Here is a 52,975-nt window from a genome sequence, read left to right on the forward strand (position 1 = left end):
GTTCTCTATCTCCATACCTACTTGCTTATAGGCATCGCGGAAAGGTGTGCCCGAAGCGGCAAGTCGGTTTACTTCCTCTACAGAGAATATAGGGTCGTACATCGGATTGTCGAGTATATGCTCATTAACTTCTATGCGCTCTATTATGTAGGCAGCCATAGCCAGGCAGTCCTTAAGTTCGGCAAAAGCCGGGATAAACACTTCCTTGATAATCTGAAGGTCGCGGAAGTAGCCCGTAGGCAGGTTGTTCATTATAAGCTGAATCTGTGTAGGCAGACTCTGCAATTTGTTCGACTTGGCGCGTATAAGCTCAAAGACATCAGGATTCTTCTTGTGCGGCATAATAGACGAGCCAGTAGTACACTCCTTAGGCAACTTTACGAACGAGAAGTTCTGGCTGTTGAACATACAAGCGTCAAATGCCAGCTTTGCCACAGTGCCAGCAACAGATGCAAGGGCAAATGCCACGTTGCGCTCCATCTTTCCACGCCCCATCTGGGCATAAACAACGTTGTAATCCATAGAGTCGAAGCCAAGCAGACGTGTTGTCATCTCTCTATTCAATGGAAACGACGAGCCATAACCAGCAGCCGAACCTAAAGGATTACGGTTGGTCATGCGATAGGCAGCAAGCAAGAACAGCATATCATCGGCAAGCGACTCGGCATGAGCACCAAACCACAATCCGAATGAGCTGGGCATGGCTATCTGCAAATGTGTGTAGCCAGGCATAAGCACATTCTTATACTGCTCGCTCTTCTTCTGTAGCTCACGGAACAAAGCGTCGGTAGCCTCTACAACCTCACGCAGTTCGTGACGTGTAAAGAGTTTTAGATCGACAAGCACTTGGTCGTTTCTTGAGCGACCCGAGTGAATCTTCTTACCCATATCTCCAAGGCGGCGGGTAAGCATAAGTTCTACTTGCGAGTGTACATCCTCTACACCTTCTTCTATTACAAATGTGCCTTGCACACACTCGTTATAGATGTTCTTAAGTTCTACCAGAAGCTGTTGCAGTTCGTCTTTCTGCATTAGTCCTATTGACTCCAGCATTGTGATATGAGCCATAGAGCCAAGCACGTCATACTTGGCGAGGTAGATATCGAGTTCACGGTCGCGTCCAACGGTAAAACGTTCTATTTCTTCGTTGACAGAAAAGTTTTTTTCCCAAAGTTTGCTTGCCATAATTATTATAAAGGTTTTAAAAGAAAAGCCTCACATCCTGTTCCTTCCCCGCATGGAGGGGTAGGGTGTGAGGCTTTTACATTAGTTATACTGAATCATTTGCAGTACATCGGCAATCTTCTCGATACCTTCCTGCAATGGTTTCTTCACCATTTGCTTGATGAAGATGTTTAGCTCGGCCTTGATGGTAAGCTTCATCTTGCATGTTGTAGATGTAACGGGCAGAAGCTGAATCCAGAAGTTAAAGGGGATAGGGCTTTGCTCGGTCTCAAATTTAATGCATTTCGGTTCCTCACGGTTTACCACACGCAGCTTGATGCTACCCACTGGTGGCACATTTACCGACAGTGAGTCCTGGTCAAACTCCAGGTCTTGTATCTTCTCAGCTTGTTTGCGAGCCTCCTCAGGCATGGTGTCCTTCATCATTGCATAGCGCTCCTTGAGCTTCTGCAAGTTGTTAAGGTCGCTCAGCTTTTCGTATACATTCTGCTGTGGAAATGGAATTTGTCGTATTGAACTTTCGAATGTTGTCATATTCTATTCTTACTCAGTTTTATCTTTACTTCATCCAGTTGGCTGGATCCTTGCGCCATTCTGCCAGCACCTCGAGGTCTTCCTTCTTAATGTAGCCAGTCTCGGCAGCAATAGCTGTTGTATGCTCGTAATCAGAAAGAGTAACAAGGCGTACATTAGCGGCCTTGAAAGCTTCCTCGGCAACAGGGAAACCATAGGTGTAGCTTGCAACCATACCTACTACCTCAAATCCTGCCTTGCGCAAAGCATCAACTGCCTTGAGCGAAGAACCGCCAGTTGAGATAAGGTCTTCTACAACTACAACCTTTGCCCCCTCAGGAATAGTGCCTTCAATTTGGTTGCCCATACCATGATCCTTAGGCTTTGGACGAACATAGCAGTAAGGCAACAGCAACTCGTCGGCAACAAGAGCGCCTTGTGCAATAGCGCCAGTAGCAACACCTGCAACGGCATTAGCCTCAGGGAACTCTTCGTGTATTAGGTGTACCAACTCTTGCTTAACGAAAGAGCGTAGCTCTGGATAAGCCAACGTCTTGCGGTTGTCGGTATAGATAGGCGATTTCCAGCCAGATGCCCATGTGAAAGGATCGTTAGGCTGAAGCTTAATAGCCTTTACTTCAAGAAGTTTAGATGCGAAGCTTTTTTTCAGTGTACTCATAGTTGTATCTGTTTTTTGTTGATTTTCAGATGCAAATGTAGGCAAAAAAACCGAGAAAACGTATTTTTGTGCCTACAAATGATAGCTGTACAATATATATACGCGAAAAACAGGCCACCTGCCTTTCATGCTTCACCCTTAAAGAAGGGTGGTAGCATGTTGGGCGAGTGGCCTGTTTCCACTTTAAAACTATTATGATATATAATCAAACTTTACTTTACAACCATCTTTGTAGTGTGGCGTGAGCCGTCCTTACCGGTAACGGTCTTAAGGTAAACACCATGTGTTGGTTTGTTTACTGTGCGTCCGCTAAGGTCGAAGTATGTTGCTGAGCCATCTGCATCATCTGTAACTATCTCTATGCCGGTTTCGTCTTTCTTAAGCTTTGCAGTTACGCGGTGCGAGCGATACTCGTTGCCGTCTTCGTCGCGATAGAAGCACTGAACACCAACAGTCTTCCAATCTGCTCCGTTGAAGTATAGGTTGCGCTGTGTGCCGAATATAAAGATGTTCCACTTGTCGGTGAATGTATAAGGGATGTCTGTTATGTCGTAAGGCAATTTCTGATACTCATCAGCCTTGTATGTATACTTCTCGCCATCGAGGAACACGTTGTAGTAGCAGTTGGCTTCGTTAAGATAGCAGCCGTCTTCTGAATAGTTAGAAAGGCGGAACATGAAGTTGCCTGTTCCCCAATCGTCTGGATTATAGTCGTAAAGCTCTGTGAATACAGGGTCTTTAGGAGCTGATATCTGCTGATCCCAGAACGAGAAGTATGCGTTAGGATACTCTTTGTCGGTATTGATGGTGTAATGACCATAGTTGGTAGAGAGAATCTTGTCGCTCCTGAATGTCTGGTCGTCGGCATTGAAGGTGAAGGCAATTTCGTCGGCAACGTAGATGCTGTCGCCAGTTGTGCCGTCCTCGTTGGTATACTCCTTGTAGTAGATAGGCTCAAAATATATGTAGCGTCCGTTCTTTTTGTCGTAGCCTATGTACTGCTGACCCTTAAATACGAACTGTCCATCCTTGTTGAGTGTACCCTTTGCCCAACCGTCTGTCGGGTTCTTGCTTAAGCCATTGATGTAGACATCATCGCCATCAAACAGCACCTTGCACGGGTAACGCAGACGCTCATCGGTCTCCATATACGAGTCGTGGTAGTCGTACTCGATAGTGTATGGCTGTGCTGTCTCAACCGATTCGGGTGTAACAATCTTGTCTGTCATAGGTCCTATGGCTGTCTTCCAGTCGGCATATCCGTACCAATCGCCATAATCGCCACAAAGTCCAATGAGTGAGTAGTCTTCGTCTACCTTAATCAACGAGTCGCCACGTAGAACATATTGGATTCGCTGACAGTCGTTGTCGTAAATACCACTATTGCCCGCATACTTCATACGCACGGCATAAGCGGTGAGCTCAGCTGGGTTTCCGAAGAAGTCGGTATAATTCTCATGGTATATTGCTTGTGGAAGGTCTACGTTGAGTGTGTCGCCCTGTCCGCGTGTGGCGGTAAGCCATGTATTTGTAGGGTAGGTACTGAACGGATTCTTGAGATATACTTTGCCGTCATCGCCCTCAACCCACGATGCCTTCTGTCCGTCAACATCTGTTAGCCAATGGCCAAAGTTGGCATCATAGTAGATACCATAAGACAGACGGTAGGTTTCGTCGTGCAACTTACCTGCAGGCTGATCGTAGATAGGAGTCTTTACAGTAGGAGTACCAATTCTTTTTTGTGCGGCACGTTTCTGTAAATGATTAGCCTTTTTAAGCTCGCTTAGTTTAGGCAGATTGTTCAACGAGAATTTAGCCGTTGGTTTCTGGTTCTCGGCAAACTGTCTTGAGGCAACGCTTGACTGTGCATAGACTGCTGTACACATGGCAGCCATAGCAAAAATAGAGTAGAATTTCTTCATAAAGATCATTTTAGTTGTGTGGTTATGTCGCAAAAGTATACAAAATGTTGATACCAACAAAATATTTATGACAAAATGTGGTATAAATAATCGGTTAATTATACGTTTTGTTGTTAATTGTGGCCGATAACAGGGGGTATACCTTAATATAATGCGAATTTTTATAACGAATCATTTGTTATTTACATGAATATTTATAACTTTGCAACCGGTAGTAAGTAATAAGTGATAAATTGTAACTAACCAATAACTAACAATATGAATATACTTTACAATTTAAGGCTAATGGCTGTTGGTGTCGTGGCTTTGTTTTTTGCCAGTACGGCATGTGCCGATAACGGAACAATAGTGTTCAGTGGCAGTAATGGTGTATCAGCTAATGCAACGTTTGGAACAGCAAAAAACGAACGCTATGATGTTGCAATGCACGTGGAGGCAACTTCGCTTAAAGGTACAACCATAAGTGCTATACGCTTGCACCTTGGCAATGTACCCAACATCGCAACCTTGAATGTATGGCTTTCGAAGACGCTAAATGCCGAGAAGAATGGTTCGCGCTCGGAGAATAAGCCAGATATCTTGCAAGTGGAAGCCACTCCTACTAAAGACGGCGAGGTGCGTGTAGAGCTTGAGACTCCTTATACAATAGGCGAGGAGGGTGTATATGTTGGTTACTCAATGACATTTTCTCAGCTTACAGATGCAGAGAAGTATCCCGTGGCTTACTTTAAGAATTCGGAAATAAGCAACTTCTACTTGCATACGAGCATGATATATACCAAGTGGAACGACATGTCAGTACGTGGTGGTGTGCCTATTGAGGTGGAACTTACGGGCGGTGTCGATGCCGACGCTATAGCTTTGCCTCTCGAAGATCGCCTTTATGGTCAGTTCGACAAGTCAACTCCAGTATCTGTTACGCTGCGCAACCTTGGTTACGAAGGCGTAAGCACAATAGGCTACACTTATACCGTAGGCACCCAGACTGGTAGTGCAACAGTAAAACTAGACGAACCGTTGCCTGCTATCTATAATTATGAGCAGAATGTTACACTATCATTGCCACCTACATCTGCTAAGGGCGACTATCCCGTAAGCCTTACTCTTACTACTATAAACGGTAAGCCAAATCCTTCGGCTACCTTGCTTAATAGTCACCTTACTTCGTACAAGCGTCTGCCAAAGCATCGTCCATTGTTTGAGGAGTATACCGGCACTTGGTGCCGCAACTGTCCGCGTGGCTTTGTGGGACTCGAAATAATGAACAAACTATATCCCGACGATTTCATTGGTTTGTCTTATCATAACAAGGACGCTATGGAGATAATGCAGCGTACCGATTTCCCAAGCGAGATATCAGGATTTCCTGATGGCTATTTCGACCGCATATACAAGACTGATGCCTATTTTGGTTTTGGCACCGAGAAGTTTGGACTCGACAAGGCTTGGCTTCGTGTTTGCGACGAACTTGCTCCTGCCGATATAGAGGCAAAGGCCAATCTGTCTGCCGATGCTTCTGAGGTAGAGGTCAATGGATATGCTTATTTCCCAACCGATTTAGATAATGCTTCGTATACAATAGAGGTGGTTCTTACCGCCGACGACCTTTATGGTACAGGTGCTGCTTGGGACCAGAAGAACGATTATAACACCAATCGCCCGGAAGACTATCCTGAACCAGAGTTCGAACAATTCCTTAAAGGTTCGGGCTCAGTAAGCGGCTTGCATTACAACGATGTTGTTGTTGCCACATCACTACGCAATGGAGGCGAGCCGGTATTGCCTTCTACACTTGTTGCCGATACCGAATATCCATTCAGCTATAAGTTCAAGATAGCCGATATAGTCAATACGTCAGGCGAGTCGCTTGTGCAGAACAAGGAGAAACTTAACGCCGTTGTGATGATCAAGAATGCTGAGGGCAAGGTAGAAAATGCTTTCAAGACAAAGGTAAGCACATCAACAGACACTGGCATATCATCTGCAACATCCGATAATGTCAATGGTGAAGCTGTTTATTATAGCGTGTCAGGCATTCGCCTTTCATCGCCATGTCGCGGCATAAACATTGTGCGTCTTGCCGATGGCTCTGTTAAGAAAATAATGCGCAAATAAAAATAATAACAAATAGATAAAGAATATGAACTTCAAACGTATTTTCCTCGGACTGTTTGCCGCTCTTTGCTTAGCCGAGAGTGCATCGGCAGCTCCGGCAGATCAACGTCCACGTAAAGTGCGCCAGGCAGACGGTACTTACATTACTGTTATTAAAAGAGGCGACGAGTTTGGACATGTAACCATGACAACTGATGGCTATCCACTCTTTTATAATGAGTCTACTGGCAACTACGAATATGCTAAGATGTCGTCGTCTACTCTTGAGTCGTCTGGCATTATTGCCGCAGATGCCGCAGACCGCAATGTAAAGGCTGTAGACTATCTTAAGAGTGTAAGTCCAAAGGCCATGCTTTCCAAACTTGAGGTTCAGCGTGCAGCCAAGGCAAGCGTCATGCGATATCGTCCGCGTCATATGTCGACTAAGCCAGGTGCAAAGCGTGGTATGCTTATCAACGACTATCCTTCTATAGGTTCGCCAAATGTGCTCATTATTCTTGTACAGTTCAGCGACATGACATTCGATTGTGAGGATGGCGATCCGTTGGGCTTCTATAAGAATATGTTCACACAGCCAGGTTTCAAGTACAAGAATGGTGCTAACGGCAGTGTGCTCGACTACTTTACCACCTCGTCAAATGGTTTGTTCAACCCTAAGTTTGATATTGTTGGCCCGGTAACTCTGCCAAAATCATATTCTTATTATGGTGCCAATTATAGTGGCAACGACCGTATGGACCGCCTTCAGGAATTTGTAAAAGGTGCTTGCGAGGCTGCATCCAATGTTGTAGACTTCTCAAAATACGACAACAACGGCGATGGATATGTAGATAATGTATATCTGTACTATGCCGGATTTGGCGAGGCCGACAGTGAGTACAAGGAGTCGATATGGCCACATGCCTACAACTACAACCAGTTTATGATGGGTTCGCTTAAGTTTAACGGTGTGTCTATTGGCAGCTATACATGTAGTCCGGAGCGTAGTGGTACCTATCCCGAATTGCCTACTGGTATTGGCACCTTCTGTCATGAGTTTAGTCATGTATTGGGATTGCCCGACCATTACACTACTGTATACAATGACGCCTTTACGCCAGGCGAGTTTGATGTTATGGACATGGGTACATACAACAACGAACAGAACACTCCGCCTACCCATAGTGCTTATGAACGTGCCGAACTTGGTTGGCTGGAATATCAGGAACTTACAACTGGAGCCGATACAATAAGTGTGCTTCCTGAACTGCAAGCCTCAAACAAGGCATATATAGTGCCGGTAGAAGGAACAAATGGAAGAGAGTTCTTTGTGCTTGAAAACCGCCAGAAAACAGGTTGGGACAAGTATCTCCCTGGTAATGGCATGTTGATGTGGCACATCGACCAGGACGCTAATGTATGGGCAAATAATACTGTAAACAACGATCCAAACCATCAGCGTGTGGACCTTATAGAGGCTGATGGCAAGTTGACAGCCTTTACACTTGCAGGCGATCCATTCCCTGGTACTGCCAATGTTAAGTCTTACACAATGACAGCATGGGACAATCGCGACATTTTACGTCTTGACAATATCGACGAGGTTAACGGTGAGATACAGTTGCTTGTAGCTAACACCAAGTTTGCAATCTCTGCTCCCGAACTATCTTATAGCGAAGTTGCCGACAGCAGTTTTGTAGTGTCATGGAAGGCCACCGGCAAGGCTTCGCGTTATGTCCTTAATATATATAAGGTGGTGGGCAGCACACGCGAGGCTGTATCTAAGTATACCAATATTGAGTTTGCTGCTCCTGATACTTTTGTAGTAGAAGGTCTGGAGCCAGACACCCAGTATGATGTAGAGCTTACTGCTTGCATAGGCAGCTACACATCCGAGCCTGCCACTGCTACTATAAGCACATTGCCGTTGGCATTTGCCAAGCGTATGCCGGTGAATCTTGCAGCTAAGGAAGTGGGTACTGACCACTTTACCGTAGCATGGGACGAGGTACCTACAGCCGATGATTATATTGTGGAACTTAACATGCAGAATTATAGCACCGAGAGTGTTGACCGTGGTTACGACTTTGCACAGCGTGGTGTAGGTATGCCAGCGTTATGGAAGTACAGTGGAGCATGGATGAATGTTAAGCAATATTGTGGTAAGGCTGCACCTGCTCTGCAGATGAGCAAGGCAGGCCACTTCCTTATGGTGGCTTATCCAGACGCTCAGATAGAGTCTTTGTCGTTCTTCCTTTCGGCTACAAAGGGAGCTTCGGGCAATGTAAGTGTAGAACGTTACGAGGATGGCAAGTGGTTGCCAATAGAGACAGTAGCTGTAGGCGACGGCTTTACAGCTGATACACACAGTATGAAGTTTGCTGCTTCCGATTCGGTTCGCATAGTATTCAACCGTACACTTGGTTCGGTATTTGTGGATGATGTTGATGTTGTATGTCATGACATCGTGCGCACAGCAGTGCCTGGATATGAGTCGGTATCAACTGGTGGAGTAGCTGAGTGCAAGTTTGCTGGTTTGAATCCAACCACAAGATATGGCATTGTTGTTACAGCCAAGAATGGTGAGGAGAAGTCAATACGTTCATCAGAGCTTATAGTAACCACTTCTGCTCTATCAGGCATTAAGGGTGTTTCGATGGACAACGGCTCGCAAACCACTGTTTACGACCTTAATGGTTGTCGTGTAAATAATGCTGACGCAACTCATGGCGTATATATCGTGCGCAAGGGCGGCAAGGCATACAAGGTTGTTAAGTAGGCAAGACTATTAAAAGCCAAAGGTAGTAAACCTCATTTTTATAATATCTGATGGGAGGTACAGCTCTATGCTGTACCTCCCATTATTTTTGATTTTACCCACTTATTTTTTGTTGTTCAGATTATTCTTGCTAACTTAGCGTCATATTATTCAGAAACGAGTAACGACAAAGATAATGACAGAAGTATTGCATCCGTTGCATTGTGAAGCACAACCGCCCCGCCAATTTACTTACCCCTTTTGCTACGAACCGCATCCGCTATGTATTGCTGCCGCCAAAGAGGTGCAGCGATATATAGAGGAAAGTGGTGTGTGGGCCGAAGAGAAAGGTTCTGGAAAGATGTTCGGAGTGCTATGTGTAAGAGTAAGTGAAAAGGGAAAAGTTAAAAGTGAAAAGGGAAAAGAGAAAAGTGAAAAATATGAGGAAGGTGAAAAGGAGAAAATAGGTTTCCTTGCAGCCTACTCAGGGCTTCTTGCTGGACGTAATGACTGGGATTATTTTGTGCCTCCAGTGTTTGATGCACAGCAGCCGGATGGATACTTCAAGACAGAGGAGAGGGCGATATCGGCCATTAACAAGGAGATAGAGGCAATTCTGAAATCGGATACATATATTACACAACGTTCGTTATACGAGAGCACTAAGCAGACTGTAGACCTTGCTTTGCAGCAGATGCGCTGTCGTGTAGCTGAGGCTAAACAGAAACGAGATACACGCAGACGTGAGGCTGAACATGATGGTAGGCCTTTGACTGTTGAAGAACAGGCAGAGATGGTGCACGAGAGTCAGCACCTAAAGGCAGAACAACGCCGACTGAAGCAGCAATGCTCCACAATGCTTGAAGAGTTGCATCGTCCGGTGGTAGAGCATGAGGAACGTGTGGCAATCTTGCGTCGCCAACGTCGCGATAAGAGCGATGCCTTGCAACAATGGTTATTCCGTCAATATCGTATGCTTAATGCCAATGGTGAGGAACGTGATCTAATCGACATATTTGGCGAAACTATTAATGCAATGCCACCGGCTGGATCGGGCGATTGTTGTGCACCAAAACTGTTGCAGTATGCCTATGCCAATGGCTTGGAACCTGTATGTATGGCTGAATTTTGGTGGGGCGATTCGCCAAAGCAGGAGATACGCCACCATCTTCATTATTATCCGGCATGCCGCTCCAAGTGTTTGCCTATACTTACACATATGCTTTGCGGACTGGATGTGGAGCCTAACCCATTGGCAAAACCCAAGACAAAGGATGTGCCAAGCATAGTGTACGAGGATGATACTATAATAGTGGTAGACAAGCCTGCAGGCATGTTGTCGGTTCCTGGCAAAGCTGTTGCCACCGATGATGCTGCATCGTGTGAGTTAGATGATGCAACGCACGATGGGGACAACATGCCTATATATAATAATGTAGAGGAATATGTACGTCATTATCTCGCTAAAAACTCCCAACTCCCCAAAGCTGTCCACCGTCTTGATATGGATACAAGCGGACTACTTGTGCTTGCCCTTAACGATGAGGCTTACGTAGAGTTGCAACGACAGTTTGCCTCGCGTGAGGTTAGCAAGCGTTACGAGGCTGTGCTTGATGGCAAACCATCGGTGTTATGTGACGCTCCCGGCTCTAATTGGCTCACTATATCGGCTAATGGCAGGGAAGGCAGAATATCGTTGCCCATAATAGCCGACATAATGGACCGTCCACGTCAGCGGGTAGACTTTGACAATGGCAAGACAGCCGTTACCGATTATCGCATAGAACGTGTATTGCCTAACGGACACACACTTGTATCGCTGTATCCGCTTACTGGCAGAACGCATCAGTTGCGTGTGCATTGTGCCCATAACTATGGATTGGGATGCCCAATTCTTGGCGATCCTCTATATGGTCATGGCTGTCATACGTCGCGAATGTACCTGCATGCGGCAATGGTAGAGCTAAGGCATCCGGTGACTGGAGAGAAGATGATGTTTCAGACGAAGAGCGGATTCTGACATGCTTCTGTCTTTATGTATCGTTAAAGAATTTTATTCTTTTTGCCATGTTGCTAATTTTCAGTAACTTTACAAATTAAAATTGTATATACAAAAGAAACAGATGAAAGATATTTGCTGCATAGGCCACATTACTAAAGACAAGATTATAACGCCGCGCCAAACCGTTTATATGGCTGGCGGTACATCGTTCTATTTCTCTTATGCGTTCAGTCATCTGCCTCAGAATGTCTCATTCCAGCTTGTGACAAAGTTGGGTGAGGGCGAGATGAAGTCGGTTGAAGACATGCGTCAGGCAGGCATCGATGTACAGGTATATCCAAGTAGTCATACTGTATATTTTGAGAACAAGTATGGTGATAACCAGAACGACCGCACACAGCGCGTATTAGAGCGTGCCGATCCTTTCACCGTTGACGAAATGCGTGAAGTTAATGCCGGTGTTTATCACCTTGGATCGCTTCTTAGCGACGACTTCTCTACAGAGGTAGTGAAGTATCTGTCAACAAAAGGTAGAATTTCTATAGATGCCCAAGGCTATCTACGCGAGGTGCGTGGCGAGAAGGTTTATCCAATCGATTGGGCTGAGAAGCGCGAGATACTTGCACATACCGACATCATTAAGGTAAACGAACACGAGATGGAGGTGATAACCGGACTTACCGACCCGCGTGCTGCGGCCAAGTGTCTGGCAGAATGGGGCGTAAAGGAAGTTTGTGTTACGCTTGGAAGCGAGGGTAGCATAATACTTGCCGAAGGTAAATTCTATGACATTCCGGCTTATGAGCCTAAGGAGATAGTAGATGCCACGGGATGTGGCGATACTTACTCGGCTGGCTATCTATGGTGCCGTGCCCAGGGTATGGGTTTTGAGGAATCGGGCAAGTTTGCAGCGGCTATGTGTACGCTTAAGCTTGAACACAGCGGACCGTTTGATGGCAGCATCGATGATGTTAGACGTGTAATGGCCGAATAAAACATGTTGATACTGGCGAAGGTATCCCCGTGGGACAGGCTAAGGAGATATTCCAGCGCTACAAGAAGGCAAACAATCTTGTACAAGGTTCTGGACTCGGATTGCATATCTGTTGCACCATTGCTAAAAAGCTTGGAGCAGAGATAAAACTCGATGAGAATTATAAGGAAGGCGCACGCTTCCTTATGATATTATAGATGGACTCAATAATTAATATATATTACTTTGCCATTTAATATAATTTACTTTGCCATTTAAATTATATTACTTTGCCATTTAAATATAATTTACTTTGCCATTTAATATATATTGCTTGTCCATCTCAGATTATACCCTTTAGATGGCATAAGACAATACCTTATGGATATCATAAGATAAAGCTATAACAAAACAACGGGACCTCCGCCTCAATCGGCGTTGGTCCCGTCCACGTATGGCTGCCATTGCCTTTCGTGATAGAAAGGAAAGGCAAATGAAAAGAAAATTACTTCGATAGGAACTTGTCTACTTCGGCAGCCGTCTTCTTGCCGCTTGCCATTGCACGTACAACCAACGAAGCACCACTTGCGGCATCGCCAGCCACGAACACATTAGAGGCAAACTTAGGTTGCTCGGGCTTTAGGAAGCCCATTGCGAGCAAAACCATCTCACACTTTATTATCTCTGGCTTGCCTACCGGCTCCATAAGCGGACGACCGCCTTCGGGGTTGGGCTTCCATGTTATTTCTTGAACGCGCACACCGGTAAGCTTGCCGTTCTTGTCGCCAATGAACTCAAGCGAGTTGATATTCCATCGACGTGTACATCCTTCCTCGTGCGACGAAGTGGTTTTAAGGGTGCGTGGCCAATTAGGCCATGGATTCTTGGGGTCGTCGGGTCCGTCGACTGGGCGTGGCATAATTTCAATCTGTGTAACCGACTTGCAACCCTGACGATGGGCTGTACCTATACAGTCGCTACCGGTATCGCCACCACCGATAACAAGTACGTCCTTGCCCTTGGCATTTACAAGCTCGTCCTTCTTGAACTCCATGCCAGCAAGCACTCTATTCTGTTGTGAGAGCATTTCAAGGGCAAAGTATACACCCTTAAGCTCGCGTCCAGGTATAGGCAGGTCGCGTGCGGTAGGTGTACCAGTAGATACAACGTATGCGTCGAAGCCGTCAGGCAGATGCTCTACATCTACAGGAGAGTTGTACTTAAACACTATGCCTTCCTCTTCGAGCAAAGCAATACGGCGGTCGATGACAGCCTTGTTGAGCTTGAAGTTAGGAATGCCGAAACGCAGCAGTCCGCCTGCGCTCTCGTTTTTCTCCATCACCGTGACAGAGTAGCCCATATGGTTGAGTCGGTTGGCCGCAACAAGTCCGGCAGGTCCAGCGCCGATAACGCATACTTTCTTACCGTTGCGTTCGGGCTGTTCTACACGTACATAATCCTCTTGAAATGCATGTTCGGTAATGGCACATTCATCTTCGCGGTTGGTTGTAGGTTCGTGCTCAACAAGGTTTAATACGCAAGCCTTCTCGCAGAGAGCAGGGCAAATACGTCCGGTGAATTCGGGAAAGTCGTTGGTAGAGTTAAGTAATCTGTATGCCAGTTCCCAATCTCCTTTATATAGAGCGTCGTTCCATTCGGGAGCCTTATTGCCAAGAGGGCAAGCCCAATGGCAGAAAGGAACTCCACAATCCATACAACGTGACGCCTGCAGACGGCGGTCGTTGCTGTTAAGTGTTTGTTCTACTTCGCCAAAATCGTGAATACGGTCGTGTATCGGGCGATAGCCCGCTTCCTTGCGATGTATAGTGAGGAATGCTTTTGGATTTCCCATAATTTAAGTGAAAAGTGAAGAGGGAAGAGTGAAGAATCCAATACTATTGTAAATATAGTAGGATTGCAATGACATCATTCTTTCCCTTGGTTGTTGTTATGTTTAATTTTATAGTTTGAAGAAGAGGCAAGACAGAAGAATCATTGTTTACTGTATGATTCTTCACTCTTTCCTCTTCGTTCTTCACTTTAATAATCGCGTTGCATGTCCGCAATTTTCTGTTGCAGCTTGCGTACCTGCTCTTCCTGTAGTACTCGCTTATATTCAATCGGGACTATCTGTATGAAGTCCTCGACATAGCGGTTCCAGTCGTCGAGCATTGTGCGTGCAAGCTTAGATCCAGTGTATAGATAGTGCTGGCGTATCAACTCGTGCAGCTCCTTGCGGTAGTTGCTGTCCTCAACGAGATTAATCTCCACCATATCCATATTACAGAAGTAATCGAAGTTGTGGTTTTTATCCCATACGTATGCAACGCCACCCGACATACCTGCAGCAAAGTTGCGGCCAGTCTCGCCAAGCACAACAACACGTCCGCCAGTCATATACTCGCAGCAATGATCGCCTGCGCCCTCGATTACAGCTGTGGCTCCAGAGTTGCGCACACCAAAACGTTCGCCAACCTTACCATTGATATACAGCTCGCCACTTGTGGCTCCATAGAGTCCGGTATTGCCTGCAATGATATTGTCTTCGGCAGAGAAGTTGCTTCGGATAGGAGGTAGTATGGATATGCGACCACCTGAGAGGCCCTTGGCAAAATAGTCGTTTGCCTCGCCCTCAAGCTTGAAATCGACACCCTTTACAAGGAAAGCGCCAAAGCTTTGTCCGGCTGAGCCTTTAAACTTAACGTTGATAGTTTTGTCGGGCAAACCTGCCTCGCCATATTTTAGGGCAATCATACCGCTGAGCATAGCGCCAACGGCACGGTCGGTATTCTTTATAGCAAAGTCGAGCGACACTTCATCCTGACGTTCAATTGAATTTTGCGCGCCACGTATTATATGCTGGTCGAGCACGTCGCCAAGCTCATGGCGTTGCTGTGCTGTATGATACAATGAGCAACCATTAGGCTCCTTGAACAGAAGACGACGGAAGTCGAGCAAGGCCGACTTAGGATTCTTCTCGTCCTGCTTAGTGATTATAAGCTCGGTATGGCCCACTATGTCGTTAAGACTGCGGTATCCCATCTGTGCCAAATACTCGCGCACCTCTTGGGCAACAAATGTGAAGTAGTTGACCAAATATTCTGCCTTGCCGCGGAACAGTTTGCGAAGCTCAGGATTCTGTGTGGCTACACCCATAGGACATGTGTTTAGATTGCATTTGCGCATCATAACACAGCCAAGAACAATAAGTGCTGCTGTACCAAAACCAAACTCCTCGGCGCCAAGTAAAGCCATAAGCACTACGTCGCGACCAGTCTTAAGCTGACCGTCAACCTGCAGACGCACCTGACCACGTAATCCGTTCTTAACAAGAGTCTGCTGTGTCTCCGAGAGTCCAATCTCAGGAGAAATGCCCGCAAAGCGCATACTTGATGCAGGTGATGCACCAGTACCACCCTCGGCACCAGATATTACAATAAGGTCGGCCTTAGCCTTGGCAACACCTGCAGCAATGGTACCAACACCACTTTCGGCAACCAACTTAACGCTGATGGCAGCCTTAGGATTGACGTTCTTAAGGTCGAAGATGAGCTGAGCCAAATCCTCGATAGAGTAGATATCGTGATGAGGAGGAGGCGAGATAAGCGAGATGCCAGGTATAGAGTGACGAGTCTTGGCAATCACTTCATTAACCTTGAATCCAGGAAGCTGTCCGCCCTCACCTGGTTTTGCACCCTGGGCTACCTTAATTTGAATTTCCTCGGCATTGACAAGGTATTCTGTTGTAACACCAAAGCGGCCTGAAGCTACCTGTTTTGTTTTGCTCGAAAGCGATACGCCATCCACAGTTTCATGGAAGCGTTCGCTTAGTTCGCCACCCTCACCAGTATTAGAGCGTGCGCCGAGCTTGTTCATGGCAAGAGCCATCGCCTCGTGAGCCTCCTTAGACAAGGCTCCGAACGACATGGCACCCGTCACGAAGTGTTTTACAATGTTTTCGACGGGCTCTACCTCGTCGACTGGTATCGGATTATGTTTGAAGTCGAAGAAGTCGCGAATGAAGATAGGATCTTCCTTTTCATCGACAAACTTCGTGAATTCCTTATATTTAGCATAGTTGCCAGTGCGTGTGGCAAGCTGCAATGTTGCGATAGTCTCTGGGTTCCATGCGTGGCGTATACCATCCTTGCGCCAATGGAACTGTCCGAGGTTAGGCAAGAAATCGAGCTTCTTCTTGTTGTTGAATGCCTTGTCGTGCATGGCTATGGCATCGCGAGCAATCGTTTCCAAACCTACACCGCCAATGGTACTTACCTCTGTTCCGAAATATGCTTTCAAAAGAGCTTCGGACAGACCAATGCTCTCGAATATCTTGGCACCGCGGTATGAGCGAATGGTAGATATACCCATCTTAGCCATAATCTTAAGCAAACCTTTCTTTACGGCCTTGATATAATTTGCCTCAGCTGTGGTATAGTTTTCTTGAATCTTTCCACGCTTAACAAGGTCGTCGAGAATGGCGTATGTCATATATGGACAAAGGGCAGATGCACCGTAGCCAAGAAGCAATGCGGCGTGCATAACCTCACGAATCTCGCCACTCTCAACAATAAGGGCTGTCTGTACACGCTTGCCTACAGATATAAGATAATGGTGTACGGCGCTGACGGCGAGCAATGAAGGAATGGCTGCATGTTCCTTGTCAACGTCGCGGTCGCTGAGTATAATGTAATTGTAGCCTTCGTCTACGCTGCGCTCGGCTTCTTTGCAGAGCGCTTCAAGCGATTCGCGCAGTCCTTCTTCACCTTTGCTGCACTCGAAGAGCATAGGAAGCTTGACGGTGTTGAATCCCTTATAACGAATGTTGCAGAGAATATCAAGCTGCGTATTTGTAAGGATAGGGTGGGGCAGACGCACCATCTTGCAGTTAGATTCGTCGGGCGAAAGGATTCCAGAACCAACACGACCGATATATTCGGACAAAGACATTACCAACGATTCGCGGATAGAGTCGATGGCAGGGTTGGTTACTTGGGCAAACTGCTGGCGGAAATAGTTGAAGAATACCTGAGCATGGCCAGAGAGTACAGCCAATGGAGTGTCGTTACCCATTGATGCTGTAGGTTCTTGACCATTTGTAGCCATTGGTACTATTGTGCCGTCGACATCCTCCTCGCCAAAGCCAAACATAAGTTCCTTGCGAGTAAGGTCGTCAACAGAGTTGTCCACTTTACGACCCGAGTGTAATTTCTCGAGCTGTATACGGTTTGTAGATAGCCACTGACGGTAAGGATGCGCATTGGCAAGGCGCTCCTTGATTTCTCCGTCGTAGTAGATTTTACCCTCCTGAGTGTCGATAAGGAGAATCTTGCCTGGCTGCAGGCGTCCCTTTTCGGCAATCTCAGTTGGGTCAAAGTCCATGACACCCACCTCGGATGCCACGACCATGGTGTCGTTCTTGGTAATAGTATATCGTGCAGGGCGCAGACCATTGCGGTCGAGCATACCTCCGGCGTAACGTCCATCGCTGAAGAGAAGAGCTGCAGGTCCGTCCCATGGTTCCATAAGGATAGAATGATACTCGTAGAAAGCCTTGAGGTCTTCGGGTATAGGGTTCTTGTCGTTGAAGCTCTCTGGCACCATAACGGCCATGGCATGTGGCAATGAAAGCCCACTCATTACGAAGAACTCGAACACATTGTCAAGACTTGCCGAGTCGGACATATTGGGCTGAATGATAGGAGATATATTTCGAATGTCACCCAATGCGTCGCTTGAGAGCACCGATTCGCGAGCTTTGAACCACGAACGGTTGCCACGAATAGTGTTTATCTCGCCGTTGTGGGCAAGAAGACGGAACGGCTGAGCAAGACTCCATGTAGGGAATGTGTTGGTAGAGAAACGAGAATGGACGAGAGCCAAACCCGATGTGAAATAGTTGTTTGTAAGGTCAGGATAATACTGACGTACCTGCATAGACGAGAGCATACCCTTATATACAATGTTGCGGCTCGAAAGTGAACAGATATAGAAATCCTTATCCTTGACGCGGTTCTCTATCTTCTTGCGTATTATATATAAGGTACGTTCGAAGGTTGATACTTTGTCATCGGTAACGCCAGTGATAAACACCTGCTTAATAGTAGGCTCTGTCTCTAATGCCGACTCGCCAAGGCAGTCGGGATTAGTTGGCACGGCACGAAGGTGCATAAGAGATAAACCCTCGCGCTCTATCTCTTCAATCATAATAGATAGAATGGCCTGCTGTTTTTTCTCGTCTTTTGGAAGAAAAACGAGACCGGTGCCGTATTTGCCTTTTTCCGGTACAGGTATGCCTTGCAACAATATGAACTCGTGAGGTATCTGAAGCATGATACCTGCACCATCGCCTGTCTTGTTGTCGGCACCTTCGGCTCCGCGGTGACGCATGTTCTCAAGTACGCGCAGGGCATTGTCTACTAATTCGTGGCTCTTATTACCATGAATATTCACTACCATACCTACACCGCACGCATCGTGCTCATAGGCGGCATTGTAAAGTCCTGAAAATCTCTTGCCTGCCAACGCATGGCTGGCTTGATGGTCTTGTGTTTTTCCCATCTTGCATTACGTTTAATTAGTAAACTATTAAAATTCCTATCAAAGTGCTTGCAAATATACTAATTATGTTTCAAAAAGTAACATGTTATATAGCTTAAATTGATTATTTTTTGATGTAGGACAAGTATTTGATTACAATATAGCGCAATAATATCCAATATTGTGTTATATTGTAATCAAATATTGATATATTGCTTTTGAATCGTAAATTATTGAATGTACAAAATAAAAAATATTCAATTATCCACTATAAATGCTTTCTGGTTTCAATCTATTTGCCTAATTTAGCTGTTTTCTGTGCTTCCCATATCTCCCAGCTGTTTATGATATTCTGCCATAGAATGTAGCAGCCGGGACCAACAGACGATAATGGAGATAGGTAGGTAGAGGCAATCCATATGGCAAAGGCTGTGTTCTTCTGGCCTAATGCCTGCCCGGCGTTGACTGTTTGGTTGAAGCGTGAGCCTATGGCTCGTCCGCATCCAAACTGAAACAGGCACAGTATCAATGAGCTTACGGCTATAATGAGGAGGAATGTAATGCTTGTGTCGGCATGCAATATGTTCTTCATTGTAGTGCCTGATACAATCAGTAGCGAGCATCCCCAAAGATAATAAGATAAATCTTTAATGGAAGTAATGCGTTGGCATATGCTCTTGGCGTAATGTTTGACAATGTAGGCAAGAATCATCGGCACAACAAGCACGGTGAACACCTTATATAATATAAGGGCAAAGGCTTCAAAGAAATGAATGTCGGCTGCCTTGTCTATCATAGGAAAGCAGATAGGGATGAGTAGGGCGGTGATGAAGTTGGAGATAAATGTGTATGTGGTCATCTCCTCAAGATTACCTCCAAGTTTCTGTGTTACAACAGCTGCGGCCGAGGCACATGGACAGATAATACAGGTGAGCACGGCTTCGGCAAGTATAAGGCTTTCGCCAGTAAGGTTAAAGCAAATTATAAGAGCCATTATTGCTCCAACGGTAAGAACTTGGAAAAGGCCTATCCACCAATGCCATGCTACAGGGCGTAACTTATGAAAGTCTACCTTGCAGAAGGTGACAAATAGCACCAAAAACATAAATACCGGTAGCAATTGCTGAAATACAGGGTTGGCAGCAGTTGCAAATCCGTCAAGCACAGGGATGAGGGCAAATACCAGATAAATTATTATGCCCGTGGCTATAGCAACGGGTAGAGTCCAATCTTTTATGAAGCGTAATATCTGCATAACATAATCTTTTGAAACATTACGAAGACAAAATTACAAATTTTTGTTTGTATAATTTGCAGATTTCCATATAATATGTTATCTTTGTAACACAATTAAGAGGCATTAACGGCGGAAAGGCAATCTAAATCATTGTCTACCAATGTATGCCAACCTTTTTTAATATAAACCTAAACATTAAATAAAAATGGCAGAAAACAACAACCAACAGCCCCAAGGACTTCAGATTGAACTGAAGCCGGAAATCGGAGTAGGCGTTTACGCTAACCTCGCACTTATTACTCACTCTTCGAGCGACTTTATCCTCGACTTTACATGTATGCTTCCTGGCATGCAGCAACCTCAGGTTCGTAGTCGCGTAGTTATGGCTCCTGAGCACGCTAAGCGTCTTCTTATGGCTTTGAACGACAATATTCAAAAGTATGAGCAGCAGTTTGGTAAGATTAATCTTCCTGAACAGCAGCAGCCACGTACTGCTACTCCGTTTGATCATCCGGCAGAGGCTTAATATAGAATTTCAAATACATAATTATAAGGCAGGCAGATCGCATAGATTTGTCTGCCTTTTGTTTGTTGTGGGTTAACTGTATTACAGCTAAGTTCTGGACTTTAGGTGTTGTATTTATAGTAAACAAGTGTTAAAACTTCCTGTTTTTTAATAAATTGGGCTTCTTGGGAAAATAATAGTTTTTATATGTTAGGTAGTTTCAAGAAAAGTTTGTACCTTTGCACCCCGAAAACGGCTTGTAATTAAGCTGTTTTATTGGATACGACAATTAAAAAATAAAATATATAAATTAAAAAGTAAAATTATGCCTACAATTTCTCAATTGGTAAGAAAAGGCAGAAAGGTGCTCGTAGACAAGAGCAAGTCACCGGCTTTGGATTCATGTCCTCAGCGTCGTGGTGTTTGTGTTCGTGTTTACACAACTACACCTAAGAAGCCTAACTCGGCAATGCGTAAGGTTGCCCGTGTACGTTTGACAAACTCTAAGGAGGTTAACTCCTATATCCCGGGAGAAGGTCATAACCTTCAGGAGCACTCAATCGTGCTTGTTCGCGGTGGTCGTGTAAAGGACCTTCCAGGTGTTCGTTATCACATCGTTCGCGGAACACTCGATACAGCAGGTGTTGCCAACCGTACACAGCGTCGTTCTAAGTATGGTGCTAAGCGTCCTAAGGCAAAGAAGTAATCAATATTAAAATTTGATTGTCGGACGAAAATTTTTTAAACGTTTTGCTGGAGAATTGTTAATAGACAGGTTGAGTAAATGCCCAAGAGAGGGCGTTGAAGAACAGTAAGAGACAACCCCACGCAGACACTTTTTTTCAAAAAACAACATGAGAAAAGCAAAACCAAAGAAGCGCGTGATCCTTCCGGATCCGAAATTCAACGACCAGAAGGTCTCTAAGTTTGTAAACCACTTGATGTATGATGGTAAGAAGAATACCTCATACGAAATCTTCTACAAAGCACTTGATACTGTTCAGGAGAAGATGTCTAAGGAAGAGAAGACTGCTCTTGAGATTTGGAAGCAGGCTCTCGATAACATCACTCCTCAGGTTGAGGTAAAGAGCCGCCGTATCGGTGGTGCTACTTTCCAGGTTCCTACAGAGATTCGTGCAGAGCGTAAGGAGAGTATCTCAATGAAGAATCTTATTGCTTTCGCTCGCAAGCGTGGCGGTAAGACAATGGCTGATAAGCTCGCTGCTGAGATTATGGATGCCTACAACAATCAGGGTGGTGCTTTCAAGCGTAAGGAGGATATGCACCGTATGGCCGAGGCTAACCGCGCATTCGCTCACTTCAGATTCTAATATAATAATAAGGTAAAAGGAAAAATGGCAAATCGCGATTTACATTTGACTCGTAACATCGGCATTATGGCTCACATCGATGCCGGTAAGACCACTACTTCTGAGCGTATTCTGTTCTATACAGGTAAGACTCATAAGATTGGTGAGGTTCACGACGGCGCTGCCACAATGGACTGGATGGCTCAGGAGCAGGAGCGTGGTATCACTATCACATCAGCTGCTACTACTTGTAATTGGAACTATCTTGGCAAGTCGTACAAGATTAACTTGATCGACACTCCGGGACACGTTGACTTTACTGCTGAGGTAGAGCGTTCATTGCGCGTTCTCGACGGAGCTGTTGCTACATACTCTGCTGCTGACGGTGTTCAGCCACAGTCTGAAACTGTATGGCGTCAGGCTGATAAGTACAACGTACCTCGTATCGGTTACGTAAACAAGATGGACCGCTCAGGTGCTGACTTCTTTGAGACAGTACAGCAGATGAAGGACATTCTTGGTGCAAATCCTTGTCCAATTCAGATTCCTATCGGAGCTGAGGAGAACTTTAAGGGTGTTGTAGACCTTCTCAAGATGAAGGCTATCCTTTGGCACGACGAGACAATGGGTGCAGAGTACGATGTTGAGGATATTCCCGCCGACCTCGTTGACGAGGCTAATGAGTGGCGCGAGAAGATGGTTGAGTCTGCAGCCAACTACGATGACGCTCTTATGGAGAAGTATCTTGAAGGTCAAGAAATCTCAGAGGAGGAACTTATCGCTGCTATCCGCAAGGGTACAATCGCAATGGAGCTTACTCCTATGCTCCTTGGTTCTTCATACAAGAACAAGGGTGTACAACCGCTTCTCGACTACGTTTGCGCATTCCTTCCTTCACCACTCGATACAGCTGCTATCGTTGGTACCAACCCTGAGACAGAGGAAGAGGAGGATCGCAAGCCTTCTGAGGACGAGCCTACTTCAGCTCTCGCATTTAAGATTGCTACCGACCCATTCATGGGCCGCTTGGTATTCTTCCGCGTTTACTCAGGTAAGGTTGTTGCCGGTTCTTACGTTTACAACCCACGTTCACGCAAGAAGGAGCGCATCTCTCGTCTGTTCCAGATGAACTCAAATAAGGAAATTCCTATGGAGTCGATCGACGCTGGTGATATCGGCGCTGGTGTAGGTTTCAAGGATATCCGCACAGGTGATACTCTTTGCGACGAGGCACACCCAATCGTGCTCGAGTCAATGACATTCCCTGATACTGTAATCTCTATCGCAGTTGAGCCTAAGAGCCAGGCTGACATCGCCAAGCTCGATAATGGTCTCGCCAAGCTTGCTGAAGAGGACCCAACATTCACCGTTCGTACCGACGAGCAGAGTGGTCAGACCATTATCTCTGGTATGGGTGAGCTTCACCTCGATATTATTATCGATCGTCTGAAGCGTGAGTTTAAGGTTGAATGTAACCAGGGTAAGCCACAGGTTAACTATAAGGAGGCAATCACTAAGCCAGTTCAGCTCCGCGAGGTTTACAAGAAGCAGTCTGGTGGTCGTGGTAAGTTCGCTGACATCATTGTTACAATTGGTCCTAAGGACGAGGATTACAAGGAAGGCGACTTGCAGTTTGTTAACGAGGTTAAGGGTGGTAACATTCCTAAGGAATTCATCCCCTCAGTTCAGAAGGGCTTCGAGAACGCCATGAAGAACGGTATCCTCGGTGGCTATCCTATGACTGGTATGAAGGTTGTCCTCACCGATGGTTCATTCCACCCGGTTGACTCTGACCAGTTGTCATTCGAGCTTGCTGCCCTCAATGCTTACAAGAACGGTTGCCCGAAGGCAGGTCCGGTTCTTATGGAGCCTATCATGAAGGTAGAGGTTGTTACTCCTGAGGAGAACATGGGTGACGTAATTGGCGACTTGAACAAGCGTCGTGGTCAGGTCGAAGGCATGGAAGAGGCTCGCTCTGGCGCCCGTATCGTTAAGGCTATGGTGCCACTGTCAGAGATGTTCGGTTATGTAACCGCTCTCCGTACTATCACTTCAGGTCGTGCTACAAGCTCTATGGAGTACGATCATCACGCTCCTCTGTCAAGCGCTATCGCTAAGGCAGTGCTCGAGGAGGTTAAGGGTCGCGCAGACCTCGTGTAATCAGCACGTTAAACGAGAAGATTCCAGAATTGTAGAATATAGAAGTTAAGCCAAATGTTTGGCAAACCAAGCAAATGGCTTAACTCCTGACACCTATCTCCTGGTTTATCTCACTAGATAAAAAATTAAAGGGACATGGGGCGTCGCTTAGCGAATGACTCTTAAGTGACGTACCCCACCTCCTTTTTTCGGCTGTTCAGCACTCCAAGTTGAGACCATAATCACGCTGAATGTGCCATCTAAGAATTGCATTATAAACTTTAAATACAATTATGAGTCAGAAAATTCGTATCAAGCTGAAGAGCTACGACCACAAGCTCGTAGACAAGTCGGCTGAAAAGATCGTGAAGGCTGTAAAGGCTACAGGTGCTATCGTTAGCGGTCCTATTCCATTGCCTACACACAAGCGTATCTACACTGTAAACCGCAGTACTTTCGTTAACAAGAAATCACGTGAGCAGTTCCAGCTCTCAGACTTCAAGCGTCTTATCGACATCTATAGCTCAACAGCTAAGACTGTTGACGCTCTTATGAAGCTCGAACTCCCAAGCGGTGTAGAAGTAGAAATCAAAGTATAGTAATTTTCATTTTTAATATTCATTGAAATGCCAGGATTAATTGGAAAAAAAATCGGAATGACATCCGTTTTCAGTGCCGACGGTAAGAATGTTCCGTGCACTGTTATCGAAGCTGGTCCATGTGTTGTAACACAGGTCAAGACCGTTGAAACAGACGGTTATAAGGCAGTTCAGCTGGGTTATGGTGAGGCTAAGGAAAAGAATACCACCAAGCCTATGATGGGCACCTTCAAGAAGGCAGGTACAACACCTAAGAAGCACTTGGCCGAGTTCAAGTTTGACGAGGAGTACAATCTCGGTGACGTTATCACCGTAGATCTCTTTGCCAATACAGAATACGTTGACATTGTAGGCACATCTAAGGGAAAAGGTTTCCAGGGTGTTGTTAAGCGTCATGGATTCGGTGGTGTAGGTCAGAGCACACACGGTCAGGACGACCGCGCTCGCAAGCCGGGTTCTATCGGTGCTTGTTCTTACCCAGCAAAGGTATTCAAGGGCATGCGCATGGGCGGCCAGATGGGCGGCGACCGCGTAACAACCCAGAATCTCAAAGTGTTAAAGGTAATCTCGGACAAGAACCTTATTATCGTTAAGGGTTCTGTAGCCGGATGCAATGGTTCAACCGTATTAATCAAGAAATAATGGAAGTTAGCGTATTAAATATCAACGGTCAGGAGACCGGAAGAAAGGTTCAGTTGAACGACGCAATCTTCGGAATTGAGCCTAACGATCACGTTCTTTATCTCGACGTTAAGCAGTATCTCGCTAACCAGCGTCAGGGTACAGCAAAGTCAAAGGAACGCAGCGAGGTTAGCGGTTCTACCCGTAAGCTTGGTCGCCAGAAGGGCGGCGGCGGTGCTCGCCGTGGTGATATCAACTCACCAGTGCTCGTAGGTGGTGGTCGCGTATTCGGTCCGAAGCCACGCAACTATAGCTTCAAGCTCAACAAGAAGGTTAAGTCTCTCGCCCGTAAGTCTGCTCTGTCTTATAAGGCTCAGGAGGCTGCTATCGTAGTAGTAGAAGACTTCAACATGGAGGCTCCAAAGACTAAAGATTTTGTAAATATTACTAAAAATCTTAAAGTTGAGGGCAAAAAGCTTTTGCTTCTTTTGCCAGAAGTAAATAAAAATGTATATTTGTCGACCCGTAACTTGCAGCGCGCTGAGGTTATGACAGCATCAGCTCTCAATGCCTACAAGGTTTTGAACTCTGATGTGCTCGTAATCACTGAGAACTCGCTCAAGGCTATCGACTCAATCTTAACAAAATAATAGGAGGCAACAGACATGACATTCATCGTAAAACCATTGGTTACCGAGAAGATGACCAAGCTCACAGACAAGTCTTCTGTAGCCAAAACATATAAAGTTAAGGGTCAGGAGCGCACAAAGAAGGCCGAGACAAAGTATGGCTTCATCGTGCTTCCTGAGGCAAACAAGCTTGAGATAAAGAAAGAGATCGAGGCACGCTACAACGTTACCGTTCTTGATGTGAACACAATGGTTTATGCTGGCAAGCGCCAGAGCCGTTACACACGCAAGGGTCTCGTTCGCGGACAGAAGAACTCGTTCAAGAAAGCTATCGTTACTCTTAAGGAGGGCGATGTAATTGATTTTTACAGCAATATCTAAAATAAAAAATGGCAGTACGTAAATTTAAACCGGTTACTCCGGGACAAAGACACAAGGTTATTGGCACGTTCGAGGAGATTACTGCATCCGTGCCAGAGAAGTCTCTCGTTTTCGGTAAGCGCTCTACTGGTGGCCGTAACAACACTGGTAAGATGACAGTTCGCTACATGGGCGGTGGTCACAAGCGTAAGTATCGTCTCATCGACTTCAAACGAGAGAAAGATGGTGTTCCAGCTGTAGTAAAGACTATCGAGTATGATCCGAACCGTTCGGCTCGAATCGCTCTGTTGTTCTATGCAGATGGTGAAAAACGTTACATTATTGCTCCTAACGGACTGGAAGTTGGCGCAACTTTGATGTCAGGCGCAGAAGCTGCTCCTGAGATTGGCAACGCTCTTCCACTCGCAAACATTCCCGTTGGTACTGTGATCCACAACATTGAGTTGCGTCCAGGCCAGGGTGCTCTGCTCGTTCGTTCGGCTGGTAATTTCGCTCAGTTGACTTCTCGTGAAGGCAGTTACTGTGTTATTAAGCTCCCTTCTGGCGAGACTCGCCAGGTGTTGAGTGCTTGTAAGGCAACCGTAGGTAGTGTTGGCAACTCTGACCACGCTCTTGAGCAGTCTGGTAAGGCTGGTCGTTCACGCTGGTTGGGACGTCGTCCTCACAACCGTGGTGTAGTTATGAACCCTGTCGATCACCCAATGGGTGGTGGCGAAGGTCGTCAGTCTGGTGGACACCCACGTTCACGCAAGGGCTTGTATGCTAAGGGTCTCAAGACACGTGCACCTAAGAAGCAGTCTAACAAGTATATCATCGAAAGAGCTAACAAATAATCAAACAAGAGTAAATTATGAGTCGTTCATTAAAAAAAGGTCCATATATCAACGTGTCGCTTGAGAAGAAGATTCTCGCCATGAACGAGAGTGGCAAGAAGACAGTTGTCAAGACTTGGGCCAGAGCATCAATGATCTCACCTGATTTCGTGGGACACACTGTTGCAGTTCATAACGGAAACAAATTTATCCCTGTTTACATTACTGAGAACATGGTAGGTCACAAGCTCGGTGAGTTCTCTCCGACACGTCGTTTCGGCGGCCACTCAGGTAACAGAAAGTAAGCGGGTTTAAACCATTTTAAATCAAGAAATAAATAATGGGAGCAAGAAAACATATATCGGCTGAAAAAAGAAAAGAAGCCCGTAAGAACTTGTACTTCGCAAAGCTCAACGGCGTTCCTTCTTCACCACGTAAAATGCGCTACGTAGTAGACATGGTTCGTGGCATGGAGGTTAACCGCGCGCTCGGTGTTCTGCGTTTCTCTAAGAAGCAGGCTGCCGCTGACGTTGAAAAGTTGTTGCGTTCGGCTATTGCAAACTGGGAAGCTAAGAATGACCGCAAGGCAGAGGATGGCGAACTCTTTATCTCTAAGGTGTTCGTTGACGAGGGTGTAACAATGAAGCGCATGCGTCCTGCACCTCAGGGTCGTGGCTACCGCATCCGCAAGCGCAGCAATCACGTGACTCTGTTTGTTGATACCAAAACTAATGACGAAAAATAATAAGTAGAATGGGACAGAAAGTTAATCCAATAAGCAACCGCCTTGGTATTATCCGCGGCTGGGATTCAAATTGGTTCGGTGGAAAGAGCTTCGGTGACAACCTCGTTGAGGACAAGAACATCCGTACTTACCTCAACAAGCGCCTTGAGAAGGCAAGCGTTTCACGTATCGTTATTGAGCGTACACTGAAACTCATCACTATCACAATCTGCACAGCCCGTCCGGGTATCGTCATTGGTAAGGGTGGTCAGGATGTAGACAAGTTGAAGGAAGAGCTCAAGAAGCTCTACAAGAAGGACATCCAGATCAACATCTTCGAGGTAAAGAAGCCTGATCTCGACGCTACTATCGTGGGCAACAATATCGCTCGCCAGGTAGAGGGCAAGATCGCTTATCGTCGCGCTATCAAGATGGCTATCCAGAATGTTATGCGCGCTGGTGCTGAGGGTGTTAAAATACAGATCACTGGCCGTCTGAACGGTGCAGAAATGGCTCGCAAGGAAATGTACAAGGAGGGTCGTACTCCGTTGCACACATTCCGTGCAGATATCGATTACTGCCAGGCAGAAGCCCTTACTAAGGTAGGTCTTCTTGGCATCAAGGTTTGGATTTGCCGTGGCGAGGTTTACGGTGATCGCGACCTCACTCCTAACTTTGCTCAGGAGAAGCAGAACGGTGGCTCTAACAATGGCCGTGGTAACCGTGGTAATCGTAAGAGAAACAATAACCGTTAAAAGTAAGAGACTACAATGTTACAGCCAAAAAGAGTAAAATATAGAAGACCTCAAGATGGACGCGGCAACAAAGGCAACGCTCACAGAGGCACACAGTTGGCTTTTGGTTCTTTCGGTATCAAGACTCTTGAGCCGAAGTGGATTGATAGCCGTCAGATTGAGGCTGCCCGTGTAGCTGTTAATCGCTACATGCAGCGTCAGGGCCAGGTATGGATCCGTATTTTCCCAGACAAACCTATCACACGTAAGCCTGCTGACGTACGTATGGGTAAGGGTAAGGGTGATCCCGCAGGATGGGTAGCACCGGTTACTCCGGGTCGCATCCTCTTCGAGGTAGAAGGCGTAAGCTTCGATATCGCTAAGGAGGCTCTCCGCCTCGCTGCTCAGAAGCTGCCGGTTAAGACTAAGTTTGTTGTAAGACGTGACTACGATAAAAACGCTTAATTAAAGTATGAAGATCAAAGAAGTAAGAGAAATGGATGCCAATACTTTGGCAGAAACAAAGGTGAATCTCCAGGCTAAGCTCGCACAGTTGAAGCTCAACCATACAGTTACTCCACTTGAGAATCCATCAGAGATTAAGGCTGTTCGTCGTGACATCGCACGTCTGAATACTGAAATTCGCCAGAGAGAACTTAACAAATAACAATGGTCCAGATGGAAACAAGAAATTTAAGAAAAACAAGACAGGGTGTCGTAATTAGCAACAAGATGGATAAAACCATTGTTATCGCAGCTAAGTTCAAGGAGATGCACCCTATTTATGGTAAGTTCGTCCAGAAGACAAAGAAGTACCATGCTCATGACGAGAAGAACGAGGCCAACATCGGTGATACAGTGCTTATCATGGAGACTCGTCCTTTGAGCAAGACCAAGAGATGGAGATTAGTACAAATCGTAGAAAAAGCTAAGTAAAATATGATACAGGCAGAATCAAGACTTACAGTATGTGATAACAGCGGCGCACGCGAGGCTCTCTGCATTCGTGTACTCGGTGGCACACGCCGTCGTTACGCAAGTGTTGGTGACGTTATTGTCGTAGCAGTCAAGAACGTTATCCCATCAAGTGATTTGAAGAAAGGTGCGGTATCTAAGGCTTTGATCGTTCGCACAAAGAAGGAAATCCGTCGTGCTGACGGCTCATACATCCGCTTTGACGACAACGCATGCGTACTGCTTAACAACGCTGGTGAGCTCCGCGGTAGCCGTATCTTCGGCCCAGTTGCTCGTGAGCTGCGTGCCGTAAACATGAAGGTCGTTTCTTTGGCACCTGAGGTTCTTTAATCGTTAAAATCGAATTCAAGTAATGAGTAAGTTACATATTAAGAAAAATGATACAGTCGTTGTCCTTGCCGGTGAGGATAAGGGCAAGACTGGTAAGGTGCTCAAAGTGCTGGTTGAAAAGAACCGCGCACTTGTTGAAGGTGTGAACATGGTTTCAAAGAGCACCAAGCCTTCTGCTAAGAACCCTCAGGGTGGCATCGTTAAGCAGGAAGCTCCGATTCACATCTCTAACCTGAGCCTTATCGACCCGAAGAGTGGCAAGGCTACTCGCGTAGGCATCAAGGTTACCGAAGATGGTAAGAAAGTACGCATCGCTAAAAAGTCAGGGGAGGAAATCAAATAATGGATACAGCACAGTTAAAGAAGTTCTATGCTGAGAGCATCGCTCCAGCACTGAAGGAGCAGTTCAACTACTCTTCAGCAATGCAGATCCCAGTTCTGAAGAAGATTGTCATCAACCAGGGTCTTGGCGACGCTACACAGGACAAGAAGATCATCGACGTAGCCATCAACGAGATTTCGACAATCGCTGGCCAGAAGGCAGTTGCTACATATTCTAAGAAGGATATCGCCAACTTCAAGCTTCGTAAGAAGATGCCTATCGGCGTTATGGTGACTCTCCGTCGCGAGCGCATGTACGAATTCCTTGAGAAGCTCGTTCGTATCGCTCTTCCTCGTATCCGCGACTTCAAGGGTATCGAGAGCAAGTTCGACGGCCGTGGTAACTATACACTGGGTATTCAGGAGCAGATCATCTTCCCTGAAATCAACATCGACCAGATCGACCGCATTCAGGGTATGAACATCACATTCGTGACCTCTGCCAACACTGACGAAGAGGGCTACGCTCTCCTCAAGGCATTCGGTCTTCCATTTAAAAACGCTAAAAACGATTAAGCAATATGGCAAAAGAATCAATGAAGGCTCGTGAGGTAAAGCGTGCCAAGCTCGTTGCTCGCTATGCTGAGAAGCGTGCCGCTCTGAAGAAGGTCATCGCTACATCTGAGGATCCTGCAGAAGCTTACGAGGCTGCTCGCAAGCTTCAGGCTATCCCTAAGAATGCCAACCCTATCCGTCTGCACAACCGTTGCAAGATCACCGGTCGTCCAAAGGGTTACATCCGCCAGTTCGGCCTTTCTCGTATTCAGTTCCGTGAGATGGCTTCACAGGGCCTTATCCCGGGCGTTAAGAAGGCAAGCTGGTAAACCACGCGCCACAATTAAAAGCTGGTAATTATATTTTTTCACTTTAATATTGTCGGGGTAGTCCCGATTAATTAAACATTTTTTTAAAATGACAGATCCAATAGCAGATTTTCTGACAAGACTCAGAAACGCAATCATGGCTCATCACCGTGTTGTAGAGGTGCCTGCATCTAACTTGAAGAAAGAGATCACCAAGATCCTCTTCGAGAAGGGTTACATCCTCAACTACAAGTTCGTTGAGGACGGTCCTCAGGGTACAATCAAGGTAGCTCTCAAGTACAACGCTGCCACAAAGACCAACGCTATCACTTCTTTGAAGCGTGTGTCTACTCCTGGTCTCCGCAAGTATGTCGGTTACAAGGACATGCCGAGAGTAATTAACGGATTGGGTATCGCAATCCTCTCAACTTCTAAGGGCGTTATGACCGATAAGGAAGCAGCTGCCCAGAAGATAGGTGGTGAGGTTCTTTGCTATGTTTATTAATTGGAGGATTTAGAATATGTCAAGAATAGGAAAATTACCAATTAGTATCCCTGCTAACGTAAATGTAACATTCGCTGGTGGCGTTGTTACCGTTAAAGGTCCTAAGGGCGAGATGTCACAGAAGATTGACCCGTCTATCATCACCAAAATTGAGGATAATACTATCACATTCGAGGTAGATGAGAACAGCCCTGTAAACTATAAGCAGAAGTCGGCTTTCCATGGTCTTTATCGTTCACTCGTTAACAATATGGTTATCGGTGTAAGCGAGGGCTATAAGAAGGTTCTTGAGCTTGTCGGAGTCGGTTATCGTGTTTCAAACCAGGGCAACCTCATCGAGTTCTCCCTCGGTTATACTCACCCTATCTTCCTCGAGCTTCCGGCAGAGGTTAAGGTAGAGTCGAAGAGCGAGCGTAACCAGAACCCAATTCTCACTCTGGAGTCTTGCGACAAGCAGTTGCTCGGTCTCATTTGTGCAAAAATTCGTTCTTTCCGCAAGCCTGAACCTTACAAGGGCAAGGGTATCTTGTTCAAGGGAGAAGTCATCCGCAGAAAGTCTGGTAAGTCAGCTTCAGCTAAGTAACATTTTAAATTTTACGATCATGACAACAAAGAAAGTAGAAAGACGAATCAAAATCAAATATAGAGTTCGTAAGCGCATCAGCGGTACTGCTGAGCGTCCACGTCTGAGCGTGTTCCGCAGCAACAAGCAGATTTATGCTCAGGTTATCAACGACCTTACCGGCACAACACTTGCTTCTGCTTCTTCACTTGGCCTCGAGAAGATGCCTAAGAAGGAACAGGCTGCAAAGGTAGGCGAGCTTGTAGCTGCAAACGCTATCGCAGCTGGCATCTCTTCTGTAGTGTTCGACCGTAACGGTTATCTTTATCACGGACGTGTAAAGGAGCTTGCTGACGCAGCTCGTAACGGCGGTCTCAAATTCTAAACGATTATGGCAATGAATAAAGTAAAAAATTTTAATGACGCTGAGTTGAAGGACCGCCTCGTGGCTATCAACCGCGTAACTAAGGTTACAAAGGGTGGTCGTACATTCACATTCGCTGCTATCGTCGTTGTTGGTGACGGCAAGGGCGTTATCGGCTACGGTCTGGGTAAGGCCGGCGAAGTAACTGCTGCCATCGCTAAGGGTGTAGAGGCAGCCAAGAAGAACCTCGTTAAGGTTCCTGTACTCAAGGGTACAATTCCTCATGAGGTAGAGGCTCGCTTTGGCGGTGCCCAGGTGTTTATGCGTCCGGCTGCTGCCGGTACCGGTCTTGTTGCCGGAGGTGCTATGCGTGCCGTTCTCGACAGCGTAGGCGTAACAGACATCCTTGCTAAGTCAAAGGGTTCTTCTAACCCTCACAACCTCGTTAAGGCTACAATCGAGGCTCTTTCACAGCTTCGTGATGCTTACACAGTAGCAGGCCAGCGCGGTATCACCATGGACAAAGTGTTTAACGGTTAATAGGAGATTCATACAATGGCAACAATAAAAATACAGCAGATTAAGAGCAAAATCGGTTATCCAAAGGATCAGAAGGCTACTCTTCAGGCTCTTGGACTCCGCAAGATCTCTCAGATTGTTGAGGTTGAGGACACTCCGAGCACACGTGGTATGATTCGCAAGGTTCATCACTTGGTGACTGTAGTTGATTAATTAAATCTTTAAAGGAACAGATTATGAAATTAAATAGTTTAAAGCCTGCTGCAGGTTCTACCCACTCACGTCGTCGTATCGGTCGCGGTCCTGGTTCAGGACTCGGTGGTACTTCTACCCGTGGTCACAAGGGTGCCAAGGCACGTTCAGGTTACAAGAGAAAGATCGGTTTCGAGGGTGGTCAGATGCCTTTGCAGCGTCGAGTACCGAAGGCTGGTTTCAAGAACATCAACCACAAGGAGTACTTCGCTGTGAACCTCTCTACACTTCAGAAGCTTGCTGAGGCAAAGAACCTCACCAAGATCGGAATAGAGGAACTCAAGGCAGCTCACCTTACCAATGGCAAGGAGCTTGTTAAGGTTCTCGGCAACGGCGAACTCACAGCTAAGCTTGAGGTAGAGGCTCATGCTTTCTCTAAGACTGCTGAAGAGGCTATCAAGGCAGTTGGAGGTAACACAACTATTATCTAATAAAAGTAGATGAAAAAGTTTATTGAGACACTAAAGAACTGTTGGAGAATTGAGGATTTGCGTCAGCGACTCCTCATTACTCTCCTGTTTACGGCTATTTACCGTTTCGGCTCGTTCGTTGTGCTTCCAGGCATTAACCCGGGCAAGTTGGATCAACTTCAGTCGCAAACAGCGGGTGGTCTTATGTCACTGCTCGACATGTTCTCTGGTGGTGCATTTTCCAATGCGTCTATCTTTGCGCTTGGAATTATGCCATACATCTCAGCTTCCATCGTAATGCAACTTCTGGCGGTGGCTGTGCCTTACTTCCAGAAGATGCAGCGCGAAGGCGAGAGCGGCCGTAAGAAGATCAACTGGTACACGAGAATCCTGACTGTGTTCATCCTTCTCTTCCAGGCCCCTTCTTACTTGCTCAACCTTAAGGCTCAGGCTGCTTCAGCCCTCGCCTCAGGTTTGTCATGGGCATCGTTCATGATTCCTGCAACGATTATCCTCGCTGCAGGTTCAATGTTCATTCTATGGCTCGGCGAGCGCATCACTGACAAGGGAGTTGGAAATGGTATCTCAATGATCATCATGATTGGTATTATTGCACGTCTGCCCCAGGCTTTCGTGCAGGAACTGGGCTCACGATTCACAGCCATCTCTGGCGGTGGAATCGTGATGTTCATCATCGAGATCCTCGTTCTGTATTTCGTAATTTTAGCTTCAATCATGCTTGTTCAGGGTACCCGCAAAATACCTGTACAGTACGCAAAGCGTCTTGTAGGTAATAAGCAGTATGGCGGCGCCCGCCAGTACATACCTTTGAAGTTGTTTGCTGCAAACGTAATGCCTATCATCTTCGCACAGGCGTTGATGTTTATCCCTCTCGCCTTTGTGCGCTACAGCAGTGATGGAGCTTCGTCTTGGGCATCTGCCCTTATGGACAACCGTAGCTTGCCTTACAACTGCATCTATGTATTCTTGATCATAGCCTTTACGTATTTCTATACGGCTATCACCTTGAACCCAACTCAGATGGCTGAGGATATGAAACGCAATAACGGCTTCATACCGGGCATCAAGCCAGGTAAGGATACTGCCGATTACATCGACACTATCATGACCCGCATTACATTCCCAGGTTCATTGTTCATAGCATTTATCGCTGTGATGCCGGCACTCGCCGGTCTGCTCAATGTGCAGCAGGCATTCTCGCAGTTCTTTGGTGGTACGTCACTCCTCATCCTTGTAGGTGTTGTGATAGACACTATACAGCAGATAGAGAGTCACATGCTCATGCGCCACTATGACGGCCTTCTCAATTCTGGTCGTACTCGCGGTGCAGGTGTTTCTGCTTATTGATTTTATCTTGCTAATGAAGATATTTCTAAAGACAGAAGACGAAATAGAGCTAATGCGCAAGGCTAACCGACTTGTCGGCGCAACCCTTGCAGAATTGGCCAAGCATATTAAACCCGGTGTAACGACCCTTCAGTTGGATAAGGTGGCTGAGGAATTCATCCGAGATAATGGAGCAGTTCCGACGTTTAAGAATTTCCCCAATCCATTTGGAGGGCCGTTTCCCGCAAGTATTTGTACATCGGTTAACGATGTCGTAGTACACGGAATCCCCGACGACAAGACAGTTCTCAAGGATGGAGATATTATTTCTATCGATTGTGGCACACTTCTTGCTGGTTATAATGGAGACTCCGCTTACACGTTCTGTGTCGGTGAAGTAAGCCAAGATGTCAGAGATTTACTGACAGTGACATGTCAGTCACTGACAAAAGGTATAGAAATGGCAGTGGCAGGAAATCATGTCGGCGATATAGGCGATGCAGTACAATCTTTTTGTGAATCGCATGGTTATGGCGTGGTGAGGGAACTTACCGGTCATGGCATAGGAAAGCAAATGCATGAGGATCCCCCGGTTCCCAATTATGGTAGTCGAGGTAATGGTGTCATGCTTAAGGAAGGTATGTGCATAGCCATTGAACCTATGATAACAATGGGCGACCGCAAGATATGGCTTATGCCCGACCGCTGGGGAATATGCACCCGTGACGGAATGCCCGCCGCTCACTTCGAGCATACCATTGTTGTAAGACGCGGTAAAGCGGAAATCTTGTCAACGTTCGAAGAAATAGAACATTCCTAATTAAAGAAGCAAATATAAATTTATGGCAAAACAATCCGCAATTGAGCAAGACGGCACAATCGTTGAGTCGTTGTCCAATGCAATGTTCAGAGTCGAGCTTGAGAACGGCGTACAGATTATCGCCCACATCTCAGGCAAGATGCGAATGCACTACATAAAAATCCTTCCCGGCGACAAGGTTAAGGTCGAGATGAGTCCTTACGACCTGACAAAGGGCAGAATCGTTTTCAGATACAAGTAACATTTTAAATATATGAAAACAAGAGCATCATTAAAGAAACGTACACCCGACTGCAAGATCGTTCGTCGTAAGGGTCGTCTGTTCGTTATCAACAAGAAGAACCCTAAGTTTAAAATGCGTCAGGGTTAAAAAACAAACACCCGAGAGAAGGCAAGACTTGTGAAAAGTTCTTCCAGTTCTCACACTAACTAAAATTATTAATTTATCAATTTTTTATTTTAACAAATGGCAATAAGAATTGTTGGAGTAGATTTGCCCCAGAACAAGCGTGGCGAAATCGCATTGACCTATATCTATGGTATCGGTCGAAGTAGTTCAGCAAAGATATTGGATAAAGCCGGCGTTAGCCGCGACCTGAAGGTTTGCGATTGGAACGACGAGCAGGCTGCCAAGATCCGCGAAATTATCGGCGCTGAATTCAAAGTAGAAGGTGATCTCCGTTCTGAGATCCAGATGAATATCAAGCGACTGATGGATATTGGTTGCTATCGTGGAGTTCGTCATCGTAACGGTCTTCCTGTTCGCGGTCAGAGCACAAAGAACAATGCCCGCACTCGCAAGGGAAAGAAGAAGACTGTTGCTAACAAGAAGAAGGCTACTAAGTAAAATTTAGTTGAAAGCAAAGCCGTCGTTCGGTCAGTGATGATCACGTGTGGCTTTTAACTTTTAACTTTTAACTAAACAAAATCATGGCAAAGAAAACAGCAACATCTAAGAAAAGAAATGTAAAGGTTGACGCTATTGGACAGCTCCATGTTCACAGCTCATTCAACAACATCATTGTATCTTTAGCAAATAGCGAGGGACAGGTAATTTCATGGTCATCTGCAGGAAAGATGGGCTTCCGTGGTTCTAAGAAGAACACACCGTACGCAGCCCAGACAGCAGCAGAGGATTGCGGCAAGATCGCTTTCGATCTTGGTCTGCGCAAGGTAAAGGCATACGTTAAGGGTCCGGGTAACGGTCGTGAGTCTGCAATTCGTGGCGTACACAGCTGCGGTATCGAGGTAACAGAGATTGTTGACGTAACTCCGCTTCCACACAACGGTTGCCGTCCTCCGAAGCGTCGTAAGGTCTAAATTTCCCTTTGCAGGCCCTTTTTATCATCCTTGAGCCTGCATACATATAAAGATACAAACAACAATAAAGCATATTATTTATTATGGCTAGATATATAGGTCCGAAATCTAAAATTGCACGCCGTTTTGGTGAACCCATCTTCGGCGCTGACAAAGTTTTGTCCAAGAGAAACTTCCCTCCTGGACAGCATGGCAACAACCGTCGCAGAAAGCAGTCTGAGTATGCTGTCATGTTGGCAGAGAAGCAGAAAGCAAAGTACACATACGGTGTTCTCGAGCGTCAGTTCCGCAACATGTTCGAGAAGGCAGCTAAGGCTGACGGCATCACCGGTGAGGTATTGCTTCAGAATCTTGAGAGCCGTTTGGACAACGTAGTATTCCGTTTGGGTATTGCTCCGACACGTGCCGCTGCTCGTCAGCTTGTAGGTCACAAGCATATCACTGTTGACGGCAAGGTAGTGAACATTCCTTCATTCTCAGTTAAGCCAGGTATGGTAGTTGGCGTTCGCGAGAAGTCAAAGTCGCTCGAGGTTATCGAGGCTGCACTCGCTGGCTACAACCACAGCAAGTTCCCATGGATTGAGTGGGATCAGACCACTAAGTGTGGTAAGTTCCTCCACAAGCCGGAGCGTGCTGACATTCCAGAGAACATTAAGGAACAGTTAATCGTTGAGTTGTACTCTAAATAATCATTAAATTAATGGCGATATTAGCATTTCAAAAACCTGACAAAGTTGTAATGTTGGATTCCAACGACAAATTCGGCAAGTTCGAATTCCGTCCATTGGAGCCAGGATTCGGTGTTACTATCGGTAATGCCCTCCGCCGCATTCTGCTTTCGTCGCTGGAGGGTTACGCCATCAACACCATCAAGATTTCTGGTGTTGAGCACGAATTCTCTTCAGTTCCCGGCGTCAAGGAGGATGTAACTAACATTATCTTGAATTTGAAGCAAGTAAGATTCAAGCAAGTAGTAGAAGAATTCGAGAACGAAAAAGTTAGTATCACCGTAGAGAACTCTACCGAGTTCAAGGCTGGTGATATAGGCAAGTATCTGACTGGATTTGAAGTGTTAAACCCTGATTTGGTGATTTGTCATTTAGATGCCAAAGCTTCGATGCAGATAGACCTCACAATCAATAAGGGTCGTGGCTACGTCACAGCAGACGAAAACCGCGCATTCTGCACCGACGTCAACGTAATTCCAATCGATTCTATCTACACCCCAATCCGTAACGTGAAATACGCAGTGGAGCCTTATCGTGTCGAGATGAAGACCGACTACGACAAGCTCGTGCTCGAAGTCACAACGGACGGTTCCATTCACCCGAAGGACGCACTTAAGGAAGCTGCCAAGATCCTCATCCAGCACTTCATGCTCTTCAGCGACGAGAAGATCACTCTCGAGAGCCCAGAGCACGAGGGCAACCAGGAGTTCGACGAGGAAGTTCTGCACATGCGTCAGCTCTTGAAGACCAAGTTGGTAGACATGAACCTCTCGGTTCGTGCGCTTAACTGCCTTAAGGCTGCCGATGTCGAGACACTCGGCGACTTGGTACAGTACAACAAGACTGACCTCCTCAAGTTCCGCAACTTCGGTAAGAAATCGCTTTCAGAGCTTGATGATTTGCTCGAGAGTCTGAATCTGTCGTTTGGTACCGACATTTCTCAATACAAATTAGATAAAGAATAAAACAAAATGAGACACAATAAGAAATTCAACCACCTGGGTCGTACTGCATCTCACCGTAACGCTATGCTCGCTAACATGGCTATCTCGTTGATCATGCACAAAAGAATCACTACGACTCTCGCCAAGGCTAAGGCCTTGAAGATGTATGTAGAGCCGCTGATCACACGCTGCAAGGACGACAGCACTAACTCTCGTCGTGTAGTTTTCAGCTACCTCCAAAACAAGTATGCTATCAAGGAGCTTTTCAGCACTGTTGCTGAGAAGGTAGGCGATCGTCCTGGTGGCTATACTCGTGTTATCAAGCTCGGCACTCGTAAGGGTGACGCTGCTCAGATTGCATTCATCGAGCTCGTTGACTTCGACGAGAACATGGCTAAGACAGCTAAGGCTGGCAAGAAGACTCGCCGTAGCCGCAAGTCTACTGCAGAGGCAACAGAGGCTCCTGCTACTGAGGCACCTGCAACAGAGGCTACAGAAGAGGCAAAGGCTGAATAATTCGATTTTATCGACTTTATCTCAATACATAGAAGGTCTGACTGAATTTTCAGTCAGACCTTCTATTTTTAGTATGCTCGGCATGAGCATTGTCTAACGGGTGCAAGTCCCGAATAAGCCCTAATAGCGGGAATTACATAGCCAAAGGCAAGGGTGTTCATCGTGAGGTGAAATCAGAAAGAAGCTGGCGGCAAACATCTGACCTAATGGACAGAAACTTCGTATAAGGCATATGACCGTGGGTAAGGCTGCTAAACAAACCAAAGCCCGATAGCTATTCGGAACGGTCGGTGGAGTTTCCTTGAGCTTGCGAACAAATGAAGTGGGTATAAGATGGAAAGCCAATGTACTTATCCGAGGAGGTCTCACGGACCCTTCAAATATATATATTTTTTTTCTTTCCGAAAGAAGCGGAGTACAGCTTGCCGTGAGAAGTCAGCAGATGCCATATATTGCAACAGTCGATAATGTTGCACGAAGGGCTGAACCTAACAATCAAGCGATAGTAATTGAAACATATTATTAAGGAAAGAATGCAGAAAACATTATCCCATGTTAATGGCTGCCCCCAAAGAGATAGGTCGGAAACCGATTGGTATGGGGGAGTGCAGACCTTCATGTGGATGTGTGAAGACAACATCGTGTCAAATGTTCTGATTGTGGCATTCATGCCCTATTCATTTTTTCATTAATTTTATAGTGGAGTTTCCTCCAATGATTTATTAACAGGCCTTTAATCCCAATGTTTAACTAAATCTTCAATGTATATAAGATATGTCTGTGGTCTTGATCTTAATAAAGATAATGTATTTCGTTTAAACACGCACTGTAATCCTCGATGTATGTTAATGTGTGAAATATCTTCAACGGCATACAAAGTTTACTTCATAGTAGATTGAAATAAACTTTGTATGCCATTGAAGATTACTTTATAAATATAAGATACAATAAACTACTTTTTAAGCATTGCTCTAATTACAAACCAAATGTGCATACCTATGGTGGTTATTGGTCCATAGTGGCGACGCATAACACGGAAGCGTTCTATTAGTGAGGCGCGATGGTTCTTGTTAGTCATACCTCCATCCAAGTAATTTACTACCACTTCGGGTATCTGTAGCAGAGGTAGCCCCTCTTTTTCCGCATGCTTCATAACTCTGATGCACCAGTCTACGTCTGCAGAGAATCTGTATCTTAGGTCATATGGCTCTGCTTTGGCTATATCGGTGCGTACGTAGAAAGCCTGATGACAAACAAGCATGCCATGACGGAATGAGCGCCAGTTAAGATTTTCTGGGGGAGATAGACGTCGCGGTCGCAGTAAATTGCCATCGTTGTCTACGATATTAGTGTTTCCGTAGAGAACCGCAGGCAGTAAACCGTCCGAACGTTCATTTACATCATTTGATATGTCTTCTAGTGTTTTTTCGTTTGGCAGAACATCGCCAGCATTTAGGAATACCACGTAATCACCAGTAGCTTTCTTTAGAGCCTTGTTCATGGCATCGTACAGTCCGCGGTCAGGTTCCGAGCTTACTACTATGTCGTGCTGTGTATCTTCCTCAGTATTGCGTTGTCGATATGCGTTGACAAGAGCCATTGTGTTGTCCTTTGATGCCCCGTCTACGATAATATGTTCTATCTGTACCCACGTTTGATTCAGAATGCTGTCAAGTGTGCGTTGAAGCACGCTGCCAGCATTGTAAGTACAGGTTAAAATCGAGAATCTAATCATATATATATTGTCGTGTAATTGACGTTTTAATACTTTATGTCTTATAATTGCGTTAATACTTTATGGAGTAACGTTTTCTTGTCAACATTAGATAATGTAGCGTTTCAGAGCAATCAACTCGTTGTACACCTCGATGTAGCGCATAGCCACACTCTGCTGCGAGTAGTTGTGCGCCACCTTCTTTATGCAAGCAGCAGATAGTGCATTCTTATCGGCATCGTTTAGTGTCCAACGAATACCCTCCGCCAGATCAGTAGCGTCCTTGAAGTTAGCAAGATATCCCGTGCGTTTATGGTCAATCATCTCTGGTATGCCTCCCACTCTGAAAGCCACGCTTGGCACACCACATGCTGTTGCTTCCATTATCGTGTTAGGCAGATTATCCTCGAGTGAAGGCAACACATACACGTCTGCCGAGTTGTATATGCTCACAATCTTGCTGTCGTCGCTAACGTAGCCAAGAGGGTAGGAGGGCATTTGAAGTTGCTGGCATACTTCCTCCGAACATCCTCCAAGCACAGCCACAGCCGTGTTTTCCTTCATTTCAGGATGTTCCTCGGCAAGGCGGTTGAGTGCATCTATAAAATATACCACACCCTTTCTCTCGTCTGTAACCTTTTGCGATACAAATAGAATTATACGTCCCTCTGCAGGCAGTCCGGCCTTAAGTCTGGCTTCCTTTTTGTCGATAGGGCAGAAAATGCGGGTGTCTATAGTATTTGGAATGGCAGAGATGCGTTGTCCAGATAGCAGTGCACTTTGCTTAGCCTGATCCTCAAGCCATCTGCTGCAAGTCACGAAGTGGATATTACTGCCTTGATACAGGCGTTTCTTGCGCTCCCATATTTGTCGTGATAGGTCATTTGCTGAACCGTGCAAAGGCAATAGCGTACAGTTGTGGCATCCAGTTCTAAACGAAGGACATGTGCGAGCATAGTGGCATATGCCCGTAGCAGCCCACAGGTCGTGCATGGTCCACACTACAGGTTTGCCGCTTTTCACAATTTTGCGTATGTTGTTCAGCGACAGCATACCTTGGTTTATCCAATTAAGGTGTATTACGTCAGCCTCTTTAAATTCAGGCAAACGTGTGATGTCGCTGCCCGAGTTGGCAATGTCTATCTCGAACAGATGTTTCTTCTGCAGATGAAGTCGCAGGAATATCGATAGCCTTTCTCTAAGAAAATGCCACTTCACAGCCCATTTGTGTGGTAGTGGCACAACACTTATCTCGTCGGTTTGTTTATCTCCGACAAGCATCTTGGCTTTCACACCATTGTTCATCAGTGCTTCCATAAGGCGATTGGCTGCAACAGCGGCTCCGCCAGTCTTTTCGCTTGTATTTACGATGAGTACTCTCATAGTTGTTCTTTATATTTCGCAAACTTACTCATTTTTTCTCGATTAACGTTCTGTTGTCGCCATAATTTTGTATTAATAGGGTAAATATGGTATGAGTCTGGATTGTTAGCCAAATCCATTAACAAACTTACAGATTATAACCATAATGATTAAATAAAAGTTAATCAAATAGTTGTGTCCGAACACACAGTTTTGATGTAAATCAATAAAAGGCATATTTAATGAATATTAGTATGATTATTGTTTGTAGGGTGCCGGAAAGTTTGTACCTTTGCATCGTCAAAAGGTTAATAGATTGTTTAGGTTAGTAGTAATAGATTTAGGTTTTTAGTTATTAGGTTTAAGGTAAATTGAACGATTGTTTAACAGGTAGCTATGAGGATTCGTGAGGATCTTCATTAATTACGAAAAGGATTTTTAGTTAAACATAGGCTTTACGGTACTGCTCGTTGAGAGTGGTGCCGTAATTTTTTTGTCCATATTCGTGCCAAAGGCATTGGCTATTTGTATTATTCCAATGTCAGATGGCGTTATTCCAATAATTTTGACTAAATTTGCACATCACACAACATAAATACACATCCCACAACAATAATATACATCCCGCAACAATAACATACATCTCACAACAAAACAATATATTATGACACAAGAAGATAAAACAAAGTTGGAAGAGCGCATCGTTGACGTGCTTAAAACAGTATACGACCCCGAAATCCCCGTTAATATATACGACCTTGGTCTTATCTATAAGATAGATGTGGCTAACGATGGCAATGTGGATATTGATATGACGTTCACCGCTCCGTCGTGTCCGGCAGCCGACTTTATCCTTGAGGATGTACGCCAGAAGGTCGACTCCCTGGAAGGAGTTAAGTCGTCTAATGTCAATCTCGTGTTCGAACCAGTTTGGGATCAGAGCATGATGACAGAAGAGGCACGTGTAGAGTTGGGCTTCGATTAATGTCGGGCGTTATACCTTTTATTTTACTAATACAATAAATTTATCAATCGCTATGAAGAACGTCTATTTCCTCTCCGATGCCCATCTTGGCTCATGGGCCATCGACCACAGTCGCACGCAGGAGCGCCGACTGGTAAGGTTTCTTGATTCGATAAAGACAAAGGCACGTGCCATATATCTGCTTGGCGATATGTTCGACTTCTGGTGCGAGTGGCGCTACGTGGTGCCCAAGGGCTATACACGTTTCCTGGGCAAGTTGTCCGAACTTACAGATATGGGTGTCGAGGTACATTTCTTTACCGGCAACCACGACATCTGGACATATGGATATCTTGAGGAAGAATGTGGCATGACGGTGCATACAAAGCCAGAGACAGTAGAGATATACGACCGTGTGTTCTATATAGCACATGGCGACGGACTGGGCGATCCTGACCGTAAGTTCAAGTTTCTTAGCCGTATGTTCCACAACCATACGTGTCAGCGTCTCTTCGCAATGTTGCATCCGCGCTGGTCTATGTGGTTTGGTATGACGTGGGCTAAGCATTCAAGGCTTAAGCGAGCCGACGGCAAGGAGCCTCCGTATATGGGCGAGCATCGCGAGTTTCTTGTGCAATATGCCAAGCAGTATATGAATACCCACCCAAATGTAGACTATTTCATGTTTGGGCATCGTCATATCGAGCTCGACCTCTTCCTATCTAAGAAGACGCGCATGATGATATTGGGCGACTGGATATCCCAGTTCACCTACGCCGTGTTTGATGGTGAGCACATGTTCCTTGAGGAATATGTTGAGGGCGAGAGCCAGCCTTAACACTTTGGCTCATATAGTGGGAGGTGCGGCATGTTGACGTACCTCCAGCTTGTTCTTACGCTATATTCTATTTGGCTCAGGCTATGTAAAAAGTAATATATATTACTTTGCCATTTAATATATATATGGATATTATTACGTATCTTTGGGCATATTAAGAAGTCATGAATAACAAGATTCCCATATTTCTATTAGTATTAATAGTACTTCTGATTACGGGTTGTAAGGAGAGGCACTGCCAGGCTATTGATGCGGCTTACAAATTGTCATCGATAGCGTCCGACTCCGCTTTGTTGATACTTGATAATATAAATCAGGTTCATCCGGAATATGGAGTGACAGAAGTGTAAATTGCAGTTTATCGGGGAGAGGCTCTTGTACTTGTATCTCTTTTGCTTGTAGTTCCCACAGAATGCACAGACCACACAGAAGCCTACGGGATTAAGGTTTTGGAATCCACAGAGCTTATAGACGCTACGCGTCATACGACAGAAGGCACAGAATTGATTGCTTGTGTAGCGTCACCGAGGTTAAGCATGGTTCGCCGCCTATGGCGGCGCAAGCGATCATTTCTGTGGATTCTTGTCTCGCGAAGCGTAGACCATTCTGTGGATTCGAAAAGCTTAAGCCCGTAGGCTTCTGTGTGGTCTGTGCATTCTGTGGGAACTACATACAAAAGAACTACAAGTAAAATTATACGTTCATTATACGAGCTATAAATTATACGTCTATTATACGAACATCAAGACGCCAACCTCCACGATAACCTCCAGCTTGTGTCACTCCAAATATCGGATGAACCCCAAAAAATGTATTATTGCAGCGTTTTAAATGACAGTATAAGACGTTGATAACATATAAATTCGATCTATGCTTGCTATCAAACGAACCTTTGCTTGCTGTCAAACGTATCTTTGCTTGCTATCAAACGTATCTATGCTTGCTAGCAAACGAACCTTTGCTTGCTGTCAATAACACCCAACCCTTAACACTCCATCTTACACCTTATTTACAACACGGTAAACCTTCCATTATATAATATGCGTAGTCACTGGCTATAAACAAAAAAAACGACTGAAGCTCAATGAGCTGTCAGTCGTTTCTTTGTACCCAGACCCGGGATCGAACCGGGATGGATTGCTCCACTGGTGTTTGAGACCAGCGCGTCTACCGATTCCGCCATCTGGGCGTTGGCGTTTTGCGAGTGCAAAGGTACAATAATTTTTCAGTTCTGCAAAATTTTTGGGCATAAAATCCTAATAAATGTTCTTTTAGGATAATTTCATTTTAAAATAATGCCAATACCTTGGCAAATTCGCAAGAAATAGCTAACTTCGTAGATGTCTAAACGACATGTTTAATCTATTCCAGTAAATCTATAATGACATGAAGAAAAACCAAAACAACTACTGTGTCATCCTTGCCGGTGGCAAAGGCCGCCGTCTATGGCCTTGCAGCCGTGAGGAACGTCCTAAGCAGTTTGTCGACTTCTTCGGCACCGGGCGCACACAGCTGCAGCAAACCTATGACAGGTTTGCAAAAATTCTTCCACCCGAGAATATATATGTCAACACCAATGAGTTGTATGCCGACATTGTGCGCGAGCAGTTGCCCGAGCTCAGTGCCATACAATTGCTTGCCGAACCTATCCACCGCAATACCGCGCCCAGCGTGGCATGGTGTACCCATCGTATTGTGAATATCAACCCCGATGCCAATATCATCGTAGTGCCTTCCGACCAAACGGTAATAGGCGAGCAGAAGTTTGCTGATGCCGTAGAGCGTGGCTTCCAGTTTGTAAGCAACAAGCAACATATGCTCACTATGGGCGTAAAGCCAACACGTCCTGAGCCAGGCTATGGCTACATACAGATGGGTGAGCGTGTAACGGATGGTGTATATCATGTAAAGTCGTTCACGGAGAAACCCGAGCGTGACTTTGCCCGTATGTTTATGGAGAGTGGCGAGTTCTATTGGAACACCGGTATGTTCCTTGCCAATGCCCGACATCTGCTCGACTCTTTCCGTGCATTATTGCCGCCAGTATTGCGCAACTTCGACAATGATTGCTGTCCGAATGGTTATAATTTTGAGGAGGAGAACCGATACATACACGAGAACTTCCCTTCCTATCCCAATTTGTCTATCGATTACGGCATATTGGAGAAGTCGCCTGACGTATGCGTAATGTGTTGCGACTTTGGATGGGCCGACCTTGGTACATGGCACAGCATATACGAAGCCCGACAGAAGGGCGATGGTGATAACGTAGTGGTAGATACAGACGTTGTGCTCGACAATGCACGCGACAACGTTATTAAGTTGCCAAAGGGCCGACTTGCCGTTCTTTCAGGCCTCGAAGGCTTTATCGTAGCCGAGGAAGGCAACGTATTGCTGATATGCAAAAAGGAAGACTCATCGTCGAATATCCGGCGCCTTATCAACGAGATTCAACTAAAGAAAGGCAACGAGTTTATTTAAAATAAAAAAAGCAGCAACATCCAACCTAAGTTGGAATGTTGCTGCTTTTTGTCGTCATCTGATAGATGAGCGGCACGACAAACCGTTCTGTATGTACAGAAACGATTACTTTCCGTGGTGCTCGTCAGATACTGTCAACTTCTTGCGGCCATGAGCGCGGCGAGAAGCCAATACGCGACGACCATTCTTTGTAGCCATACGCTCACGGAAACCGTGCTTGTTTACGCGACGACGATTGTGCGGCTGAAATGTTCTTTTCATTGTCTTATTTTTATTTATTTGTTATTATTCACGCTTTTGGGTTGCAAAATTACTCATAATTTTTTAAAAAACAAAGACTTACCCTCTTTTTACTTCTATTTTTACGTTTTTTTTGTTGTTAAGGCTTGTCAGTGCTTATAAATAGCGTAAGTTTGCATATATTTACAAATAGAAAAGCAGATAAAAACATGGCGGTTTGAGGAAATAATCGTAAATTAGCACTTGAAAACTCAAGATAGTGCAAATCGAACGCAATGGAGCTTGCTCCGATTGCTGAGATGCAGCCTATCTTCTATAAAGATAATGTATTATGGTAGAGACAAACAATAGAAGATTGCCCGTAGGCATCCAGTCTTTTGAGGAAATCAGAAAGGAAGGATACCTTTATGTTGACAAGACTGATATCATCTGGCAACTTGCCCAAAAGGGGAAAAAGTATAATTACCTAAGCCGCCCACGTCGCTTTGGCAAGTCGGTGCTTGTCGATACACTCGAAGCCTATTTCACGGGAAAGAAGGAACTATTCGAGGAATTGAAAATAATGCAGATGGAGAAGGAATGGGTGAAGCGACCTGTCATAAGGCTCGATATGAGTCGTGCGGGTGCTGAACCTGATACTTTGCGTTCTTATCTCAATAATATTTTCAGACAATACGAAAAAGAATATTCATTGGTTCCTAATCCTACAGATAGTCTTGCCGACCGCTTCAATGCCATAATCGTTGGTTCGTATGAGCAGACAGGACAACAAGTGGCTATTCTCATAGACGAATACGACTCTCCATTGCAGCATTCATGGAAGACTCCGCACCACGAAGCATGCACCTCTATCTATAGAGAAGTGTTTGCCATATTGAAAGCCGACGACAAATACGAGAAGTTTGTCTTCATCACTGGTATTACCAAGTTTACGCAAATCTCACTTTTCTCTGTGCTAAATAATCTGAGCAATATCAGTTTTGAGCCAGAGTACGCTGCCATCTGTGGTATTACTAAGGAGGAGGTTTTACGTGATTTCAAACCCGAAATAAGCAAATTGGCATCAAGAAATGGATGGACTTTCGACGAGGCTGTAGCACAATTGACAGCCTACTATGATGGCTATCATTTTAGTCATGAGAATATGGTGGATATTTTCAATCCGTTCAGTCTTATCAATGCCCTCGCTGATTCTAAGCTGAGGAACTATTGGGCTTCATCCGGTGCAACTTCTTTGTTGCCTAAGTTTGTGGATGATATGGAGGTTCGTTTGGCAGATTTTGATCATAGTGCCTTGTTAAGCACCATCATTGAAACTTCTGACGTGACGGGTGGTGGAGCTGAATTGTTTCTCTATCAGTCGGGTTATCTTACGATAAAGGGTTACCAAATGGGAGTTTACATCTTGGGATTCCCTAATAATGAAGTAAGACAAGCGCTTTACGAAACGGTTTTACCAGCACTTACCTTGCGAAGTGCGGGTGGTATCCAATCTACTCAGTCAGGTCTGTTTCTTGCCCTTCAACTTGGCAATCTTCCTCAGGCCATGAAATGCCTGAAAGCTCTTATAGCAGATGTGCCTTACAGCAACAAGAAGCTTGCCAGCATGGATATGGAAGAGCGCTACCGCCTTATTATGAGCACTATATTCAATGCCATCGGTTGCCGTGTGGAAGTAGAAAAGATGATTGCTACGGGCAGAATAGGTATGGTGGTAGAAAACACCAACTTCGTCTATGTGCTTGAACTGAAGCTTAGCAACAATGGCGGTATTGATGCTGCAACCGAGCAAATAAGAGCCAAGCAATATGCCGAACCGTTCAAGGCCGACAAACGAAAAGTCGTTGCCCTTGCCATAGAACTGGACGATAAGGGAAAGGGATTGGTGGATTGGAAGGAAGTATAACAAAACAAAACGAAAATCAGTAAAATCAGCAGAATCTGTATTCAATAATAAATGAATACGGATTATTCTGATTAAACTGATGCTTCGCTTTGGGCCAGTATATCAGTATAATCAGCAGAATCTGTATTCAATAATAAATGAATACGGATTTATCTGATTAAACTGATGCTTCGCCTTGAGCCAGTATTTCAGTAAAATCAGCAGAATCTGTATTCAATAATAAATGAATACGGATTATTCTGATTAAACTGATGCTTCGCTTTGGGCCAGTATATCAGTATAATCAGCAGAATCTGTATTCAATAATAAATGAATACGGATTTATCTGATTAAACTGATGTTTCGCCTTGAGCCAGTATTTCAGTAAAATCAGCAGAATCTGTATTCAATAATAAATGAATACGGATTATTCTGATTAAACTGATGCTTCGCTTTGAGCCAGTATATCAGTAAAATCAGCAGAATCTGTATTCAATAATAAATGAATACGGATTTATCTGATTAAACTGATGCTTCGCCTTGAGCCAGTATATCAGTAAAATCAGCAGAATCTGTATTCAATAATAAATGAATGCGGATTTATCTGATTAAACTGATGCTTCGCCTTGAGCCAGTATATCAGTAAAATCAGTAGAATCTGTATTCAATAATAAATGAATACGGATTTATCTGATTAAACTGATGCTTCGCTTTGGGCCAGTATATCAGTATAATCAGCAGAATCTGTATTCAATAATAATACCTCATGGCACTCATGCCATGAGGTATCATTATTGAAGGTGAGGCTTCTTTTAATCAGCCCAAATGTTGCCATTTGGATCGCGATAGTCATTAACCGATTCTTCGTCGTAATCATCTTCTGTAGCTATCTTGATATTAGAGCCTGCGAGTATAGCTTGTGTCTCCATTTGGTAGACATTCATTTCAGGCTTTATATATTCTTTCTTTTCCATATCGTTCAATGTTTATTTGATTATAACTTTCATTGTTTTGCCATTACGCTTCACGATGTTGATGCCCTTTTGAGGCTCGTTAAGGCGCTTGCCCTGCAGGTCGTAGTATTCTGCCTTATCGTCTGCAATGGTGTTGAGGTTGTCGATGGCTGTTGTGCTATCGTCGAAGCCGATGCTGAACATCTTGGCACCAGCGGCAGGAGTAGTAGAGTTGTCTACCATGTAAGCACGGAATGGCTTGCTTGCTACCTTTTGTACCTTTGACTTCTCCAACAGCATGGCAGGGTTCATCAGCTTGTTGCCCTTCACGATGTAGCAGTTGTTGTCAGCATCCTTGCTGAACTCCTTTTGGGTGTAGAGGCCCTGGAGCTGATAGCCGTCAGCTGTTGCCGTGGTCAGAACATCTTTGGCAATATTCTTGTTGGCTTCAGTGAATTTGAGCTCGGTGGCTCCCTCCTTCATCTTGATAATAACAGGAGTACCAGCCTCTATTGTCTTAACCTCTTCGAGTTCTACAGTTTCTGTATCCTCATCAGCCGAAAGAAGCTTGAATGCACGGAAGTTCTGGCCTTCAAGCGACACCTCGAAAGGCAAGCAGAGCGTAGCCCAGGTAGTACCTTCCTTTATCTTGCGACTATAAGATGCAGCCTTGGCTGCGAACTGCTCATAAGCCACGAAATCCTTGTCGTCGTCAAAAGCGAGATTCTCCGTAGCAAGAGTTTTCCCGTTGCACCTATCTTCTCTTCACCATTCTTACCTACCAGCTTGGTGAAGTAGCCATTCTCGTAGTTGGCATAATGGTGGTCGGTCTGGCTTCCGATGTATTTTATGGCACCGATGAGTTTGTCGCAACCACTGAACATATCAGAACCATCAATAACCATGTCCGTAACAAACTTATTGCTGGCGAAGATACCTGTGAGAGCGGAGCAGTTCTTGAACATACTTCTCATGTCCTCCACATTCGCTGTATTGAAGTTAGTGACGTTGAGAGATGTGAGTTTTTGACAAAAACCGAACATACTTCTCATATACTTCACATTCGCTGTATTGAAGTTAGAGAGGTCGAGAGAGGTGAGTTTTTGGCAATCAGAGAACATACTACTCATATCCGTCACGTTCTGGGTATTCAGATTCTCAATACCTTTAATTTCGGTCAGATTTTGGCATCCATCGAACCACTTACAACAGCTCGTTGGTCTTGTATTGGCAAACGAAGCATCGAAGACCACCTTATAGATATTTTCTTTTTGCGTAAGCCACCCCGGCTTGGTATTCCCCTCATTCAAATCATAAGCACCTGCGGGCTTGGAAAGGCTGCGTCTGAATGTAAGCGTTCCAGTAGCATTGTCAAACTCGGCATAATCAAATACAGGAGTAAAATAACCAATCGTACCGTAGTTGGCATAGGTGTGGTCGGTCTTGCTATCGCTATAATCTTTGAGACTTTTGCAACCAGTGAACATATCTAAACTGTTCCTAACATTGTCCGTATCAAACTTGTCGCTGGCGTAGATGGTTGTGAGAGCGGAGCAGCCATAGAACATATTGTTCATATACGTCACCTTCGCTGTGTTGAAGTTAGTGAGGTCGAGAGATTTGAGAGCGGAGCAGCCATAGAACATATTGTCCATATACACCACCTTCGCTGTGTTGAAGTTAGTGAGGTCGAGAGATTTGAGAGCGGAGCAGCCATGGAACATAAAGCTCATATCCGTCACATTCGCTGTATTGAAGTTAGTGAGGTTAAGAGATTCGAGAGCGGAGCAGCCACCGAATATAAAGCTCATATTCGTCACATTCTCGGTGTTGAAGTTAGTGATGACAAGAGATTCGAGAGCGGAGCAGTCATAGAACATATGGTTCATATCCGTCACATTCGCTGTATTGAAGTTAGTGAGGTTAAGAGATTCGAGAGCGGAGCAGCCATAGAACATATGGTACATATTCGTCACCTCCGCTGTATTGAAGTTAGTGAGGTTAAGAGATTCGAGAGCGGAGCAGCCATAGAACATATGGTACATATTCGTCACCTCCGCCGTGTTGAAGTTTTTGAGGTCGAGAGATTTGAGAGCGGAGCAGCCATGGAACATAAAGCTCATATCCGTCACATTCGCTGTATTCAAATATTTAAGGCCTGAAATTGTTTCTAATGTCTTGCAGTTTATAAAGAAACCTCTCAACGATGTAGGAGCGTAAGTCTTGAAACTCTCATCGAAAACGATATTCTTGATAGCTGTAGTTTCTATACCTAAATTAACGCACATATCTTCCACCGGCTGTTCGTCATATACTATAGCTATACGGCTAAAATCAAGACCTTCCAGATTGTCAGAAGTGATATTTTTGAAAGTCAATGTAGAGTTCGTAGCAACGTAGTCTGCAACATATTCAGAAAAAGTGGTTGCTGTTTTCAGATCGTATATGCATGTGCGGTCGGCATTTTCATTCTCAGATTCGTCTTTTGTGTAAGACAACTTCAAAGAATGCTTGCCAACAGATAATAATGCTTTAATCCCTATTTGCATTATTTCGCTAATCGTCCAAGGCTCTTTGTTATCTAAAGTAATAGTGGCTTTATCAAAATCTTCTGAAGAAACGAGATACTTAAACGTCAATAACATAGGCTTTTCTACTGTGAAATTGACTACAGTCTCTGAAGTGCTACTATTCACATTATAATTACTTGACATCAGTCCCTTGCTACCATCAGGAATAGGGAAGCCAAGATCCTTCATTCCATCTGCGTTCAAGTCCAGCATCTTCCAAGGATAACCGCCGTCATCAGTAATGGTAACATCGGTTATACCCTCTAAGCCTTTGAACAAAACATAGCGAGGGTCTTCTGTTGTGGTCTCCGCCACCATACTGGTAGGCACAAACAACAACGTGAGTAACATCAACCAAAGCATAGAGAGCTTGCGGCTCTTGACAGCAAGAGTTGAGAAAAGGTCTGTTGTGATAGACCATTGTTTAGAAATAGTAGATTTTTTCATACTTATTTATTGTTGATAATTAATCGAAAAGGCAATAGACATATATAGAGATGCCTACATATCGCTGCAAATTTATCAATAATAATTATATCTGCTTAATTTTATGCAGACGCAAAATGACGCAAAAACGTAAAAAAGAGACGCAAAAGACGCAAAATTAAATGAAAATACCCCATGGCATGAGTGTCATGAGGTATTATTATTGAAGGTGAGGCTTCTTTTAATCAGCCCAAATGCTGCCATTTGAATCGCGATAGTCATTAACCGATTCTTCGTCGTAATCATCTTCTGTAGCTATCTTGATATTAGAGCCTGCGAGTATAGCTTGTGTCTCCATTTGGTAGACATTCATTTCAGGCTTTATATATTCTTTCTTTTCCATATCGTT

General features: G+C 45.2%; 57 protein-coding genes and 1 tRNA gene (1 of these 58 running past the window's edge). 44 read left to right on the forward strand and 14 right to left on the reverse strand.

Annotation, left to right across the window (positions count from 1 at the left end; all coding sequences use genetic code 11):
• The 4 genes from argH to C9991_RS04160 all read right to left on the reverse strand — a co-directional run.
• Nucleotides 1–1,185: the 5' portion of an argininosuccinate lyase gene (argH, locus tag C9991_RS04145; RefSeq protein WP_106811327.1), read on the reverse strand. 159 nt of this gene lie to the left of the window's left edge; 1,185 of the gene's 1,344 nt are visible here — the first part of the coding sequence; the start codon lies at nt 1,183–1,185; the stop codon falls past the left edge of the window.
• Nucleotides 1,186–1,266: 81 nt separating this feature from the next.
• Entirely contained in the window at nt 1,267–1,719 is a 453-nt protein-coding gene (locus C9991_RS04150) for a polyketide cyclase (RefSeq protein ID WP_106811328.1), read from the reverse strand.
• A gap of 25 nt (nt 1,720–1,744) precedes the next feature.
• Nucleotides 1,745–2,377: an orotate phosphoribosyltransferase gene (gene pyrE, locus C9991_RS04155; RefSeq protein WP_106811329.1), complete on the reverse strand. Its 633-nt coding sequence runs from the start codon at nt 2,375–2,377 to the stop codon at nt 1,745–1,747.
• Between the two features lie 212 nt (nt 2,378–2,589).
• Nucleotides 2,590–4,299, reverse strand: a complete 1,710-nt coding sequence (locus C9991_RS04160) for a hypothetical protein (RefSeq protein ID WP_157949356.1) — start codon at nt 4,297–4,299, stop codon at nt 2,590–2,592.
• 258 nt (nt 4,300–4,557) lie between these two features.
• Between C9991_RS04160 and C9991_RS04165 the strand changes: the two genes are divergently transcribed.
• From C9991_RS04165 to C9991_RS04185, 5 genes are all read left to right on the forward strand, one after another.
• Nucleotides 4,558–6,414 carry a hypothetical protein gene (locus C9991_RS04165; protein ID WP_157949357.1) on the forward strand — a complete coding sequence of 619 codons (1,857 nt, stop codon included), beginning with the start codon at nt 4,558–4,560 and terminating at the stop codon, nt 6,412–6,414.
• A gap of 25 nt (nt 6,415–6,439) precedes the next feature.
• Nucleotides 6,440–9,172, forward strand: a complete 2,733-nt coding sequence (locus C9991_RS04170; RefSeq protein WP_106811332.1) for a M6 family metalloprotease domain-containing protein — start codon at nt 6,440–6,442, stop codon at nt 9,170–9,172.
• Nucleotides 9,173–9,347: 175 nt separating this feature from the next.
• Complete coding sequence (locus tag C9991_RS04175) at nt 9,348–11,171, forward strand: RluA family pseudouridine synthase (RefSeq protein WP_106811333.1); 1,824 nt, start codon at nt 9,348–9,350, stop codon at nt 11,169–11,171.
• Between the two features lie 103 nt (nt 11,172–11,274).
• Nucleotides 11,275–12,147: a PfkB family carbohydrate kinase gene (locus tag C9991_RS04180; RefSeq protein ID WP_106811334.1), complete on the forward strand. Its 873-nt coding sequence runs from the start codon at nt 11,275–11,277 to the stop codon at nt 12,145–12,147.
• A gap of 29 nt (nt 12,148–12,176) precedes the next feature.
• Nucleotides 12,177–12,344, forward strand: a complete 168-nt coding sequence (locus C9991_RS04185; RefSeq protein ID WP_232823237.1) for an ATP-binding protein — start codon at nt 12,177–12,179, stop codon at nt 12,342–12,344.
• Between the two features lie 287 nt (nt 12,345–12,631).
• Here C9991_RS04185 and C9991_RS04190 read toward each other — a convergent pair whose 3' ends face one another.
• From C9991_RS04190 to C9991_RS04200, 3 genes are all read right to left on the reverse strand, one after another.
• Nucleotides 12,632–13,978 carry a glutamate synthase subunit beta gene (locus C9991_RS04190; RefSeq protein ID WP_106811336.1) on the reverse strand — a complete coding sequence of 449 codons (1,347 nt, stop codon included), beginning with the start codon at nt 13,976–13,978 and terminating at the stop codon, nt 12,632–12,634.
• Nucleotides 13,979–14,166: 188 nt separating this feature from the next.
• Complete coding sequence (gene gltB, locus C9991_RS04195) at nt 14,167–18,687, reverse strand: glutamate synthase large subunit (RefSeq protein ID WP_106811337.1); 4,521 nt, start codon at nt 18,685–18,687, stop codon at nt 14,167–14,169.
• Between the two features lie 271 nt (nt 18,688–18,958).
• Nucleotides 18,959–19,921: a bile acid:sodium symporter family protein gene (locus C9991_RS04200; protein WP_106811338.1), complete on the reverse strand. Its 963-nt coding sequence runs from the start codon at nt 19,919–19,921 to the stop codon at nt 18,959–18,961.
• A gap of 187 nt (nt 19,922–20,108) precedes the next feature.
• Here C9991_RS04200 and C9991_RS04205 point away from each other — a divergent pair, with 187 nt between their 5' ends.
• The 35 genes from C9991_RS04205 to C9991_RS16615 all read left to right on the forward strand — a co-directional run bounded on the left by C9991_RS04205 (nt 20,109) and on the right by C9991_RS16615 (nt 39,825).
• Complete coding sequence (locus tag C9991_RS04205) at nt 20,109–20,429, forward strand: DUF3467 domain-containing protein (RefSeq protein ID WP_106811339.1); 321 nt, start codon at nt 20,109–20,111, stop codon at nt 20,427–20,429.
• Between the two features lie 304 nt (nt 20,430–20,733).
• Nucleotides 20,734–21,114 (forward strand): 30S ribosomal protein S12, encoded by a 381-nt coding sequence (rpsL, locus tag C9991_RS04210; protein ID WP_007899805.1) that lies wholly within the window; start codon nt 20,734–20,736, stop codon nt 21,112–21,114.
• Between the two features lie 148 nt (nt 21,115–21,262).
• A complete protein-coding gene (rpsG, locus tag C9991_RS04215; RefSeq protein WP_106811340.1) occupies nt 21,263–21,739 on the forward strand; it encodes a 30S ribosomal protein S7 in 477 nt (158 codons plus the stop codon).
• Nucleotides 21,740–21,763: 24 nt separating this feature from the next.
• Nucleotides 21,764–23,878 (forward strand): elongation factor G, encoded by a 2,115-nt coding sequence (gene fusA / locus C9991_RS04220; RefSeq protein WP_106811341.1) that lies wholly within the window; start codon nt 21,764–21,766, stop codon nt 23,876–23,878.
• A gap of 272 nt (nt 23,879–24,150) precedes the next feature.
• Nucleotides 24,151–24,456: a 30S ribosomal protein S10 gene (rpsJ, locus tag C9991_RS04225; protein ID WP_007899799.1), complete on the forward strand. Its 306-nt coding sequence runs from the start codon at nt 24,151–24,153 to the stop codon at nt 24,454–24,456.
• 27 nt (nt 24,457–24,483) lie between these two features.
• On the forward strand, nt 24,484–25,098 hold the full coding sequence (rplC, locus tag C9991_RS04230; protein ID WP_106811342.1) for a 50S ribosomal protein L3: 615 nt from the start codon (nt 24,484–24,486) through the stop codon (nt 25,096–25,098).
• Nucleotides 25,098–25,727, forward strand: coding sequence for a 50S ribosomal protein L4 (rplD, locus tag C9991_RS04235; protein ID WP_106811343.1), 630 nt, complete (start codon nt 25,098–25,100; stop codon nt 25,725–25,727). Before rplC ends, rplD begins: the two co-directional genes overlap by 1 nt.
• A gap of 15 nt (nt 25,728–25,742) precedes the next feature.
• Nucleotides 25,743–26,087, forward strand: a complete 345-nt coding sequence (gene rplW / locus C9991_RS04240; protein ID WP_106811344.1) for a 50S ribosomal protein L23 — start codon at nt 25,743–25,745, stop codon at nt 26,085–26,087.
• Between the two features lie 8 nt (nt 26,088–26,095).
• Nucleotides 26,096–26,920 (forward strand): 50S ribosomal protein L2, encoded by an 825-nt coding sequence (gene rplB / locus C9991_RS04245; RefSeq protein WP_106811345.1) that lies wholly within the window; start codon nt 26,096–26,098, stop codon nt 26,918–26,920.
• Nucleotides 26,921–26,937: 17 nt separating this feature from the next.
• Nucleotides 26,938–27,204 (forward strand): 30S ribosomal protein S19, encoded by a 267-nt coding sequence (rpsS, locus tag C9991_RS04250; RefSeq protein WP_007899787.1) that lies wholly within the window; start codon nt 26,938–26,940, stop codon nt 27,202–27,204.
• A 35-nt stretch (nt 27,205–27,239) separates the two neighbouring features.
• Complete coding sequence (rplV, locus tag C9991_RS04255) at nt 27,240–27,644, forward strand: 50S ribosomal protein L22 (RefSeq protein WP_106811346.1); 405 nt, start codon at nt 27,240–27,242, stop codon at nt 27,642–27,644.
• Nucleotides 27,645–27,652: 8 nt separating this feature from the next.
• Nucleotides 27,653–28,378, forward strand: a complete 726-nt coding sequence (gene rpsC, locus C9991_RS04260; RefSeq protein WP_106811347.1) for a 30S ribosomal protein S3 — start codon at nt 27,653–27,655, stop codon at nt 28,376–28,378.
• A 15-nt stretch (nt 28,379–28,393) separates the two neighbouring features.
• A complete protein-coding gene (gene rplP / locus C9991_RS04265) occupies nt 28,394–28,822 on the forward strand; it encodes a 50S ribosomal protein L16 (protein ID WP_007899778.1) in 429 nt (142 codons plus the stop codon).
• A 7-nt stretch (nt 28,823–28,829) separates the two neighbouring features.
• Complete coding sequence (rpmC, locus tag C9991_RS04270) at nt 28,830–29,024, forward strand: 50S ribosomal protein L29 (RefSeq protein WP_106811348.1); 195 nt, start codon at nt 28,830–28,832, stop codon at nt 29,022–29,024.
• Nucleotides 29,025–29,026: 2 nt separating this feature from the next.
• A complete protein-coding gene (rpsQ, locus tag C9991_RS04275; RefSeq protein ID WP_106811349.1) occupies nt 29,027–29,293 on the forward strand; it encodes a 30S ribosomal protein S17 in 267 nt (88 codons plus the stop codon).
• A 3-nt stretch (nt 29,294–29,296) separates the two neighbouring features.
• Nucleotides 29,297–29,662 carry a 50S ribosomal protein L14 gene (rplN, locus tag C9991_RS04280; protein WP_007899763.1) on the forward strand — a complete coding sequence of 122 codons (366 nt, stop codon included), beginning with the start codon at nt 29,297–29,299 and terminating at the stop codon, nt 29,660–29,662.
• A gap of 22 nt (nt 29,663–29,684) precedes the next feature.
• On the forward strand, nt 29,685–30,005 hold the full coding sequence (rplX, locus tag C9991_RS04285; RefSeq protein WP_106811350.1) for a 50S ribosomal protein L24: 321 nt from the start codon (nt 29,685–29,687) through the stop codon (nt 30,003–30,005).
• Nucleotides 30,005–30,559, forward strand: a complete 555-nt coding sequence (rplE, locus tag C9991_RS04290) for a 50S ribosomal protein L5 (RefSeq protein WP_106811351.1) — start codon at nt 30,005–30,007, stop codon at nt 30,557–30,559. Before rplX ends, rplE begins: the two co-directional genes overlap by 1 nt.
• A 5-nt stretch (nt 30,560–30,564) precedes the next feature.
• On the forward strand, nt 30,565–30,867 hold the full coding sequence (gene rpsN / locus C9991_RS04295) for a 30S ribosomal protein S14 (protein WP_106811352.1): 303 nt from the start codon (nt 30,565–30,567) through the stop codon (nt 30,865–30,867).
• A gap of 88 nt (nt 30,868–30,955) precedes the next feature.
• The gene (rpsH, locus tag C9991_RS04300; RefSeq protein ID WP_106811353.1) at nt 30,956–31,351 is read left to right on the forward strand and encodes a 30S ribosomal protein S8; all 396 of its coding nucleotides are present in this window, start codon (nt 30,956–30,958) and stop codon (nt 31,349–31,351) included.
• A 16-nt stretch (nt 31,352–31,367) separates the two neighbouring features.
• The gene (rplF, locus tag C9991_RS04305) at nt 31,368–31,934 is read left to right on the forward strand and encodes a 50S ribosomal protein L6 (protein WP_106811354.1); all 567 of its coding nucleotides are present in this window, start codon (nt 31,368–31,370) and stop codon (nt 31,932–31,934) included.
• A gap of 19 nt (nt 31,935–31,953) precedes the next feature.
• Nucleotides 31,954–32,298: a 50S ribosomal protein L18 gene (gene rplR / locus C9991_RS04310; RefSeq protein ID WP_106811355.1), complete on the forward strand. Its 345-nt coding sequence runs from the start codon at nt 31,954–31,956 to the stop codon at nt 32,296–32,298.
• A gap of 6 nt (nt 32,299–32,304) precedes the next feature.
• On the forward strand, nt 32,305–32,817 hold the full coding sequence (rpsE, locus tag C9991_RS04315; protein ID WP_106811356.1) for a 30S ribosomal protein S5: 513 nt from the start codon (nt 32,305–32,307) through the stop codon (nt 32,815–32,817).
• A gap of 15 nt (nt 32,818–32,832) precedes the next feature.
• Nucleotides 32,833–33,009, forward strand: a complete 177-nt coding sequence (gene rpmD / locus C9991_RS04320) for a 50S ribosomal protein L30 (RefSeq protein WP_106811357.1) — start codon at nt 32,833–32,835, stop codon at nt 33,007–33,009.
• Nucleotides 33,010–33,032: 23 nt separating this feature from the next.
• Entirely contained in the window at nt 33,033–33,479 is a 447-nt protein-coding gene (gene rplO / locus C9991_RS04325; protein WP_106811358.1) for a 50S ribosomal protein L15, read from the forward strand.
• Between the two features lie 9 nt (nt 33,480–33,488).
• On the forward strand, nt 33,489–34,826 hold the full coding sequence (secY, locus tag C9991_RS04330; protein WP_106811359.1) for a preprotein translocase subunit SecY: 1,338 nt from the start codon (nt 33,489–33,491) through the stop codon (nt 34,824–34,826).
• A gap of 13 nt (nt 34,827–34,839) precedes the next feature.
• A complete protein-coding gene (gene map, locus C9991_RS04335; RefSeq protein ID WP_106811746.1) occupies nt 34,840–35,625 on the forward strand; it encodes a type I methionyl aminopeptidase in 786 nt (261 codons plus the stop codon).
• Nucleotides 35,626–35,647: 22 nt separating this feature from the next.
• Entirely contained in the window at nt 35,648–35,866 is a 219-nt protein-coding gene (gene infA / locus C9991_RS04340; protein ID WP_004341775.1) for a translation initiation factor IF-1, read from the forward strand.
• 12 nt (nt 35,867–35,878) lie between these two features.
• Nucleotides 35,879–35,995, forward strand: a complete 117-nt coding sequence (gene ykgO, locus C9991_RS04345; RefSeq protein WP_007899708.1) for a type B 50S ribosomal protein L36 — start codon at nt 35,879–35,881, stop codon at nt 35,993–35,995.
• A gap of 96 nt (nt 35,996–36,091) precedes the next feature.
• The gene (gene rpsM, locus C9991_RS04350) at nt 36,092–36,472 is read left to right on the forward strand and encodes a 30S ribosomal protein S13 (RefSeq protein WP_094879355.1); all 381 of its coding nucleotides are present in this window, start codon (nt 36,092–36,094) and stop codon (nt 36,470–36,472) included.
• 83 nt (nt 36,473–36,555) lie between these two features.
• Complete coding sequence (gene rpsK, locus C9991_RS04355; RefSeq protein WP_106811360.1) at nt 36,556–36,945, forward strand: 30S ribosomal protein S11; 390 nt, start codon at nt 36,556–36,558, stop codon at nt 36,943–36,945.
• Between the two features lie 83 nt (nt 36,946–37,028).
• Complete coding sequence (rpsD, locus tag C9991_RS04360) at nt 37,029–37,634, forward strand: 30S ribosomal protein S4 (RefSeq protein ID WP_106811361.1); 606 nt, start codon at nt 37,029–37,031, stop codon at nt 37,632–37,634.
• 11 nt (nt 37,635–37,645) lie between these two features.
• Nucleotides 37,646–38,638 carry a DNA-directed RNA polymerase subunit alpha gene (locus C9991_RS04365; RefSeq protein ID WP_106811362.1) on the forward strand — a complete coding sequence of 331 codons (993 nt, stop codon included), beginning with the start codon at nt 37,646–37,648 and terminating at the stop codon, nt 38,636–38,638.
• Between the two features lie 6 nt (nt 38,639–38,644).
• Nucleotides 38,645–39,133: a 50S ribosomal protein L17 gene (gene rplQ / locus C9991_RS04370; protein ID WP_106811363.1), complete on the forward strand. Its 489-nt coding sequence runs from the start codon at nt 38,645–38,647 to the stop codon at nt 39,131–39,133.
• Between the two features lie 533 nt (nt 39,134–39,666).
• Nucleotides 39,667–39,825, forward strand: a complete 159-nt coding sequence (locus tag C9991_RS16615; protein ID WP_157949358.1) for a hypothetical protein — start codon at nt 39,667–39,669, stop codon at nt 39,823–39,825.
• A 260-nt stretch (nt 39,826–40,085) separates the two neighbouring features.
• Here the strand turns inward: C9991_RS16615 and C9991_RS04380 are convergent, their stop codons facing one another.
• The gene (locus C9991_RS04380; RefSeq protein ID WP_106811364.1) at nt 40,086–40,868 is read right to left on the reverse strand and encodes a glycosyltransferase family 2 protein; all 783 of its coding nucleotides are present in this window, start codon (nt 40,866–40,868) and stop codon (nt 40,086–40,088) included.
• An 87-nt stretch (nt 40,869–40,955) separates the two neighbouring features.
• Nucleotides 40,956–42,230 carry a glycosyltransferase family 4 protein gene (locus C9991_RS04385; RefSeq protein WP_106811365.1) on the reverse strand — a complete coding sequence of 425 codons (1,275 nt, stop codon included), beginning with the start codon at nt 42,228–42,230 and terminating at the stop codon, nt 40,956–40,958.
• 643 nt (nt 42,231–42,873) lie between these two features.
• Here C9991_RS04385 and C9991_RS04390 point away from each other — a divergent pair.
• Complete coding sequence (locus C9991_RS04390; protein WP_106811366.1) at nt 42,874–43,194, forward strand: metal-sulfur cluster assembly factor; 321 nt, start codon at nt 42,874–42,876, stop codon at nt 43,192–43,194.
• A 52-nt stretch (nt 43,195–43,246) separates the two neighbouring features.
• Entirely contained in the window at nt 43,247–44,011 is a 765-nt protein-coding gene (locus tag C9991_RS04395) for a UDP-2,3-diacylglucosamine diphosphatase (protein ID WP_106811367.1), read from the forward strand.
• 1,107 nt (nt 44,012–45,118) lie between these two features.
• On the opposite strand, the gene C9991_RS04400 is transcribed toward C9991_RS04395, so the two are convergent.
• Nucleotides 45,119–45,200, reverse strand: a tRNA-Leu gene (locus C9991_RS04400).
• 197 nt (nt 45,201–45,397) lie between these two features.
• Between C9991_RS04400 and C9991_RS04405 the strand changes: the two genes are divergently transcribed.
• On the forward strand, nt 45,398–46,492 hold the full coding sequence (locus tag C9991_RS04405; RefSeq protein ID WP_106811368.1) for a mannose-1-phosphate guanylyltransferase: 1,095 nt from the start codon (nt 45,398–45,400) through the stop codon (nt 46,490–46,492).
• Nucleotides 46,493–46,597: 105 nt separating this feature from the next.
• Here C9991_RS04405 and rpmH read toward each other — a convergent pair whose 3' ends face one another.
• Nucleotides 46,598–46,753 (reverse strand): 50S ribosomal protein L34, encoded by a 156-nt coding sequence (gene rpmH / locus C9991_RS04410; RefSeq protein ID WP_004351099.1) that lies wholly within the window; start codon nt 46,751–46,753, stop codon nt 46,598–46,600.
• Nucleotides 46,754–47,063: 310 nt separating this feature from the next.
• Here rpmH and C9991_RS04415 point away from each other — a divergent pair, with 310 nt between their 5' ends.
• Nucleotides 47,064–48,638 carry an ATP-binding protein gene (locus C9991_RS04415; protein ID WP_106811369.1) on the forward strand — a complete coding sequence of 525 codons (1,575 nt, stop codon included), beginning with the start codon at nt 47,064–47,066 and terminating at the stop codon, nt 48,636–48,638.
• Between the two features lie 791 nt (nt 48,639–49,429).
• On the opposite strand, the gene C9991_RS16620 is transcribed toward C9991_RS04415, so the two are convergent.
• From C9991_RS16620 to C9991_RS04425, 3 genes are read right to left on the reverse strand one after another with little or no spacing between them, the layout of a single operon-like run.
• A complete protein-coding gene (locus C9991_RS16620) occupies nt 49,430–49,591 on the reverse strand; it encodes a hypothetical protein (RefSeq protein ID WP_157949359.1) in 162 nt (53 codons plus the stop codon).
• Nucleotides 49,592–49,603: 12 nt separating this feature from the next.
• Nucleotides 49,604–50,266, reverse strand: a complete 663-nt coding sequence (locus C9991_RS04420; RefSeq protein WP_106811370.1) for a hypothetical protein — start codon at nt 50,264–50,266, stop codon at nt 49,604–49,606.
• Complete coding sequence (locus tag C9991_RS04425) at nt 50,215–52,587, reverse strand: BspA family leucine-rich repeat surface protein (protein ID WP_106811371.1); 2,373 nt, start codon at nt 52,585–52,587, stop codon at nt 50,215–50,217. The genes C9991_RS04420 and C9991_RS04425 overlap by 52 nt, the downstream gene beginning before the upstream one ends.
• Between the last annotated feature and the right edge of the window lie 388 nt (nt 52,588–52,975).

It is taken from the genome of Prevotella merdae (assembly GCF_900290275.1).
GTDB lineage: Bacteria > Bacteroidota > Bacteroidia > Bacteroidales > Bacteroidaceae > Prevotella > Prevotella merdae.

Coding starts and splice junctions, on each gene's coding strand:
- C9991_RS04150 (WP_106811328.1), bottom strand. CDS start 1,719: ATGACAACATTCGAAAGTTCAATACGACAAATTCCATTTCCACAGCAG.
- pyrE (WP_106811329.1), bottom strand. CDS start 2,377: ATGAGTACACTGAAAAAAAGCTTCGCATCTAAACTTCTTGAAGTAAAG.
- C9991_RS04160 (WP_157949356.1), bottom strand. CDS start 4,299: ATGAAGAAATTCTACTCTATTTTTGCTATGGCTGCCATGTGTACAGCA.
- C9991_RS04165 (WP_157949357.1), top strand. CDS start 4,558: ATGAATATACTTTACAATTTAAGGCTAATGGCTGTTGGTGTCGTGGCT.
- C9991_RS04170 (WP_106811332.1), top strand. CDS start 6,440: ATGAACTTCAAACGTATTTTCCTCGGACTGTTTGCCGCTCTTTGCTTA.
- C9991_RS04175 (WP_106811333.1), top strand. CDS start 9,348: ATGACAGAAGTATTGCATCCGTTGCATTGTGAAGCACAACCGCCCCGC.
- C9991_RS04180 (WP_106811334.1), top strand. CDS start 11,275: ATGAAAGATATTTGCTGCATAGGCCACATTACTAAAGACAAGATTATA.
- C9991_RS04190 (WP_106811336.1), bottom strand. CDS start 13,978: ATGGGAAATCCAAAAGCATTCCTCACTATACATCGCAAGGAAGCGGGC.
- gltB (WP_106811337.1), bottom strand. CDS start 18,687: ATGGGAAAAACACAAGACCATCAAGCCAGCCATGCGTTGGCAGGCAAG.
- C9991_RS04200 (WP_106811338.1), bottom strand. CDS start 19,921: ATGCAGATATTACGCTTCATAAAAGATTGGACTCTACCCGTTGCTATA.
- C9991_RS04205 (WP_106811339.1), top strand. CDS start 20,109: ATGGCAGAAAACAACAACCAACAGCCCCAAGGACTTCAGATTGAACTG.
- rpsL (WP_007899805.1), top strand. CDS start 20,734: ATGCCTACAATTTCTCAATTGGTAAGAAAAGGCAGAAAGGTGCTCGTA.
- rpsG (WP_106811340.1), top strand. CDS start 21,263: ATGAGAAAAGCAAAACCAAAGAAGCGCGTGATCCTTCCGGATCCGAAA.
- fusA (WP_106811341.1), top strand. CDS start 21,764: ATGGCAAATCGCGATTTACATTTGACTCGTAACATCGGCATTATGGCT.
- rpsJ (WP_007899799.1), top strand. CDS start 24,151: ATGAGTCAGAAAATTCGTATCAAGCTGAAGAGCTACGACCACAAGCTC.
- rplC (WP_106811342.1), top strand. CDS start 24,484: ATGCCAGGATTAATTGGAAAAAAAATCGGAATGACATCCGTTTTCAGT.
- rplD (WP_106811343.1), top strand. CDS start 25,098: ATGGAAGTTAGCGTATTAAATATCAACGGTCAGGAGACCGGAAGAAAG.
- rplW (WP_106811344.1), top strand. CDS start 25,743: ATGACATTCATCGTAAAACCATTGGTTACCGAGAAGATGACCAAGCTC.
- rplB (WP_106811345.1), top strand. CDS start 26,096: ATGGCAGTACGTAAATTTAAACCGGTTACTCCGGGACAAAGACACAAG.
- rpsS (WP_007899787.1), top strand. CDS start 26,938: ATGAGTCGTTCATTAAAAAAAGGTCCATATATCAACGTGTCGCTTGAG.
- rplV (WP_106811346.1), top strand. CDS start 27,240: ATGGGAGCAAGAAAACATATATCGGCTGAAAAAAGAAAAGAAGCCCGT.
- rpsC (WP_106811347.1), top strand. CDS start 27,653: ATGGGACAGAAAGTTAATCCAATAAGCAACCGCCTTGGTATTATCCGC.
- rplP (WP_007899778.1), top strand. CDS start 28,394: ATGTTACAGCCAAAAAGAGTAAAATATAGAAGACCTCAAGATGGACGC.
- rpmC (WP_106811348.1), top strand. CDS start 28,830: ATGAAGATCAAAGAAGTAAGAGAAATGGATGCCAATACTTTGGCAGAA.
- rpsQ (WP_106811349.1), top strand. CDS start 29,027: ATGGTCCAGATGGAAACAAGAAATTTAAGAAAAACAAGACAGGGTGTC.
- rplN (WP_007899763.1), top strand. CDS start 29,297: ATGATACAGGCAGAATCAAGACTTACAGTATGTGATAACAGCGGCGCA.
- rplX (WP_106811350.1), top strand. CDS start 29,685: ATGAGTAAGTTACATATTAAGAAAAATGATACAGTCGTTGTCCTTGCC.
- rplE (WP_106811351.1), top strand. CDS start 30,005: ATGGATACAGCACAGTTAAAGAAGTTCTATGCTGAGAGCATCGCTCCA.
- rpsN (WP_106811352.1), top strand. CDS start 30,565: ATGGCAAAAGAATCAATGAAGGCTCGTGAGGTAAAGCGTGCCAAGCTC.
- rpsH (WP_106811353.1), top strand. CDS start 30,956: ATGACAGATCCAATAGCAGATTTTCTGACAAGACTCAGAAACGCAATC.
- rplF (WP_106811354.1), top strand. CDS start 31,368: ATGTCAAGAATAGGAAAATTACCAATTAGTATCCCTGCTAACGTAAAT.
- rplR (WP_106811355.1), top strand. CDS start 31,954: ATGACAACAAAGAAAGTAGAAAGACGAATCAAAATCAAATATAGAGTT.
- rpsE (WP_106811356.1), top strand. CDS start 32,305: ATGGCAATGAATAAAGTAAAAAATTTTAATGACGCTGAGTTGAAGGAC.
- rpmD (WP_106811357.1), top strand. CDS start 32,833: ATGGCAACAATAAAAATACAGCAGATTAAGAGCAAAATCGGTTATCCA.
- rplO (WP_106811358.1), top strand. CDS start 33,033: ATGAAATTAAATAGTTTAAAGCCTGCTGCAGGTTCTACCCACTCACGT.
- secY (WP_106811359.1), top strand. CDS start 33,489: ATGAAAAAGTTTATTGAGACACTAAAGAACTGTTGGAGAATTGAGGAT.
- map (WP_106811746.1), top strand. CDS start 34,840: ATGAAGATATTTCTAAAGACAGAAGACGAAATAGAGCTAATGCGCAAG.
- infA (WP_004341775.1), top strand. CDS start 35,648: ATGGCAAAACAATCCGCAATTGAGCAAGACGGCACAATCGTTGAGTCG.
- ykgO (WP_007899708.1), top strand. CDS start 35,879: ATGAAAACAAGAGCATCATTAAAGAAACGTACACCCGACTGCAAGATC.
- rpsM (WP_094879355.1), top strand. CDS start 36,092: ATGGCAATAAGAATTGTTGGAGTAGATTTGCCCCAGAACAAGCGTGGC.
- rpsK (WP_106811360.1), top strand. CDS start 36,556: ATGGCAAAGAAAACAGCAACATCTAAGAAAAGAAATGTAAAGGTTGAC.
- rpsD (WP_106811361.1), top strand. CDS start 37,029: ATGGCTAGATATATAGGTCCGAAATCTAAAATTGCACGCCGTTTTGGT.
- C9991_RS04365 (WP_106811362.1), top strand. CDS start 37,646: ATGGCGATATTAGCATTTCAAAAACCTGACAAAGTTGTAATGTTGGAT.
- rplQ (WP_106811363.1), top strand. CDS start 38,645: ATGAGACACAATAAGAAATTCAACCACCTGGGTCGTACTGCATCTCAC.
- C9991_RS16615 (WP_157949358.1), top strand. CDS start 39,667: ATGCAGAAAACATTATCCCATGTTAATGGCTGCCCCCAAAGAGATAGG.
- C9991_RS04380 (WP_106811364.1), bottom strand. CDS start 40,868: ATGATTAGATTCTCGATTTTAACCTGTACTTACAATGCTGGCAGCGTG.
- C9991_RS04385 (WP_106811365.1), bottom strand. CDS start 42,230: ATGAGAGTACTCATCGTAAATACAAGCGAAAAGACTGGCGGAGCCGCT.
- C9991_RS04390 (WP_106811366.1), top strand. CDS start 42,874: ATGACACAAGAAGATAAAACAAAGTTGGAAGAGCGCATCGTTGACGTG.
- C9991_RS04395 (WP_106811367.1), top strand. CDS start 43,247: ATGAAGAACGTCTATTTCCTCTCCGATGCCCATCTTGGCTCATGGGCC.
- C9991_RS04405 (WP_106811368.1), top strand. CDS start 45,398: ATGAAGAAAAACCAAAACAACTACTGTGTCATCCTTGCCGGTGGCAAA.
- rpmH (WP_004351099.1), bottom strand. CDS start 46,753: ATGAAAAGAACATTTCAGCCGCACAATCGTCGTCGCGTAAACAAGCAC.
- C9991_RS04415 (WP_106811369.1), top strand. CDS start 47,064: ATGGTAGAGACAAACAATAGAAGATTGCCCGTAGGCATCCAGTCTTTT.
- C9991_RS16620 (WP_157949359.1), bottom strand. CDS start 49,591: ATGGAAAAGAAAGAATATATAAAGCCTGAAATGAATGTCTACCAAATG.
- C9991_RS04425 (WP_106811371.1), bottom strand. CDS start 52,587: ATGAAAAAATCTACTATTTCTAAACAATGGTCTATCACAACAGACCTT.